This is a genomic window from Saccharospirillum alexandrii (genome assembly GCF_043641555.1).
In the GTDB taxonomy this organism is placed as follows: domain Bacteria; phylum Pseudomonadota; class Gammaproteobacteria; order Pseudomonadales; family Natronospirillaceae; genus Saccharospirillum; species Saccharospirillum alexandrii_A.
In genome coordinates, this window is record NZ_JBHZRJ010000004.1 from 463,918 (window position 1) to 519,937 (window position 56,020).

Below are 56,020 nucleotides of genomic sequence, written 5' to 3' on the forward strand. Positions count from 1 at the left end.
CCCTGCAAAAGGGTCGGAGAACTGCTCCCACTCCTTTTGAATCAAGCAACACACTACTGTCTCCAGAACGGTTTGCTGGTTTCCCGAATGACATCTGCTCGTTTCAAACCCACATCCTTCAGAATGTAATCTGGCAAGCGAGCTAATTGTGCTCGGGTTTTGTAGTTGCGGTACCAGTGCCTGGTGGTGTTACCAAAGTAAGTCATTGCCATGCGCGTGCTGCGAGCCAGCAAAATGCAGAGGGTGCTAAACAGAGGCTGGCGACTTTGATTGAACGTATCGACACGGGTACTCACAAGAGCTCTCCTTAAGTGACCATCGAAAACGGGTATTTCCGATTAACACCATGTTAAGCGCACCACCTGAACCGGTACAGATACAGGAAATAGGAACATTGACCATAACAGATGGTGGCGATAAGCTACTGTTCTGGTTCGTTGTGAGCGATCTGTACTGGTCTCCAGAGCCTTCAATAATGGTAATGTTCTGGTCGATGCTCGACAGAGGGTGCTGATGGAAACCAATCTCTATGCTCAACTTGCCGACTCACTGGTTGAGCAGATCCGCCAGGGTGTGTTTCGACCGTCGGAGAAAATGCCTTCTGTGCGGTTACTGGCGCGGCGTGAATCGGTGAGTATTTCCACCGTTTCGGCGGCTTACGAACTGCTGGAACGCAGAGGGTGGGTCGAGGCTCGTGAACGTTCAGGCTACTTTGTGCAAAGCAGGAGTGAAGAAACTCTGTCGGTGCCGAAGCAGGTGCGTACCCGGCCCCGGCCATTGCCGACCACGCTGTCCCAGCTGGTTATGGAGGTACAGCGCGGTTCCATTACCGAGGGCGCTAATTTTTCCCGGGCGATCCCCTCGTCAGACTTCCCAATCATCCGTCAGGTACAGCGCACCTATACGCGATTGTCACGAACCCAGGCCTTTCTCGGTATTGGTTACGATACCCCGGAAGGCCTGCTGGTATTAAGGCAGCAAATTGCGCGTCGTGCGGTCGACGCGGGCGTTTTTGCACCGCCTGAAAGCATCATCGTTACGACCGGCTGTCAGAATGCGATGGCGCATTGTTTGCGGGTGGTCACCCGGCCTGGAGACATCGTGGCGGTGGAGTCTCCATGCTACTACGGCCAGTTGCAGATGATTGAAGCCCTTGGTTTGCAAACCGTGGAAATTCCGGCGCACCCTGAAACCGGCTTGAGTCTGGAAGCTTTGCAACTGGCTCTGGATAAATGGCCGATCAAGGCCATCATGACAGTGCCAACCTTCTCTAACCCGCTGGGCTGTAATATGCCAGACGAGAACAAACGGGCACTGGTCGACCTGCTCGACCGCTATGACATTCCACTGATCGAAGACGACATCTACGGTGATTTGCATTATGCCGAGCAGCGACCAAAGGCGGTAAAGGCGTTCGACAAGAACGGCCGGGTCTTGTTGTGTTCTTCTCTGTCAAAAACCATCGACCCGCAGTTCGGAATCGGCTGGATCATTCCGGGGCGTTACTTCGAGGAAGTGGTGCACAGCAAGTTCGTCACCTCGCACGCCATGGCATCGTTGCCACAAATGGTGGCGGCGGAAATACTGGCGCAAGGGGCCTATGAGCGACACCTGCGCCTGGCCCGTGAAACCTACCGGCAACGCTACCAGTTCATTGTTGAGCGAATTACCGAGTATTTCCCACCCGAAACACGGGTGTCTCGTCCCGAAGGGGGCTTGGTGGTCTGGCTGCAATTTCCACCGCAGGTGGATACGACGAAGCTATACCATCGCGGGCTTACCGAACACATTCGCATTGCGCCGGGTGAGCTGTTTTCAGTGACGGGTAAGTACCGTAATTGCATGCGCCTGAATTATGCGCTTGCCTGGTCGCCCGAAAAAGAAGAGGCACTGCGCAAGCTGGGGAGTTGGGTAAAAGAGGCGATGGACGAGGCGTAAGAAGAAGGCCAGGGAGGCTGCTCCCAATGGACTACCGACTCAAGCTTCCGGGGTAGCTTCCTTTTCGATGGCGTTGGTTTTTGGCAGGCGCAGGTTCTTGTCGAACAGGTCTTTGTAAAGGCCACGGGCTGCCTGAACGAAGTAATCGACAGTTTGTTGTGACCAGGCTCCGATCATCCCGCCTTGCAGCGTGGCCAGAACCTGGCACGCCCGCTGGTGGGCTTGGGTTTTGGGTAGGTCACCGCGTGTGAAAACGGCCGTCAGCCAGTTCAGGTTGAGTGCGTAAAAGGCGTCGACGGTGGTGTTGATGTCTGCCGTCAGGGTTGCTCTTTCGACACTCAGCATGGCGCACAAACACACCTGTTTGGAGTGCATCATTTCGGTGTAAAACATCACAATGTACTGACGCAACAGTTCCGCCGTGGCGAGTGTCGAAATGGCTGGGTCGGGCAGGGCATTTTCAAAGCGCCGGTTGTACCGCTCTGCTACAGCAGTACCAAGGTCCGATTTGCTCGGGAAGTGGTAATGCACGCTGGCGCTTTTGATGTTCAGGTCTTTCGCCAGGTCGCGGAAGCTGAACGACCCGAACCCACCCTGGCGAATGTAGTGTTCCGCGCGATCTTGTAGTTGTTCGCGGGTATTACTCATGGTTATGGCCTTACTTGTGGGTTCCGGGTAACTATTGCTGCACTCAGACCCGTTTTTTGATCTTCGGGTTGGGCAGGTCGGTGATTGTACCGGCCCCCAGTTCCGCGGCAAGCCCTACGGTCTCGTGCAAGGTCGGGTGGGCGTGAATGGTGAGGGCGATGTCTTCGATGTCGGCTCCAAATTCGAGAGCCAGGCTGAGTTCGCCCACCAGTTCTCCGGCATTGATGCCTACCAGGCCTGCCCCTAACAAGGTGCCTTTGTCTTTGTGGAAGATCAGCTTGGTTTTGCCTTCGCTTCGATTGGCGCCGATGGCACGCCCGCTGGCTGTCCAGGGGTAGGTCGCGGTCTCAACATTCAAGCCCTGGGCTTTGGCTTCTTTCTCGGTCAACCCAGTCCAGGCGATCTCGGGGTTGGTGTAGGCGATGGACGGGATGGCGCGCGGCTCGAACGCGACCTTATGACCGGCGATGACTTCGGCCGCTACATGACCTTCATGCGAGGCTTTGTGTGCCAGCATTGGGTTGCCGATGATGTCGCCGATGGCAAAAATGTGCGGAACCGAGGTTCGCAACTGGTTGTCTACTTCGATAAAGCCGCGTTCATCCACACGAATGCCTGCATGCTCAGCGCCAATCCTGTTCCCGTTCGGGCGCCGTCCTACGGCTACCAGAATGGCGTCGTAGGTCTCCTGGCGAGTCTCACCCTGTGCATCCTCAACGGTGACGTGGAGGTCGTCTGGCTTGGCAACTACCGCAGTTACCCGGGTGTTTAGATGGATATTGAATCGGTCTTTGTTGAACCGCTGGTAGACTTTGACCAGGTCACTGTCGGCTGCTGGTATCAGCTGCTCGGCAAATTCTACAACGGTGACTTCACTGCCCAGTGCCTGATAAACCGTGGCCATTTCCAGCCCGATGATACCGCCGCCAATCACCAGAAAACGCTTGGGTATAAAGGGTAGCTCCAGGGCTTTGGTACTGTCCCAAATTCGGTCATCGTCGTCGGGTACAAAGGGGAGTTGCACTGGTTCCGAGCCAGCGGCGATAACGCAGTGTTCGAACTCGATCAGACTGTCTGTCTCGTTACCGGCTACTTCCAGCCGGTGGGCGTCTTTGAAGGTGCCGGCGCCTTGGACCACCTTGACCTGGCGGCCTTTAGCCATGCCACCAACGCCTCCGACCAGTTTATCGACCGACTTTTGTTTGAAGGCGCGAATCGCATCGAGATCGACCGTGGGTTCGCCGAACTGAACGCCGATGTGCTCGGCCTCCCGGGCCTCCGTTAACACGTCAGCGACATGCAGCAGCGCCTTCGATGGTATGCAACCAACGTTCAGGCAAACACCCCCAAGTGTCGGGTAACGCTCAACCAGGGTTACCTCCTTGCCCAGGTCAGCCAGGCGGAAAGCGGCCGAATAGCCTCCGGGGCCTGACCCTAGAACCAGAACCTCGGTTTTCAGTGTTGCTGCCATGGTGATGCCTCCATTTGGATATTACCTATCAGTAGATAGGTTTTAGCATAGTCGACCAAGCAGTGGTTGTAAACTGATCGATGTGGGTGACGAGCCTCAGATTCGACGTTCGCAGCTTGTTTGACGGCCAGTTCTTACACTTACCAGTTTATACGTGCTTGCGAAAAGTAGACGACCCCCAATAGACTGAGCTCAAACCACTGCGGCCAAGTGTCGGAGTATTGTTGCCATATGGCTCCCCACGTTGTTGGGAGGCCAAATGAGGTCTCCATAAGCTTATGCGAATTGATGTAGTGTCTGACATAGCCTGCCCCTGGTGCGCCATTGGTGTGAATGCTCTGGAGCGCGCACTGGAGCAACTGGGTGATACGACCGACGTCGAGGTCCACTTCCAGCCGTTCGAACTGAACCCGGACATGCCGCCGGAGGGCTTGGAGCTGACAGCTTATCTCACCAGTCGGGTTGGTATGTCGCCAGACCAGGTGGAAACATCTCACGACATGTTACGAGAGCGGGGGCGTACCGTCGGGTTCAACTTTGGCGAGCGTTCGATGATATGGAACACCTTCGATGCGCACCGGCTGCTTTATTGGGCCGATGAGGAAGGCCCCGCTGGTGCCCAGCGCCGACTGAAACTGGCGCTACTGCAGGCGTACCACGGCGAAGGGCGCAACCCCGGAGCTGATGAGGTGCTGATGGAGTGCGCCGTCAAGGCGGGCCTGAACGAAGCTCGGGCCCGGGAGGTGCTGGAGCAGGGGCTGTTTACTCGGGCCGTACGCGACGCTGAAGAGCAATGGTTGCAAAAGGGCGTGCGAGCGGTACCGACGATGATTATCAATCAAACACAGGCGCTGCAGGGTGTACAGCCTGTAGCAGTGCTGGAAAAGCTGCTGAGAACCGAGCTGGCCGCGCAGGGGTGAAGTAGGTTCATGGCTGTCCAGAACCGGACCCGTCAACGAGCGTTGGATTTGCGCAGCCTGGGCGGTGTTCAAAGAGGGTGACATCAGGGTATGGTGTCCGGTGACCACAGGACTGGCCACCGGGTGACATACAATGGAAGCGCTTCCATATCTGCGAGAAATTGTGCTGAAACGGGATCAGATAAACGATCTCGGCCGATACCCCTTTTCGATTCCCGCTGTACGTGAGCTGGATGCTCTTGAGTTTGCCCCTGACGTAACGTTCTTTGTTGGCGAGAACGGCAGTGGCAAGTCTACACTGATGGAAGCCATTGCCGTCGCGCTGGGCTTTAATGCCGAAGGCGGCACCAAAAACTTCAACTTCGACACCCGTGCATCGCATTCCTCGCTGCACCAGCACCTGAAAACCGTCAAGTCGTATCAGCGACCCAGAGATGGCTTCTTTCTGAGAGCAGAGAGCTATTTCAACCTGGCCACCAACATTGAAGAATTGGACCAGAACGACCCTGACAGTCTTTGGCCACCGCCGCCGCCTGTGATCGACTACTATGGCGGCGTATCGCTCCACGAGCAGTCACACGGTGAATCCTTTCTCGCCCTAATGCTGCACCGCTTCGGCGGTAAGGGGCTCTACCTGCTCGATGAACCCGAAGCGGCCCTGTCACCCACCCGACAGCTGGCAGTATTAAGCCGTATGCACCAATTGGTCGGAGATTCCTCTCAGTTCATCATTGCAACCCACTCGCCCATACTGCTCGCCTATCCGGGTGCCTGGATATACCAGATTGACAGCACCGGTATCAGCCGCGTGAATTATGAGGATACCGAGCACTACGCCGTTACGAAGGCGTTTTTGAATAACCCGGAGAAAATGCTGGACGAGCTGTTTCGAGAATGAGAAGGATTGACGGCAAAGTTCTTGCTAATGAGTAGTATCATTCCGAATAGCACGCCATTGTCTAACTTTTGTAGAATAATAGCATCGCTTGCTATAGCCTACGATTAGGGCAAATGACTCCCTGTTACAACCAAATTAAACGAAGGATTCACTAGGCTTCAGGAGTATCGAAATGATTAAGTGGTTAATACCGATTGCGGCATCGGCCGTTCTGATGGGCTGTAATTCAGACAGTGGTGGTTCTGGTAGCGGGGAGTTGAATGTTAGTCTCAAATCGCCTACGTACGTAATCAATGCTGAGTCTCGCGGGGAAATCGATACGATTGTGGGCGATTCAGCCTTATCAGTATCAGCCACAGATTTTTCTGACGTGAGTTTGAGCAGATCCAATGCCCGCTCTGTAACCGGTATGAAGTCAGGCATATCATCGCGCATTTCCGAGTCTGGCAGTTCTGCTTGTGAAAGTAGTGGCACCGTTTCCTACAGTGTTAATGGCAGCGGGATAAACGATGATGGCAGCTTAAAATCCAGCGGCAGTGCGTCAATCAGCCTAACATCCAATAACTGCACATATGATTTCGGCTCTGGATATGAAGTAGAAAATGGTGGGATGAGTATTTCGCTAAGCTGGTCTGGCTACAATGGCAACGATACATTTAATTCAATCGCTGCTACCGTTCTGTTCGATGAGCTCTCCTATGAAGAGTATGGCAGTGGTGGTGGGCTCATCTACTCTGACAGTGTGGATGGTGGTATCAAGGCAAGCATCGCCAACAATGAAAGCAGTGTTCAGATAGCATTATCCCTCAGCTCCTCAGACATCAACAATCAAGTGATTACGATAGAAACGACAACGACCGTGAAACAGCGGGTGTCTGATTTTTACCCCTACCAGGGTGTCGTGGAAGTGAAGGGTGGCAATGGTACTTCGATTGTATATACCGTGGTAGCAAACGGTGTTGAAGTATCGCTGAACGGTGGCCAGCCTGAATTGGTTGCCTGGAACGAGATATAGCAGATAGTGATTTCGCACCACAAGAGGCCCGCTATTAGCGGGCTTTTTTATATCTTATCAATGATTTTCGACTTTAAAGTAAGAGCACTCGTCGAACTATCTTGCCATTTACCTTTGTTAATACTTTGAAACACTAGTTAACGGAATTCATGCGATTATCGGCTAATAATCAGCCTGGGTTCCGAGTGTGCAGTCCGTAACTCATTCCGTTCAGTCGATACTAAGGAAGACATGGAATGAATACGATGAAATCAATGATAGTGATATCCATGGGAATACTGCTTGCCGCTTGCGGAGGGGGTAGTGGCGATGGTGATGGTGACAGTTCCGGGTATTCGGGCAAGACGTCAGCGGCAACGGTTGATGACTCGAATAATACCGCTGTTGCCAAGGGGGTGCATGTCGCCTCCAAACAGGCCGTCAGTACTGAAGAGGGCGGTGGTGCTTTGCGCTCGTTGTTTGTGCCTGATTCTCCCCGCGACATACTGATTGAGCAAAGCCTTGGTGATTCGCAGTCGCTGCTTGCTCGAAACACGACCAATGGTGATTACTCCGAATTCTGTAATGGGGGTGGCTCAGCCTCCTACACCCTTACGACGTCACAGAATGGCGAGTCGGGTGAGTTTACCTACAACTATAATAACTGTACCTATACGTATGGTGAGTATTCTATAACCTACGATGGCAGCATGTATTATGAGTATGATAACAGTGGCAATTACTGGCTGTGGGAATACGACCTTACCGTCTCCACAAATTACATGGGAAGTTATACGTTAACGTCCTCATACGAATGTTCCGGTGACCTGGGGTTGGGCAGCTGCACTGTGTCTGAGAACTTCAGTAATGATGGTGTTTCCTATCGGGTAACCGATGTGTCATTCAGCAGCTCAGGCAGTGATTTCGATTTTACAGCGAAGATATACCACGAAGACTACGGATACGTTGAGATCGTAGCGACTGACTTGGTGTTGTGTGACAACGGCGGTTTTTCAAGCGGTAGCATCGTTGTGACCGACTCGTCATCTACCGATGTACTAACGTTAACCTATTCCGGCTGTGATGACCCGGTGGTAGTAACCTACAATGGGACATCGTTTAACGTGAATCAGTAGCGGCTATATGCTGTATTCATAACTGTTAAAAAAAGCCCGCGCTACGCGGGCTTTTTTGTGTACAACAGACACACTCAAAACAAACTGCTCTGCCCACCCTTCATCAGCGCTTCAATATCCGCCGGGTCTTTCACCACATCCTGAGTCAGTACTTCACAGCCGTCGCGGGTGACCACTATGTCGTCTTCGATGCGCACACCAATGCCGCGCCAGCGCTCTTCTACAGACGTGTTGTGCGGTGAGATGTATAGCCCGGGTTCGATGGTCATCACCATGCCGGGTTCCATGACGCGCCATTCGCCGCCGACTTTGTAGTCGCCCACATCGTGCACATCCATGCCCAGCCAGTGGCCGGTCTTGTGCATGAAGAAGGGGGCATAGGCATTGCTGCTGATCAGGTCGTCGACATTGCCGTCGAGCAAGCCCAGTTCGACCAGGCCCTCAACCAGAACACGCACGGTGGTTTCGTGCGGGGCGATCCAGGGTTGGCCTGGGCGCACAGCTTCGATGCTGGCGTACTGGGCTTTCAGCACCAGGTCGTAAATGGCACGCTGTTCAGTACTGAAGTGGCCGTTAGCGGGGAAGGTGCGGGTGATGTCGGAGGCGTAGTATTCCAGCTCGCAGCCAGCGTCGATCAGCACCAGGTCGCCGTCTTTGATTTTGGCGGTGTTTTCGATGTAGTGCAGAATGCAGGCGTTGTCGCCACTGCCAACAATGGCCGGGTAGGCGGGCCAGGGGCTGCCAGCCAGCATGCATTCGTGTTCTATCTCGGCTTGCAGCTGGTATTCCATCATGCCGGGTTTGCAGGCCTTCATGGCGCGGGTATGAGCCCGGGCGCTGATTATGGCGGCCTCTCGCATGATGGCGATTTCCTGTTTCGATTTGAACAGGCGCAGGTCGTGCAGCAAGTGCGACATGTCAGAGAAGTCTTCCGGTGGCTGGGCACCAGTGCGCACTTTGGCGCGAATCTGGTTGACCCAGGTCATCAGCTGGTGGTCGAAGTCGCCATCGACCCCCATTTGCGAATAGACGCGGCTGCGGCCTTCCATCAGGCCCGGCAGAATGTCGTCGATGTCGTCGATGGGAAAGGCATCGTCGGCCTGGAATTGCTCCACAGCACCGTCGGGGCCGGCGCGGTAGCCGTCCCAGATTTCCCGGGCCGGGTCTTTATCGCGCACAAACAGTACGTATTCGCCCTGCTCACGGCCGGGCATCAGCACCAGTACGGCATCCGGCTCACGAAAGCCAGTGAGGTACATGAAATCGCTGTTCTGACGAAAGCGGTGGTGCACGTCGTTATTGCGAATGGTTTCCGTGGCGGACGGCAATATGGCAATGCTGTTGTCGGCCATCTGTTCCATCAAACGCTTGCGCCGTTCGGCAAATTCCGCCGGGCTGATGTGTTTCATGCGGTCGTCCTCAAGGTCTGTCTTTCAAATAGGGTTAGCGTTTTCATTCGGCAAGCGTGCCCGGGTCAGTGAACGACCGGGGGTTCGTCATCGCTGGCGGCGTTGGCGTTGTATTCCAGAAACAGAGTGAGCACGCCCAGACGAACGTGTTCGCTGATCGCCAGGAAGTCGGCCTCGGCCTGGTCACCTTCGTCGTATTCAGTATCGACCTGGGCAATGGCCGACAAGTCTTCCAATACCTCTTCTACGGCTTCGGGCAGGGCCTGGCCTTCAGCGACTACGCCCACCGAGCCAAAGGCACCCAGAAAGCTGCCGCTCCAGTCGCTGAGCGCGTCGAGGCGTTCATCGAGCGGGGCTTCGTCGGTGGGCAGTAGCAGGGTAAAGCCAAGGCCCGTGTCTTCGAGTGACTGCAATGTCCACACATAGAGGCCTTTGAGAATGATGTGGTGGCCTTCGGTGACGGTTTCCGTCGGGGCCAGTAGCTCCAGCGCCCAGTGCACCCAATCTTCGCTGCTCATGCGGTGGCCGGCGGCCAGAATGCCCGCCAGGGAGGCGTGCAGTGAGGTTGGGGTTTGGCCGGTACCCAGGCGTCGAAACAGCTCGGCGAGGTCTTCATAGGCCATTTCAGGGGCTTCAGGGCGGGATTCAGGGTGTTTTGCTGACGAGTCGGACATGAAGTCTCCAATCGGAGGGCCAGGAGGGGGTGGCCCAGAGAATGCGCGGGTCCGGGTCCAGTCCGGACATACTTTTTACCTGGTACTTTTTACCTATAAAACATGCTATCACAGCCCAAGCTGTGACCGCAGTCGTTGACCGTTACCAAGCCGCGTTTATATAGTAGGCCCCCGTAAACAATGCTGGCCTGCCTATGTCTGAACCAACCCTGAAGAGTCTGGAACACAAACTGGACGCCTTGCTCGACCAGTTTCAGCGCCTGGAGCAGGAAAATCAGCTGCTAAAAGCCGAACGGTCGGCCTGGCAAGCCGAGCGCGCCAAACTGATCAAACAGAACGAGTTGGCCCGAGACCGGGTCGAAGCGATGATAGTGCGCTTGCGGGCCATGGAGCAATCGGAATGAGCAATGTACAGACCCTGACCGTCACCATTCTTGACCGCGAATACCGCGTCGCCTGCCCGGAAGGCCAGGAGCCCAAGCTGGAAGAAGCCGCGCGGGCGCTGGACCGTAAAATGAAAGAAATTCGCGTGACCGGCAAAGTGTTCGGCATTGAGCGCATCGCGGTGATGGCGGCATTGAACCTGACCCGGGAGTTGCTCGATACCACCCCGGTGGCCGCTCACGATCAGGACACCCTGGCACGGCTTGAGCAGAAAATCAGCCAGGTATTGCCCGAGCAGATCAGCATTGCGATGGATCTGGATGAGGATGATTGAGGGTAACCTCATCATGCGAAAAATTTTCGATCAGCGTTGTGGGGCCAGGGAGCGCGTCCCAGGCGAGCCGGGCGTTTCAAAGTGATCGGGAAGTGAATAAATCGTATCTGTCAAGACTGTCATTCGCCGCATTTTCATTATAATCCGAGTCATCCCTGGGCTATGCGCCAGCTATGCAAAGTCCTCGAGCCGATAATTTTTACCCAGGTGTTTCTTAGCTGGTAATGTGAGCATGTCCGCTTGTCGGAAAGCCTAATTTATCACGAGGGACGCCGCCTTGAACTCTACGGTTCAAGGTCTCTCATGGCAGCGGTAGTCTGGGGATACCCGTTTTTTGGAGTCTGTTTCGGATGACTCAGCCCGACCCTGAAATAGCTCATCAGAAGCGTGCTTTGCGCAAAGAACTGCGCGCTCGCCGGCGCGCCCTGTCACCAATCGAACAGCACCTCGCTGCTGTAGGCCTGGTCCGTCAGGTTCGCCACCACCCCGATTACCCCCGCGCCCGCCGCATTGCCTTGTATTGGGCGAACGATGGTGAGATTGATCTCGCTCCGCTAACGGATCAGTTGAAGGCCGATGGAAAGTCTGTGTTCCTGCCGGTGCTTAACCCCCTCGATCCCGTCCGACCGCATCTCTGGTTTTGCCACTGGCAACCGGGCGAGCCAATGCGAGCCAACCGGTTCGGCATTCCGGAACCGGCCAGGCCGGAGCGTATTCCCACCTGGACGCTCGATTGGGTGCTGATGCCGCTGGTGGGGTTTGATGCCGCCGGGGGCCGGCTGGGCATGGGCGGCGGGTTTTACGACCGGACTTTCGCGCAGGAAGGGCGCTGGCCACAGCAGCCGCAACGCCTGGGCGTAGCGCATGAGTGCCAGTGTGTAGAGGCTATTCCCCAGGAAGGGTGGGACCTGCCCCTGGCGGCGGTGATCACCGACCAGGGGATATACAAGTAGCGTGGGATGCAGCACCTGGCCTGAAGCCAGAGCGCCTATTGGCGGTTAAGCTCGGTTCCCAACAGGATACCGGACGCCTTGGCATTCACATCATTGATGCGTTCGCGATTGTCTCCCTTCGACATGCCGCTCAGGGTCAGTCCTAACCCGAGGATCAGCGCCAGCATCACCAGAATATCCGGTTTACTGCGTTTCATAGTGGCTTTCTTTTTTAATAATTGATGTTGGTTAGCCGGTTTTACCGGTCTGTTCACCCCGGCCTCGACACCGGTGGTACTGCGTTCTACTGTGATACAGCGCAGATTCTGACGCGCTGTCAGGATCGTGGCGAAGTATCTGTCAACTAATGTGACAAATCTGTGATAAAAATCAAAGTATTTTATTCTTAAAACGCACAAACGGACAAAAAGATGGCAAATTGGCTGCTAAAGACTGAACCGGATGTCTTTTCTATCGACGATCTGGCGGCTGCTGGCAAAAAAGGTGAGCCCTGGAACGGCATTCGTAATTACCAGGCACGGAACTTTCTGCGGGACATGACACCGGGTGACCGGGTACTGATCTATCATTCATCCTGTGCAGAGCCCGGCATTGTCGGCGAGGGCGAGGTGATCAGCGCACCAGCCCCCGATCCGGATGCCCTAAACCCGGAGTCACCTTATTACGACCCGAAAAGCTCGGCCGATAACAACCGCTGGTCGGTGGTGCAGATTCGCTATGTGAGGCACTGGCCGGGGGTTCTTAGCCTGAAAACCCTGAAAGCCGTGCCGGAACTTGAGAACATGGCCCTGCTGCGCCAGGCCAGGCTGTCGGTAAGCCCGGTAACGGATGCAGAATGGCAGCACCTTGAGCAGCGATAACCCCGGTGTGACCAGGCGCACCGAATGCAGCGGCGGGGTATGGTTTACTGTGGCAACACACAGTGGGGCAAACTAAGCAGGTATGGATAAGTTAAAACCCGTCAACTACTCCAACCTCGCGGTCGCCGAACTGATCGACCAGACGACCTGGGCGAATGATTTTACCTGGGAGGAAATCAAAACCCTCGGCGCCTACTTCACCGCCTACGAAGTCGATAAAGGCACCGTTATTTTCTACGAGGGTGCCCGGGCCGACTATATGGGGCTGATCGTAAAAGGCCGGGTGCGGATTAGCAAAACCGGTGCCGACCATTCAGTGATTCCGCTGGTGGTGCTGTCGGAATCCCAGACCTTCGGCGAACAATCGCTGATCGACGGCGAACCTCGCTCCGGCCTGGCCGAGGCCATGGAACCCACCACCTTTGTGATCACCAAGCGCCACCAGCTGTTCACCATGGCCAAAGAGGAGCCAGACCTGGCGTTCCGCGTGCTGTGGAAAGTTTCCCATCTGTTGAGTCAGCGCCTGCGTCACACCAGTTTTAAACTGGTCGATGCCCCCGGCAGCAAAATCTAGCAGCCACTAAAGCCAGCGATACGCGAGCATCCCCAGGTATTCATGCAGCGCCAGGCTGCTCTGGTGCAAGGCCAGGCTGGAAGGTAACCAGCCCATACCCGGAGCGCCAAAGTACCGGGTCATGGCCGTGGGGGCGGCCGTTACGGTCAGGCCGGTCTGTTCAAACACCCGAACCGAGCGGGGCATGTGAAAGCCCTCGGTGACCAGCAGAATATGGTCAATGCCGGCCTCTTCCAGTAACGCAGCACTGAAGTCCGCATTTTCCTGCGTGGTGCGGCTTTGTTCTTCCCGCCAGCGGGTGTCGACCTGAAAGCTGAAGTCCAGTTCGTTGGCCATGGCGTCGGCTAAAGTAGCGGCATCGTCCCCGAATACCGACCCGCCGGATACCATGATGGGAAGCCCCGTCTCCCGGTGCAAAAAGGCACCGTAGCGCAGACGCAGCAGGGTGTGATCCTGACTGACCGGAAAGCCAAATTCGCGCGCAGCATTGTCAATACCACCGGCCAGAATGACAATGGCCTCTGCCTTTGTGGATTCACGCTGCGCTTGGCTCAACACTGGGTAGTGCGACTCCAGCGAGCGCATCAGCGTGGTGCTGACCATGGGTGACGACAATAGCCACAAGCTGGCCAGCGAGATCACCGCCAGGGTGCGGGCCAGTACAGGGCGCCTACGCCAGAGCAGAATGGCCAGCAGGGCTACCAGAATCGAGATCATCGGTGGCAGTGCCAGGGTTTTTAGAAAATAGCGCAGAATCATTCGACGTCCCTGATAGAAAACTGTGTGATTGCGAAGCTAACACCGATTGTGTCTGCCGGACGGCATTGCGTCGCGTTGCCACTTTAGCGACATTGCTGCGATAACAGAAGCTTCGGTCTGGGGGAGACTTTGCCCCCACACAGCATATCCGTTGGCAGTCGGTAGTGGCCCGGCGCCAGTCAATAACATTGCAATGTCTGCACCTGGTTACCTTTGTCACGATTCAGCGGGGGCCTTGCGTGATAACATCGCCTGCCTTGATCTGTTCGATGAGTATGCTTTCCCATGACCCGCACCAACCATGCCCTGACCAGCGCTGTCTTACCCACCTTCTACCGGCTGTGGATACCTTCCATGTTGGGCCTGTTGGCGCTATCGACGGCCAATATTGTTGACGGTCTTTTTATCGGCAATTACGTTGGCGCCACCGCATTGGCCGCCGTAAATCTCATCATACCTTTCTTTGGCATTCTGTTCGGCCTCGTCTTCATGCTCGCTATGGGCGGCGCTGTGCGTGCCGGGAAATACATCGGCGAAGAAAATTATGCTGCCGCCAGCGGTATTTTCTCCAAAACGCTGATGGCCGTCGTCGCTCTGGCAGCGACAGTTATTACTTTGGCACTGGTGTTTGAAACGACGTTGCTGCGTGGCTTAGGTGCCACGGATACAGTGCTGCCACTGATGCAAACCTATTTTCGCATCACCATGGGCTTTATGTGGGCGCAACTGCTTACCGTCACCCTGTACTTTTTTGTCCGCCTCGATGGCTACCCGGCTCTGGCGGCCCTTGCGCTCGCCATCGGCTCTGCCATCAATATCGGTTTGGACTATCTGTTCATTGCCCACTTGAACCTGGGTATCGCTGGCGCGGCCTGGGCTACCGGTATTTCACAATCCATACCCATGTTGGTGTTGTGCAGTTTTTTCTGGTTTCGCAAACGACACCTGTACTTCAAATGGCAACAAAAAGGTTGGCGAGAGCTGTTTCAGTCTGCCTTTAACGGCTTATCGGAGTTTGTGAATGAAGTATCGGGCTCCATCATTGCATTGGTGCTCAACTGGCTTTTCGTATTGCGTTACGGTATCGAGGGTGTCGCGGCGTTTACTGTACTGAACTATCTGCTGGTGATCGGCATGATGATGGTGTTTTCCATCGGTGATGCTGGCGGCGTATTCGTCAGCCAGAACTTCGGAGCCCGCCAACTGGATCGTATTCGACGCTTTCTGTTGGTCAGTGCGGCGAATGCCATGCTGATTGCCGTCATTTTTGTCGGTTTGCTGGTCGGTTTTACCGAGCAACTGGTGACGGTGTTTTTGCAGGAAGACGAATCCAGTGTCATCGCATTGGCTGTCGAATTAGTAAGCTGGATATGGCCGGTATTTTTGGTGAATGGCTTGACGATGATCGTCACCTCCTATCTCACCGCACTGCATTTGCCGGTGGCGTCAGCACTGATTGCCATGAGCAGAGGCCTGATTTTGCCAGCAGTGCTGTTGATCAGCTTCTTCGTGCTGCTGCCAAAACAGCCGTTTATCGTTGCCATCCCCTTGGCCGAATGGCTGACCTTCGGTTTGGCGTTATTCTTCTTATGGCGGTACTTTCCGAATACGACGTTGTTTGAGCGCACTGGTCAATCAGTTACCACCCGTGCCGCTTAACCTTTTATGAGCGCGGGTGTTTGCACCCGCAGCGCTCGATCCTGTGCGGGCGCTATTGTTTGAGAAAGACCCTGCGGGTCTGATCATTACCCTGCTGTTGTTACTCTGTTGATTGTCCAGCCGGAGTTCGTTCTTGCTGATGGGTCTTTGGGCGCATCGTTCACGCTCGGCGTGAGGGACTCATTGGGCTCGAAAATGAGCCGGGTTTTGATCAGCGCCGGGTGTTCATCCTCGCGATGGCTGACAAACAGCAATGTGGTCGGGCCAGTATCCAGGATGCGCTCCATGGCGGCCAACACCCGAAAGCGATTAACGTCGTCCAGACCCTGGGTCGGCTCGTCGAGAATCAGCAAGGGTGGCTGTTTGATCAATGCCCGGGCGATCAGCACCAGACGTTGCTCGCCGGTCGAGAGGCTGCGAAAGGCATCGCCGGCGCGGTGATCCAGCCCCAGCAGTTCAAGCCACTGGTGGGCCAGGTGGGCTTCTTCGGCGCCGGTGTTGGTGTAGACCCCGATCGAATCGGTCAGGCCGGAGACCACGGCCGTAATCACATTGCCAGCAACGCGGTAATCCCGATGCAAGGCGCCGGAGACCAGCCCCAGGTGTTTTTTAATGTCCCAGATGGTTTCTCCACGGCCACGTCGATAGCCGAAAACGGTCAGATGGTTGGCGTAGCACTGTGGGTGGTCGCCACTGACCAGGCTCAGCAGCGTCGACTTGCCACAGCCATTGGGACCGATGATCTGGGTGTGCTCGCCCGGCATCAGTTGCCAGTTCAGGCCCTCGAACTGAACGCCGGTGGCGTATTCCACCTTGCCGTTCTGTAAATCGACAAGCGGCTGATCGGCGGGCCAGTCAGGGAGTTGAAAGTCCGACTGACGGGGCGGCAGGGTAAGCGCATCGGCGCGAGTGAAGGCGAGGGCGGCCTGCCAGTCCGGGTGGGCCTGAACCTCATCGGCAACACCGTTTAGCACCAGCCTTCCGCGATCCAGCAAGGCCAGGTGGCTGGCCCAGGCGGGAATGTCCTGGCGCTGGTTGATCAGCAGCATCAGCCACTGGCCCTGTTCGGCGAGCAGTCCGAGTGCCTGTTCAAGATCGTGTCTCGCCTTCGGGTCGAGCCCTTCATAGGGTTCATCGAGCAGCAGTAAATCCGGCTGTTCCAGCACGGCCCGGGCCAGCATGACTTTGCGGCCTTCACCGGAGCTGAGCAGGCGGTAACCGCGATCCAGCAAGCCGCTCATGCCCAGGCTGGATACCAGCTCGTCGTGGCGGGCTGACCAGGGGGTAATTTCTTCCATCAATGCACGCACCGGGGTACCCGGATCAATGTGATCGGTCAGGTCGGTCTCATCCCGGTATAGCTCTCGTTCGTACAACGCCTGCTGATTCTCCAGCGACAGCCAGTGCACTCGCTTCGGCCGATCCCTTAACCTGCCTGACGCCGGCTGCATTTCATCACACAGCAATCGCGCCAGCGTGCTTTTGCCGCTGCCATTGCCACCCAGCACCACCCAGCGCTCGCCGGGTTCCAGGCTCCAGTCGGTCAGGTGCAAGGCAGGCCCTTTGGGCGCCGCGACGGTGAGGTGTTCAAACTGCATGCCGATACCCGCATTGTGGTGAAAGGGGGTTACGCTAGGCGTAGCCTGCGCAGTGATCAAGCTCATCTTTGCCAAGAGGGTGTTGCAGATTGTGATTCACTAGCCACGCAATGGTGCTCCGTTCGTGCTCATGCGACGTAGGTGACACAATTGGGGAGAAAGCGTTGTGCGGGAACGTGCGTTCGGGCTGCTTTCCCGCACGGTTCAATTGCGCTTTGAATGACCCCTGTGGTGCAATGCCTTGTCGAATCACCCTATTTTTTAACGGTACTCGTGGTGCCGAACAGAAACCAACACCTAGCTGGAGAGTCTTGATGTCTGCTCGTTTGGACGAAAAACTGGATTTGATCTACCGGGATGTGCTGCACCGAAACCCGGGCGAAGAAGAGTTTCACCAAGCGGTTCAGGAGGTGCTGGAGACGCTGGGGCCGGTGATGAGCAAGTACCCGGAGTTTGTCGACCGTAAGGTCATTCAGCGCATCTGTGAGCCGGAACGGCAGATCATTTTTCGAGTGCCCTGGCAGGACGATAAAGGCGAATTTCACATTAACCGGGCATTTCGGGTGGAGTTCAACTCGGCGCTGGGGCCTTACAAGGGCGGCATGCGGTTTCACCCCTCGGTGTACCTCGGCATTATCAAGTTCCTGGGGTTCGAACAAATTTTCAAAAATTCACTGAGCGGTATGCCCATTGGTGGCGGTAAGGGTGGCAGCGATTTCGACCCCAAGGGTAAGTCTGATGCGGAAGTCATGCGCTTTTGCCAGAGCCTGATGACCGAGTTGTACCGCCATCTGGGTGAAAATACCGATGTGCCCGCCGGTGACATCGGCGTTGGCAAACGCGAAATCGGCTACCTGTTCGGCCAGTACAAACGCATTACCAACCGCTATGAATCCGGCGTGCTGACGGGCAAGGGGCTCGACTGGGGCGGCATTTTGGCGCGCAATGAAGCGACCGGGTATGGACTGGTTTACTTCGTTGATGAAATGCTGAAAGCCAAAAAAGACAGTCTGGATGGCAAAACCGTCGTGGTCTCCGGTTCGGGCAACGTGGCCATTTACGCCATCGAGAAAGCTACTCAGCTTGGTGCCAAAGTGATTGCCTGTTCCGATTCCAGTGGCGTTGTCGTCGACGAAGAGGGCATTGATCTCGATCTGGTTAAGCAGTTGAAGGAAGTGGAGCGTCGCCGTCTGAGTGCCTATACCGAAACCCGCACCAGCGCCAAATACAGTGAGAACGGGGATATATGGAGCGTTGCGTGCGACGTTGCCTTGCCCTGTGCGACCCAGAATGAGTTGAACGGGAAAGATGCCAAGAATCTGGTCGAAAACGGCGTGGTGGTAGTCGCCGAAGGCGCGAATATGCCGACCACACCGGAAGCGGCGCGCATCTTTGCAGAGGCAGGCATTGCCTTTGGACCCGGCAAGGCCGCCAATGCGGGTGGGGTTGCCACCAGCGCGCTGGAAATGCAGCAGAACGCGAGCCGCGACTGCTGGACATTCGAGCACACGGAATCCCGCTTGCACCAGATCATGGTCGATATTCACAAGTCGGCCTATGAGACCGCCGATGAGTTTGGCTCGCCCGGTAACTACGTGGTCGGCGCCAACATCGCCGGCTTCTTGAAAGTCGCCCGTGCCATGGATGCGATGGGTCTGGTTTAACCCGTCATGTCGGCCACCAGCACAGGCAGCGCTGAGTGACCACATCCGATACCAGGCGCAGCGGCGATGCGCCTGCGTCGATGACCTTAACGCAGCGCGCGACGGCTTCATCCCGGCCCGCCTCGCTGTCTTCCGGGTGAGCCAGGCCTGGGTGTTCGGTCAGCAGATCCAGTTGAACCCGCTGGTCTGACCCGTGCGGGAAAAGCGCGACGTAGCCCGTCTGGTTTTCCACCAGATCCATAAAAAAGTGCGAGCCATAAGACAGCTCGGGCACCAGTCCACGCCCAAGGTCGGCCACCTCGGCCAGAACCGTCACACGGTGGATATCCGAGAATCGCACGGGTACGCCCAGTTCCGGGCTGCTGGCTCCCCAGCGGCCGGGGCCAATCAGCAGCACCCGGTCGTTGGGTTCAAGGTGCCGGTTCCAGTCTCCGATCAGTCGGGCAACCGACTGCTTTTGCGATTGAGAGAGCGGTGCGTAGGCTTCTGTGTCCACCCAGAGAACGCGGTTGAAGGTCCAGTCCATGGTGCCGCCCATAACCTGCCCTTGGGTCTGAAATAGCACCCGTTCATCTGGAACTGACTGGGGGAACTCTACCGCGCGCTCTGCCCCCAGAGTCCCGAGTGGGCGGCACTGCACCAGGTTGATATGGGGCCTACCCTGATCATCGAGCCTCAGGGTGAACTCGGTATCCACCGGTTGGCCATAAGCGTGCTCCAGCCGCTGCAGGCAGCGTTGCAGTTCGGTAACGAAGGCTGTCTGGTTCAGCAAAGCCTGAAACGTCAGTCGCCAGATCGGGCTGGTCAGTTTCAGTTCCCGGGCGCGTTGGCTGGCATCCCGGTCGACTTCTGCCAGATGGTCAAACGGCAGGTCGATCGCCTCCGCCGCAAGGCGTTGCAACGGCACGGTGGTCAGGCTAGTGCCGGTGATATCCAGTACATCCACCTGATGTTGTGAATGCTGGTAGCGTTCTTCCCGGTTCCGGTAAGGCTGCTTGTTCGGTTGATCCAGGGCGATCATGGCGGCGTGATCACCGCTGATGCGATCCACCGCCCGGGTGCCCAACCCCATCACCAGGCGAACCATGCCGGCGCCCGGGTCCATGCTTTCATCCCAGACGTAGGCGTTTCGTGATACCGCGACTCCGGCGGCATCGGGCAGGTAATAGGATGCGTGGTAGCAGCCATTGACGCGTTGAATCAACAAGGCCATTGATTCTTCCTGGCCGAGCAACCCTCGTTGCTCCCTGTAATGCAGAGCGTCATGATTGAAAGCTGACGCATAGACGGTGAGAATTGCCTGTTCGAGCGCCGCCAGCCGTTCGTCCGGACTGCCCTGGTTAACCAGAAACACGCTCTCGTATTTGCCAGCAAAGGCGTTGCCGAACCCATCTTCCTGCAGGCTGCTGGAGCGAACCATGATCGGGTATTGACCATAGTAGTCGAGCAGGCGTTCCAGCCCCTGGCGAATTTCCGTCGGGAAAGTGCCGCTTAGAATTGCGTTACGCAAAGCGGGTGCATCTCGGTAGACGCCAGTCGCTGTTCGCTGCTGCACGATGTGCACCCAGCAGTCGTTGTGTACCAGAAACGAATAAAACGCATCGGCGCCCAGGTGCCATGAATCGTGTGGGTCGAGGCTGTTTGCGGTTAACTCGGGTTCATCGCGAGCCAGAATCGCCCGGGCGAGCACCATACCCACAGCCTTGCCGCCAATAAACCCGCTGCCGATCAGCCGCTGCCGAATGCCGACCAGATCGGCCAGAGACAGGTAGGCTCGCGCCAGCGACAGCATGCGTGGCTGGCGCGCGATCAGCACGGTCAGAATCCGTTCTTTGAGTGTGTCGTCTTCACCCGTTTCGGCCAGGCGTTGCTCGGCCTGAACAAAGAGCGTTTCCCAGTAATCGAGCGCGAGACGTTGGCTGTCGGCGTTGTTTTGTTGTGCGATGGCCGCTTGCAGGGCAGTGGCAGAGGCGCTGTCCAGCACCGGTTCGAAGCGATCGTCTTGGTGCCAGAGGTGTGGCAGAAACAGGGTCGGGCGGTGACGTTTCCAGACTTTTACCGGCTGCAGTTGGCGGGATGACTCGTGATGGTGGATATCGACCAGTACCTGGGTTGTCTCACGAATGCGCGCCACCGTGGCACGCGAGTGGCGCCGGGAATTCAGGGCGAAATAGGCGACGGTGTCCAGTTCATAAAGGTAGGGGCACACCACCTGAAAAAAGTGACCCACCATGGTGTCGGTGGCCCAGGCGTCGAGCAGTTCCGAGAGACTGTCGAACACGTAAAAGGCGCCGGCGCCGTAATCAGTAATCAACTGCCAGACGCGTTGGGTAAACGACTCGAAGCCGCCTTCCGCCTCGACAGACACCACCCGGACACCGGGCCCGGCCTCAAGCAGTGGCGCTTGTTGCCCAAAACGCACGTAGATGATGTCACGGTGTTGCGTGGCCGCGGCTTTGGCAAAAAGTGTGGCCAAGCGCCGGTAATCATCGAGGTCGCTGACTCGCCAGACGACGTTGTCGCCAATGCGCAGGTCATCGAGCAGACGGTCGAGCGGGTGTAGGCCGGTGGAAACCCTGGAGTGGTTCGTCATTCAATCGCCTTCTTCCTGAGCATACAGCTCAAGTCCATTGTACGGGTGCGCGTTCAATGCCGCCAGGCGACTCGCCAGATCGCCACTGTGTATCTCCAGCTTGTGCCCGTCCGGGTCCAGAAAATAGAGCGACACGCCTTCGCTTTTGTTGTCTTTCCAGACCGTGGCTTTGTGCTGGCCAATGGCGTCAGCACAGGTTTCAAACGCCATGGGGTCAACCGAGAAGGCCAGGTGCGTATAGTCAGCGCGTGGGACGGGCTGGGTTTGGGTGTCGAGCGACAGGCATATCCAGTCGTTACCCGCTTCAAGGTAAGCACCTCTGGCCCACTTCGCCACCGGTGTTAACCCCACGACCGTCACGTAAAAATCGAATGACCGTTCAAGGTCGCTGACGGCCAGAGTTACGTGGTTAATGCCGGTGATCATGCTGGGCTCCTGTGGCTAAAAGGAATAAAGCTCAGGGTAACTGAAAAATGAATCGAAGGTGTCTCAGAGGCTTCTTTATAATTATCTGTCACGGGTGTCGAATTCAAGACCGGTTGTTCGACTATTCAGGGCAGCGACAATAGTAAGCTATGGTTCTGCGTGCCTGTTAGTAACTCACACGAAGGAGAGCATCAGATGGTCAGCAGTCCCGAAAAGGTAGCAATGGAAAACATCAACAGCCCCGGTCACGTTGTGCGGGTGGATAAACGCAAGTATGAGGCGATGAAAACTGCGCTGCTGGCGGTGATACCAAACACTGAACCCGGGTTGACCGTTGCCGAGCTCAAGCAACAACTGTTGCCGCTGCTACCCGAAGACCTGTTTCCGGGTGGCGACAAAGCGGGCTGGTGGCTGAAAGGCGTGCAGTTGGACCTGGAAGCCAAGGCCATTATCGTCCGGGAGAATACAAAACCGCTCAGGCTGCATTTAAAGGGCGGGTCTTAGGTCGTTTATCCGTGGGTCTGCTTGCCCGTTCTGGAGCAGAGTTGCTATTGTCTTGAAGCAAGCCGACTACGTTTTCGGCCATTAACTCAGAGTAAATCAGGCCATGACACATCCAAACCAACCTCTGTTCTGGCGAGATTCGCGCATGCCCCACGTGGAATTGCGCAAGGTCGATGATGGCCGCAAGGTGTGTTACGCGCCGCACAGTCATACTCAGTGGTCACTGGGTGCCATCACGGCGGGCGAGAGCACGTTTCATTACCGCGATGATCGTTACAACATCAGTGCCGGGGACCTGGTGCTGATGAATCCGGGGTGGGTGCATGCCTGTAATCCCATCGAAGATCAGCCCTGGGCCTATCTGATGCTGTATGTCGATGCCAACTGGCTGACACAACTTCGATACGCGGCGGGCTTGCTGGATATGCCAAGTTGGCGAGATATTTCTACTCCGGTTATTTCGGATGCCGCCTGGTATGAAGGCTATTGCCGCATGGCCAATTGTTTGCTGGACCCGCAGCGAGCCCTGCTGGATAAACAGACGGAAGTGGTTGAGTACCTCGCTGCACTGATGCAGGCCTTGGCCGGTCAACCGGCCGAGCCTATACCCAATGCACCCGCCTCTCTTCGGGAACTCGCCGTTTATCTGAACGATCACGCGGTGGACGAGATATCCCTGGATGATTTGTGTGATCGCTCGGGCTACAGCCCCGGCCATTTAATTCGTGCCTTCAAACAGCATTTTGGGCTCACGCCCCATGCTTATCTGATCAATCGCCGGGTCCAACTGGGCCAGCGTGACCTTAAGCGGGGCACACCCATCTCCGAGGCTGCGCTGAACGCCGGTTTTAACGATCAGCCGCACTTCCAGCGCACCTTCAAGCGACTGGTCGCCGCCACCCCGAACCAGTATCGCCAGTCGTCACTCAACCAGCAGGTAGACGCAGCTGGCGGCGAGTAATATCGCCAGGGCCCGGTTGATTGTGATCAGTACCGCAGGGCGATGAACGTAACGGCGCAGGAACGCGCCAGCGTAAACCCAGCTCCCCAGCGACAACCAGCAAATGGGCAAATACAGCAAGGCAAAAAGGATGACCTGCTGTATATCATGCCCGTTGGTATAAGCCCCGATACCCGAAGCCGAAGCCAGCCAGGCCTTGGGATTCAGCCACTGCATCAGTGCTCCCGTCATGAAGCCCGGCGCTTCGTTGTTGCCTCCCTCCGGCAATTGACCATCGTCCCGAAACAGCCGAACACTCAAATAGAGCAGAAAAGCGATACCGGCCCAGCGCAGCGCTTCCTGTAACCCGGGAACGACCGCCAGCATAGAATAGAGCCCCAGCCCGACGGCGATAAACAGGGCGATAAACCCCAGACTGGCACCGGTGACGAACACCAGCCCCTGCCTGAGCGGGTAACGGGTGCCGCTGGTGAGACACACCAGATTTACCGGCCCCGGTGAAATTGAGGCGGCCAGCGCAAACGCTGACATTGGCAGAATCATGGAAAGGCTCATTGCTATTCTCCTGGGTGGCAATGGCTGCAGTCTGCTATGGCGGTGGGTCAGGGTATTGCACAAAATTGAGGTGAATGCTTATCGGCGGAAACTGCCGGGGCTTCATTGGGTGCAGTATTTGTGATCCAGGTTTCAGTCGACAGTGCCCGGTTCGATATACTAACCGGGCACTACAAAGGAGATTTGCTATGTCAGACAACAACGCTCAGGGAATTGAAGTTGTAAATGCATTCTTCCGATTTGCTCGAATTCCACATCAGTTCCCCAATTCGCGTAGAGTAACCGATCAAACTGCGGAGGTACTCGATGAAGCGCTTGGCCGTATTCAATTGTGCAGCAATTCAATGACCTGGGTGCCAAAGCCTACAGGGGGTCGGCCTGATATTAGGTGGCTTACAAGGACCCTGGGAAAGCAATTCATCCGGGATATTAGAAGCCAGGAATTGTCTCGAATTTGCGGTTTGGCAGTTATCGCAAGCCTGAGAACCAAGATAGAATTGACGTTGGAGTGAGTCGAGTGTGGAAGCTAAGTTTAGCGTTACTAATATATTCATCATCAGTCTTCGCAGATGACCAATGGCCAAATGCTCAATGCGAGCATTGCCTTCCGCTCACAGTAAACGATGTACAAGTAATGCTACCTATTGATGGGCTTGTTGAATCTGGTCCCGGAATGGGAGGTGGGGCTGGAGATCTGGCATTTGTCGCGATCTATGACAACGCAGACCAGGTAACCATTCTGAGAGCAGGTATAGATGATTTGGTACCTGGATTGTTGGATAGCGAACAATTCCGTGAAGAATACCATTCATGTTTGTCATGTCTGATGCAGTTGGCTGTCGAAAGTCCTGATCTGGACACGACCAATGAATTGGTCGGTCGTGTCGTTAGGGCGTTTGAGATCGATACTGACAGAAGTAAAAGTTACCGGAGAGAAGATGTGACAGCGGTATGGATTCCGGGCGAAACGGAGCCTGGTATTCGTTCCGACCAGCTGCTTGTTCAGCGGCAGGGTAGTGAAAAAGTCTATTTGATGACTGGTCGCTTTAATCACCACCTTGCTGAGCGAGTGTTGGCTTCCTTGCGGTACTTATAAGTGCTCTTCCAGGGCACTGTCTATCAAGTCCAGGCAACCGCACAAAGCGAGCGGCGGCTGCCAGTTGGGCCTCTGCGGGGGAGTCCGCAGCAGGGATGCTGCGGCCTAGGCTCCATGGAAGGATTTACGCCGACCGCGCAGAGGCCCCACTGGCTGCCGCCGCGTACCATGGCCGCTGAATGAACGTTCTTTTCCTACTCGTCAAATATCAGCGACCGGTGAACCGCAACGCCTGCCATGGTGCCCGATGCGATGGCGAAGGTGCCGTTTTGCATGGGGTTGGATAGATCACCCGCTGCGTATATTCCTTTGACTGAACTTTCCTTCATGGCATCCACTTTAACGATGGAGCCCAATGGTGTTTCCTCAATCTCCAGTTTCAGTTGTTCGATCAAAGGCGAGGTCAACGTAATTCTCGGGCCTACATACAGGCCTTGAATAGGTACCGTGCGGCCGTCCAACAGCAATACGCCTTCAACGTCAGCATCGGTGCCCAGAACCTCGACAATCGGTGAGTGTTCGAGGGTAACGCCTCGTGACAGCAGGTGCTGAAGCGTGTCGCCTTCTGGCTTGAACTGGCCCTGCGTAAAGAGCGTGGTTGCGCCCCAGTCTGGAATCATGGCGGCCTGGTGAAATGACATCTCGCTGGTGGCCAGAACGCCAAGGGACCGGTCGCTGAGTTCGTAGCCGTGGCAGTAGGGGCAATGAATCACGGTTTTGCCCCAGCGCTCCTGAACGCCCGGTATGGCCGGCAGTGAGTCGGTAATGCCCATGGCCAGAATCACCCGCTTTGCGATCAAACGCTGGCCACGTTCAGTGGTTGCCGTGAAACCCTCAGGTGATGGTTCGATGGCGCTCGCGCTGTCTTCCATTAATTCAAAGGTTGGGTAAGCACGCAACTGGGCCAGAGCCGTAGCGCGAATCTCGGCGGGTGTTTTGCCATCTAGGCAAAATATGCCGTGTGAGGCTTCCGCAAAGCGGTTGCGCGGTGAGTTGGCGTCAATCACAACCACCTTTTTGCGTGCGCGCACCAGTTGCATGGCGGCAGCCAGGCCTGCAAAACTGCCCCCGATTATGAGCACATCAACGTTCATGGCGATTCCTTACCTGTATCATGTAACTCATATTGTTACATCAAGCAATGCACGAGCGCAACACATGTAACATAAAAAGTTCCATGATAGGATTGAGGTTCATTGAATAGGTGAATTATGAGAAAAGACAGCCGATTATCCCGGGTATTGCACGTACTGGTGCATCTGGAAGCCTTTGATGCCCCTGTTACCTCGGATGTACTGGCCGAGATGCTCAGTACCAACCCGGTGGTGGTGCGCCGTACTATGGCGCTGTTGCGTGATCAGGGTTATGTGCAATCCGTTAAAGGGCACAGCGGTGGCTGGTCTTTGTCGAAACCCCTGAGTGAGCTGACCTTGTTGGACATTCACAAGGCCCTGGGCGACAGCTCGATTTTTACCATCGGCCTGACCGACGAGCACACCCAGTGCCCAATAGAGCACGCGGTAAACGTTGCGCTGAAGGATGTAATGAATGAGGCAGAAGCGCTTATGCTGGAGCGCTTTGGTGAGATAACTCTGGATATTCTGGGGGCTGAGTTCAAGCGTCCTGCTCGTTCTGACGGGTAGCGACTCGGCATGGAGTTTGGCCGGGGCGTTCTATTAGGTAGTTGAAAAAGACTTCCTGCCTTTTTCAAAACACGAGAACCAAAAAATTGCGATTTTTGCTTCTCTCGCAAAATCAATGAATTAACAGTCATCAATTTTGTCGGATCGTCCATGTTCCGGTAGCAGGCGGCTGAAATTCTTTTAATTGCAACAGCCTGCTATAGTGTTATGGGTGGCAAACGACCAACAAGGGAGAACCACCAATGTCAGCCAGCGAACAGACCGGCGCCTGCCTTTGTGGCAAAGTTCGTATTACGGCCAACCCGGAGAAACTGCACTTGGTGGCTTGCCACTGCACACAGTGCCAGACTTGGGGTGGCGGACCTTTTTTATCGGTAGATTGTGGCGGTTCGGTGGTCATTGATGGTGAGGAAGCGGTGACCGCCTATTCATCGTCGCAATGGGCCGAGCGCGGATTCTGCCACGAGTGTGGCACGCATCTGTATTACCGCCTGAAAGGTACAGGTGAATACGCCATTCCGGTGGGGTTGTTTGCGGGGGATACCAACTGGGCCTTTAATCTGCAGATCTTTATTGATCAGAAACCCAGCTGTTATTCGTTTGCGGAGCAGACCGAGAACCTGACCCGGGATGAGGCGTTTGAGCGCTATTCCTGATTGCCGCACCATCGCAACAAGTGATCGGGTACACACGATTGACAAAAAATCAGGTAGGCTGTGTGACAACCTGATAAAGTCGAATCGATGCATCACAAACAAGTAGGAGATCGTCATGAAACTAAGTAGATTGCCTCGCTGGATTACCGTTGTTTCGCTGGTTACTACCTTGGTTATCGGCAGTTTGGGCTCGCAACTGGCTGTGGCCGATATTGTCGGCACCGAAACCCTGTTGCAGGAACAAAGCGGTACCCTAACCCGTGATGAACTGCAGTCCCTCATTGCGCGCGGGGATGTTCAACAGCAGCTGATCGATTACGGCATCTCTCCCGAAGAGGCCTCCGATCGCGTTGCGGCGCTGACCAACACCGAACTCCAGTATTTGTCCCAGCATATGGCTGATGAACCCGCTGGTGGTTCCGTCGCCCTGATCCTCGTTGTCATCATACTGATTCTGCTGCTGCGTTAAGGCGTGTCGTTACGGCAAGCGGGCTGGTCGCTGCTAATAGCGGCCGGCTTTTTAACCGGGTGCGCCTCGGGCACTTTGCAGTATGAGCAGTTATCAACCGAGCCTGCTGTTACCGGCCTGTCCGATCAGGTGCTTTTAAACGAGATCCCCTTCTTTCCTCAGGAAGCCTATCAATGCGGCCCGGCCAGCCTGGCAATGTTGATGATCCATCAGGGTAAACCGATACAGCCTGATGAGCTGGTGGATCAGGTTTTTATTGAATCCCGCCAGGGCAGTTTGAAGGCCGAAATGTTGGCGGCGACCCGACGCCAGGGGCTACTCCCCTACGTGCACGACACCCGCTTTTCTACTCTGCTTGAGCAACTGGAGGCGGGGCACCCCGTTCTCGTGTTTCAGAACCTCGGTTTTGGCTTTTATCCGGTCTGGCATTATGCCGTTGTCATTGGCTACGATCTGGACGATGCAGTCATGGTATTGCATTCCGGCACAACGGCTGGCCTGGAGCGCGATTTCAGACGCTTCGAACTGGAGTGGCGCGGTGGCGATTACTGGGCGATGACCATGCACCGGCCGGGTGAGTTTCCGGTCAACGCAGAGCCCACCGCCTATCTGGAAGCAACGGCCGGACTGGAGCAGGCGGAACAATTCGAGGCGGCCGCACTGGCCTACCAGGCGGCTACAGAGCGTTGGCCCGAACAATTGATCGCCTGGATGGGCCTCGGCAACGTTCGGTATCGCCAACAGCAGTTTGCAGCCGCCCAGCACGCCTACCAGCACGCACTCAGGCTTGATGCCGATAGTGCCGCTGCACACCATAATCTGGCCTGGGCTCTGATGCGTCAGCAAGAATACGAAGCGGCTTATGAGCCTGCCCGTGTCGCGAACCGTCTGGCTGACGAGCAGGGCGAGCGCTACCGAAGCGCCTGGCAAGCCTGGCAGGCCAATAACGAATAGTGCATTTTCCGCCTCGCGGTTATTCGGACACGGCGGCCCCTAATCCAGGTGGCGGATCGTTTGGCGTGAAGTCCGGTTCAACTTGGTAACCTGCGCTCTGCAGGGCATTGGCCAAGGCCACTTTGTTGCTCACGCCCAACTGACCATAAACCTGACGCAGGTAGGTTCGCACGGTTGCAGGCGTTAAGCCTAACGACCTTGCCACCTCCTTGTAGGACTGACCCTGGGCGTACAACAACGCTGCGCTCAGCTCGCGCGGTGGAGGAAGGCCGTCTTCATGTTGAGTGAGTGTCAGTGAGGCGAGTTTGCCACAAGGTTGCACCATAAGGCCGGTTCGGTCGCGCGGGTGACAAGGCTGCTGTTGTGACGTAGGCAGGGTATCCAACAGAAGGCTGGGCAGTACGGTGCCTTGCCAGTCTTTAAAACGTTCGCCCAGCACCCGGCCTAACTGTTTGCCGATGTAGAGTATGCGGCCGGTCGATGTGGTCAGTGCAGCACTGTCCCAGTGGTTGCGAAAACGGCCATAGTTAGCCTGGCGCAGGCAGCGAATCCAGCCATTCAGCAGGTGTGTGCCGTACTCTTCAAGCCAGAGGGCATCCAGCCGGGTAAAACCCGTCCGGGTCTCGTTTCGATAAATGGAAATGAAAAACAACAGTCCACTTGGCTGGAACTGCAATGTCACTGCCAAACAATGGTAAAGCCGGTGGCGGCGGGCAAAGGCGTTAACAGTGGCGCCTCCCGGTTTTTCATCTTCAGTGGAGCTATTGTAGAGAATGGCCTTGCCCAATTGGCTGATAGACGTTCGCGCAAAGTTGTCATTCTGGGATATTGCGTTCCACTCCTCGGCAAACTGAGGACTCAGCCCGATGCTGCCGTGCATCAGGTTCTTAGCATCGCCGTGAGGAGAATCGGCCTCTACCTGGCCCCACCAGGCTGAATCGAACGGGACCAGTGACTGCAGGGCAGTTACGGCGTTTAGCAGCCAGGCTTCAGGATCGGTGGTGGCTGTCGGGTCGGGGAGGTTCAGCAGGCACTGACTGAAGGCACGCAACTGAGTGGTGGTTGGGCTCATGGCGGTCTCCCAGACGGTTGAGCGAGGCTAAATAGCCTCGCCACTGTTCAACTGCAGGTATACCGCTGACCCCCGGCCTTGTCAAAGCCGGGGGGTTGGCTGATCACTGTTAAAGCTGTTCAGCAACTGCTTTGAAAAAGTTGATGTTCGGTTCTTCCCAGCCCAGCGGGTCAGTCGAGTAACTTAACTTGACGATGACCACATCGCGCTCGGGGTCGATGTAGATGAACTGATTGAACAGGCCAATGGCGGCGTAGGCATCGGAATCGGTCAGAGTCCACCACTGGTATTGGTAGCCCAGCGATGCGCCTGGCTCGTAAGGTTCATAGCCAGCGTCCGGTATGGTGGAAGCACTCACCCAGTCGGACGGTACGACCTGGCGGCCATTGGCTTGCCCGTCATTGAGCATCATCAGCCCGAAACGTCCCAGGTCTCGCAGGGTGGCGTTAAACCCTGCACCATAGAATTCATCGCCGACCGGTTCCGGCCCGTCCATAATCCAGTAACCCGGGTGCTCCATGCCGGCAGGCTGCCAGAGTTTTTCAGACATATATTCGGAAACCTTGGTGCCGGTTGCTGCTGCCAGCAGACAGCCCAGAACGCTGGTATCCAGCGTGGCATAGTTAAAGGCTTCGCCGGGCGTCACCTTTGGTCCGGAGCGTTCGGCGTAATCGCACCAGCGGTAGTTATAGGCGACCAGCGCGTTGTCGTGTACTTCGGTCAGTTGTGTGTCACTGCCGAATTCATAGCGCTCTTCCCAGTTAACGCCGGAGCGCATGCTAAGCACTTGCTCAATCGTCACGCCATCGTAGCCGGAGCCCGCCATGGCCGGTAAATAGTCGGTGACCTTGTCATCCAGGCTACCGATAGCGCCTTCGCTCTGGGCGATGCCGATGAGGGTGGCGATAATGGATTTGGACATGGAGAACACCGTATGCCGGGTAGCCGGAGTCATGCTGTTTCGATATTGCTCGTGAACGATGGTTCCGTCTTTGATGACCAGCAAGCCGTTTGTTCTGGTTTTTTCCAGGAAGGCTTCCAGGTCGTAGTCCTCACCTTCGAATTGGAACGGACCGTTCAACGCCGTGGCGTCTGACGGCAGGTGCCAGGCTTGACTGCCGGCGGCAACGGTCCGGGTGGCAAAGAGTTTGTTCATGTGTTGGAAAGTCAGGTAATTCAGGCCCGGGAAAAACATACTGGCCCGGGCGCCTAACAGCGTATCGCTGGTCCAGTCGATGGGTTCTGCCATGGCCGGGCTCAACAGAGACAGCGTGCAGGACAGTGCTGCAACGGCGAGGGGTTTGGTCGGGTTCATGCGGTGACTCCTGTTATTGTTTTGGGATGGTCACCTTCATGCTAGGGAGATTAAGTAGCGGGAGTAACCTCTGCAAATGCAGGGGTTGGGTTGCTGATCACACCTGATCTGTTTTGCGCACCAGCACAGCCGCCCGAAAGCGTTGCTTGCCATAGCGGGTCATGGCGTCCATCGCTTCTATGGGCACCGGCATAAACTGGTTGTCGAAGGCGGACTGGGCCTCGTCTTCATCAATTTCCGGGTCGTTCAGGTAGGCGTGGTGCTCGTCTTCGCCAACCCACCAGACCCAGTGCGGGGCTTTGTTGCGATTCAGTCTCCAGGTGCTGATCAGTACCAGAATTTGCCATCCGGCCTGGCGCAGGTCATGGGCTTCATTCGCCATCAGTACACGCTGATGCAGCCCAATGCCCCTGGCTTGGGCTTCTTCCAGAAACTGGTTGTGAACATCAATCATGACCTGGCGCTTGTGCTCAACACGCACACTGTCAATAAAAGGCGGCTCCAGATGGCTGGCCCATACTTCGGCTTCAAAACCGCGTTTATCGGCGGCCAGTGCCAGCCCAAGGGGCGATGTGCCACCAAGGCCGGTGGTCATATAGACGGTCGTGGCTTCGCGCCACAGCTGAATCTCCTGGGCCCGGTTCAGCGGTTGTGCCGGGTCGATATGGTTCAGGGCCATCATTAATGCGGCCGGTCCACAGGTGAACGGCGTCGACTGAGGGTAATAGGGTCGCAACGGGTGTTGCGACAGTTGACTGTGCAGCCGTTTTTCGAGGGAAAAAGCGTCGCCTCCATCCACATAGTACCCGTTTCGACGCTGCAGGATTTTATAACCTTGCGCTTTGTAGAGCGCCAGGGCCGCTGCATTGCCGTCGCGCACTTCAAGTCGCACAAAGCGGCACTGGGTGTCGATGGCTTCGGTTTCCAGTGCCTGTAAAAGCTGTTTGCCCAGACCCATGCCACGCGCATCAGGCGAGACAGCCAGCGAGTATATGCGCGCCAATACGGTGCCGCGCCGGTGCAACAACAGGCCGTAACCCAATAGAGTGCCCTCGTCGCTTTCGGCAACGAGCAACCGGTCTTGCGGCTGGCGCATAAAACGCTGAAAGCTGCGGCGGCTGATCTGGTCGTAATCGAAGCATTGGTTTTCGAGCGAAACAAGGGCACCGAGATCGGCTGGGCGGGCAAGCCGAATTTGCATAAAGACAGTTCCTGGCGGTTGGATGAATGAGCTTGTATAGACTAGGTTAAAAAAGCGGTCAGCAGAGGGTGGATTTCCATAAATATCACACCCGGCCATCTTGCGTTTTCAACCGTGTAGCGCACACTTTCAACGCCTGCGGGATCGGAGTGATGGTCACCCGGTTAAGCCCGCAACCTGGAATGCAAAAAGGACCCTAGTGACTACGTTAAAACTGGTTATCGACCGTGATTCGGACTGGAAAGCCTACTACCCTTCAGACGACGTCACCTCGGCGCAGCGTTATATCGATGAATCGCCGCTGACGCCACATCGCATCATCAACCTGTGCCGCAACTATCAGTACCAGAGCCGGGGCTATTATGTCTCGCTGCTGGCCGAAGCGCGTGGCCACAAGGTCATTCCGTCGGTAAAAACGCTGACCGACCTGGCGCAGCCGGCCGTTTATGGCGTGCTGGATCACAGCATTCAAAAGCCGTTAAACACCCTGGCCGGTGAAGAGACCCGCTGGCGCTGGAACATCTATTTCGGGCAATGCGAGTTCCCGGGGCTTGCGGAAGCATCGCGGCAATTGTTCGAACGGTTCCCGGTGCCCATTCTGAGCGTGACGGTACACAAGAAAACCAACTGGCAACTGGCGTCGATTAAGGCATTGGGTCTGCACTCATTGTCCGAGCCGGAAGAGGGTGTGTTTGCCGAAAGCCTGGAGCGGTTTTCCAGGAAAGTCTGGCGCGCGCCGCGCGCCCAGCGCCGTTACCGCTACGACCTGGCGATTCTGATCAACGACAAGGAAACCACGCCGCCCAGTGATAAGGGCGCTCTGAAAAAGTTTGAACGGGCCGCGCACCGCCAGGGCATGGATGTCGATTTTATTCAGCCGTCAGATTACTACCGCCTGGCCGAATACGACGCCCTGTTCATTCGTGAAACCACCAACGTGAACCACCACACCTATCGCTTTTCGCGCAAGGCGGCCCACGAAGGCATGGTGGTGATGGACGACCCGGACAGCATCTTGCGCTGTACCAACAAGATTTACCTGGCCGACCTGATCCGCACCCGGCATTTGCCCGCGCCGAACAGCCGGGCCATTACTTCCACGCAACACAGCGTGCTGGCGGATCTGGAGACCTCACTCGGCTTTCCCATGGTGATCAAGATTCCGGATGGCTCGTTTTCAAAGGGCGTGGTTAAGGTGGCCGATCTGGCGAGCCTGAAGAAGACCGTTGATGAGCTGCTCAAGCAAAGCGCCATCATTCTGGCCCAGGCTTATGTGCCGACCGATTATGACTGGCGCATTGGCGTGCTCAACGGCCGGGCCATATACGCCTGCCGCTATTTCATGGCCAAGGGTCACTGGCAGATCTACAACCATTCGGCCAAGCCCAGCCAGCAAAGTGGCGGCTTTGAGACCGTGCCAACGCATGAAGCGCCGCGCGTGGTGTTGAAGGCAGCGCTGGATGTTGCCAGTGCCTTTGGCGATGGCTTGTATGGTGTCGATCTGAAGCAGCGTGGCGACGACGTTTACATCATTGAAGTAAACGATAACCCCTCGATCGACAGTGGCGTGGAAGACGCCTGGTCCGGCGACGGGCTTTACGACACCATTATGAGTGAGTTCCGTCAGCGTCTTGATCGCCGTTAACGGGGGCCGGTTTAACGGCTAAGTAGCGCAGCAGCACTTGCTGCAATTGCTGGTAGCGAAACGGCTTGGTGATGAAATCCGACATGCCAGCTTCCAGGCAGCTGTGGTGGCTTTCAGCGGTGGCATTGGCGGTGAGTGCAACAATGGGGGTCGGGTCGCCCCGGGCGATCAGTTGCCGGGTGGCGTCGAGCCCGTCGAGGCCCGGCATTTGAACGTCCATCAGAATCAGGTCGAAGCGCTCCCGGGCACAGCGCTCCAACACCTGATGACCGTCGCTGACCAGCGTCACGGTTACGCCGGCCTTTTCCAGCATGCGCCGGGCAATGGTCTGGTTGACCGGGTTGTCTTCTGCCACCAGCACCGAACCGGTCAGTGCCGGGTGCGAGCGTTCGGGCTCTGTTTGGATGTTTAGGCGAGCCGAAGGCGGGTCAATTTTGGGCAGGGTCAGCACCAGGCGGAATTCACTGCCACGACCGAACTGGCTGTCGAGCTCAATGCGTCCGCCCAGCAGCTGGGCCAGTTGCTGGCTGATCGCCAGCCCGAGCCCGGTACCGCCATAGCGGCGGCTGGTCGAGGCATCGGCCTGATGAAACGGCTGAAACAACAGCAATTGTTTCGACCGGGAGATGCCAATGCCAGTGTCCCTAACGCGCAGACAAACGTCGTAGTCGTCGTCTTTGTCGGTCAGATTCATACTGACTTCCACCGTGCCGCGCCCGGTGAACTTAATGGCATTGCCCACCAGGTTCAGCAGTATCTGGCGGATCTTGGCATCGTCTGCATTGACCCAGGCCGACGCCTGAGGCGGGGGTACAAAATTCAAACCAATGCCCTTGGCGCGCGCCTGGGCATAAAACACCCGGGTGGACGACTCGATCAGTTCGACCAGATCGAACGGCTGGTTGTCGGGGTGCTGGTGCCCGGAATCGAGCCGGCTGTAATCGAGCACATCGTTAATTTGAGATAACAGCGCCTCTGAAGATTGCTCGAGCGTACCGATGAGTGACTTGTGCTCTTCCTTGTCGGGCGATTCAGAGAGCAACTGAATGGTGCCGATAATGCCGTTAAGCGGGGTGCGGATTTCATGGCTCATATTGGCCAGGAAATAAGACTGAACCCGGTTGGCCTTTTCGGCCGCCAGGCGCAAATTGCGGTTGCGGTTGAAGGCCCACAGCAATACGACGAGCAAGCCGGCCCCGAGAGCACCCAGTGTTAGCAGTACCGTGCGGATTTGCTGGTAGGCCTGTTGTACTCGCTCTCCGCGGGCATCGGCCTGGGACATGGCGTTTTCAGTCAGCCGCGTAATGCGATACCGGAAAGATTCTATCCAGGTTTCCAGCACCGGCAGCAACCGGCGTGCATAGTCGGTGGACATCTCATAGATCAGGGCTTCGTCGGCACGCAAGCGGTTGAGAATGCTGTTGACCTGGTTGTAAACCTGAGTGTCGTAAGTGCGCGCGAAATCACCGGTTTCGCCCTGGGTCAGTACCGCTGTGCGACTCCATAAAATTTCAGCCGAGATGGAGGCTTCTTCCCGGTGCTGGCCGGAGGGGCTCTCCAGGTAAAGCGCCAGCGCGCCACGCAGCCGCTCCATTTCCAGCTGCAACTGGGTGATGTGCCAGACACGGTCGTCTCGCAACTGATCCCGATACACATTGATCTCGCCCGAGACGCGCACGATCAGCATGCCCAGCCAGATCAGCATGACCACGAACGACACCACCCAGGCGGTGATGAATCCAATGCGGTTTAACATGCCTCAGTCCAGTACGCTTAAGGCTTGTAACTGCCAGACCGACCAGGCACGGACATCGCGCGTCAGCAGGTCGGGGTGTTCACTCCAGGGAAAGACGATCCAGAACGGGCCCTTGTCCTTAATGCGCATCAGCTCGCCGTTCATGTGTACCGCCAGAAAGGCGTGCGCCGCCAGTACCTGGTTAACCGGTAGGTTGATGGAATAATTGTTCAGCCCCCGGGCATTCACCCAGCCCTGCTCGATCCCCGCTTCAGCGAGTACTGCGGCCAGCGGCGCTCCGCGAAAGGTCAGGCTGCCATCAGTCCAGGGGGTTTCGGTAACCACTTCCTGATCCGACAGCGCCAAAATGTCTTCCTGGCTGAAGCTGAACTCGCCGTCAGGCCCGGTTATCAGCAGGGGTTCTGCCCAGGCAGGTACCACCAGGGCAATCAGAACCGACACCCGCCATAAGGCACGGCGAACCGGCTTTAGCACACCGCGGTAGCTGACCATAACAGCGGGTGCATGACGAGTAGGGTTGGGAGCTGATTGCATGGAAACTACTTCTGCGAAGGGAATGGTAAGAGCATAGAAAACCGCGAAGGAGGTGTCGATAGGTAAAGTGTGAACGAGCCGACTTTGCAGCGCCTCAGGTGAGGATCAGCCAGCGAAATAGCCCATTGTACCCGTGACAGCACAGACCGGATGTCCGATCATGGTGCAATCACCGTTCAAGTACGGCCACAGACATACCGGGGAATGCTATGAGTTACTCGACACTGGAGAAAACCTTTCATCGCCTGGCCCAACTGGGCCATGCCGAGGCCATGCTGAGCTGGGACCAGCATGTGATGATGCCGCCCAAGGGCAACGCGGCCCGCAGTAAGGCCATGGCTGAACTGACCGTTCTGCGAACCGAGATACTGCAGGACGAGCGTCTTTCCGACCGCTTTGCCGAGGCAGAACAGGAATCCAACCTCACCGACTGGCAGCAAGCCAACCTGCGTGAAATGAAACGGTCCTGGCAACAGACCCGGGCCATTCCCAAAGATCTGGTCGAAGCCCAGTCGCTGGCCAGCAGTGAATGCGAACACGCCTGGCGCACCCTCAGGCCCAACAACGACTGGGCCGGTTTCGAGCCCCTGCTGCAACAGGTGTTCGATCTGGCGGGCGAAGCGGCCGCTGCCTATCAGGACGCATTGGGCGCCGACCGCGGCTACGCCAATGCCTACGACGCCCTGATGGATCAGTTTGACCCTGGCACGACCATGAGCCGCGTTGACCCGGTGTTCGACCGGTTGAAGGCCGAACTGCCAGGTACGCTGCAACAGATTCTGGAACGCCAGTCGCAGCGACCTACCCCGAATAAACCGGAACGACCCATCGCCATTACGCAGCAGGACGCCCTGGCACGAGCCCTGATGTCGACCCTGGGGTTCGATTTCGACGCCGGTCGTCTCGACCAGACGGTTCACCCGTTTAGCGGCGGCGTGCCGGCCGACAGCCGCATTACCACCCGTTACGATGAACACAACGTTATCGAAGGCCTGATGGGCGTGATCCACGAAACCGGCCATTCCCGCTATGAAACCGGCTTACCACAAGCCTGGACCAGCCAACCCGTCGGGCAGGCGATGGGCATGGGTGTGCACGAAAGCCAGAGCCTGTTCTTTGAAATGCAACTGGGCCGCTCCCGCCCCTTTATCGATGCCATCGCTCCGATGGTGCGACAGCACCTAGGTGACGACCCGGCCTTCAGTGCCGACAACCTGCACGCCCTCTACACCCGGGTAGAGCCGGGCCTGATTCGGGTAAATGCCGACGAGGTGACGTACCCGTCACACGTCATCCTGCGTTACGAACTGGAGCGCGACATCATCCTTGGCAACGCCAGCGTCAAAGACATCCCCGAGCGCTGGAACCAGGCCATGTCCGACCTGCTGGGGCTCGATACCCGAGGCGACTACCGCAACGGCCCGATGCAGGACATCCACTGGCCCATGGGCGCCATCGGCTACTTCCCCTCCTACACCCTGGGTGCCCTGAACGCCGCCCAACTGCACGCCGCTCTGCTGCGCGATGTCCCGGACGTTGCCGAACGAATAGCCCGCCTGGACCTGGCGCCGATCTTCGACTGGCTGTCGCGAAACATCTGGCAACAGGGTCGCTTTAACAATTACGACAACCTGATGACCCAGGCCACCAGCGAAGTGCTGAACCCCGATTACTTCCTGGACCATCTTCAGTCGCGGTACTTGTCGGCTTAATGTTGGGTTGTGTCAGTAGCGGGAGTTCGTGCTGAATGCCGGGTATGCCTATCTGGGGTCGGCGTGAATCCCTCCATGGAGCCTAGACCACAGCATCCCTGCTGTGGACTACCCCAGATAGGCATACCCGGCACCCAGCACTAAGTTGGGTGCCACCTCCTCCTCCCATAAAACCAGTTGCTAAGACTCTTGCGGAGCATCCAGGCAAGACGGATTGGCAAGAAATCGTGTCGCATAACGAGTGTGTATATTGGGGGCTGGTCTAGATTAGGTTTAGGCAACAAATTAAGTGCAGGCTGCCGGGTAGGCCTTTTCGGGGAAGTCCGTAGCATGGATGCTACGGTCTAGGCCCCATGGATGGGTTCACGCCGACCCCGCAAAGGCCTACCCGGTGGCCTGCACGTACTAAAAGCCACCAATACAAAAATAACCGCTGTAGTTGGAAGTTTAAGCAACCACTGACTACTCAATCATCCAACATCTGCAAAATACGCGCTTTGAGCATCTCAATGGCAACGCGGTTTTTGCCGCCGCGAGGCACGATGATGTCGGCGAATTGCTTGGTCGGTTCGATGAACTCCAGAAACATCGGCCGGACCGTACGCTTGTATTGCTCAATGATCGATTCGACCGTGCGGCCACGCTCGGCGATGTCGCGTTGCAGGCGGCGTAACAGGCAGATATCGAGTGGGGTGTCCATGAACACCTTGGCGTCGAGGCGCTTGCGAATGGCTTTGTCGTGCAACAGCAGAATGCCCTCAATGATGACGATGCGGGCGGGCTTGAGCGGGAACGTCTGGTCGGAGCGATTGTGAATGGTGTAATCGTAGATCGGGATCTCGACGTCCTTGCCCGAATGCAGCGCATCCATGTGTTGGATCAGCAAGTCGTGATCGAAGGCATTGGGGTGGTCGTAATTGATTTCCGTGCGTTCTTCGATGGTCAGGTTGCCCTGCTCGCGGTAATAGCTGTCTTCCTTGATGATCGCCAGTGCCGAGTCGCCCAGCTCCTGTTTCAATTCCTGATAGATCGTGCCTGCAAGCAGGCTCTTGCCGGAGGCAGAGGCACCGGCGATGCCGATGAAAATGGGGGTGACAGACATGAAAGGCTTCCAGCAAATGACTAAAGAATGGCTGGGTAAGCATTGTAGCAAGGCACCGCAGACTTGTCTTTGATCAAATGTTCAGGAAAAACAGGCAGCGGGCGACTTGTAATAAAATTACAGACCCCGTGATTCTCGGCCCTACAGGGTCTACAATGGCGATCCCATTTTAAACGACGTCCCCTAAGGAACTGCCATGTCTGTGATCAAAATGTCTGACCTCGATCTGGCCGGTAAGCGCGTACTGATCCGTCAGGACTTGAACGTGCCACTGGATGACCAGGGCAAGGTCACCTCGGATAACCGCATTACCGCCTCGCTGCCGACCATTAAAGCAGCCCTCGAGCAGGGCGCCAAGGTCATGATCATGTCGCACCTGGGCCGTCCGGAAGAGGGCGAATTCGACGAAAAAGCATCACTGGCCCCTGTTGCTGCCTACATGAGCCAACTGCTCGGGCAGGACATCCCGTTGATTCGCGACTGGGTTGACGGTGTCGACACCGACGCCTCGGTCGTCATGTTGGAGAACGTTCGCTTCAACAAAGGCGAAAAGAAAAACGACGACGCCCTGTCGAAGAAAATGGCCGCCCTGTGCGACGTCTACGTCATGGACGCCTTTGGCACCGCCCACCGCGCTCAGGCTTCTACCCATGGTGTCGCCAAGTACGCCCCCGTCGCCTGTGCTGGCCCGCTGCTTGCCGGCGAACTGGAAGCCCTCGCCAAAGCCATGGATAACCCGGCCCGGCCCATGGTCGCCATTGTCGGCGGCGCCAAGGTATCGACCAAGCTGACCGTGCTGGAAAGCCTGTCGAAAGTCTGCGATCAGCTGATTGTCGGTGGTGGCATTTCCAACACCTTTGTCGCCGCGCGCGGCTACAATGTGGGTAACTCCCTGCACGAGAAAGACCTGATTCCGCAGGCGAAAAAGCTGATGGAAGAACTCGATATCCCCGAGCCGATCGACGTACGCGTCGGCAAAGAGTTCAGCCCCAAAGCCGAAGCCGTGATTAAGCCGGTTGATCAGGTGCAGGACGACGAGGAAATCATGGACCTCGGCCCGGAAACGGCCAAGCGCTTTGCCGAAGTGATCAAGAACGCCAAAACCATTCTGTGGAATGGCCCCTGTGGCGTTTTTGAATTTGATAACTTCGCCCACGGCACCCGTGACGTTGCTGAAGCCATTGCCGACTCTGGTGCATTCTCTGTGCTGGGTGGTGGCGATGTGATCGCGGCGGTGCAAAAATTCGGCATGGAAGACCGTTTCTCCTACATTTCCACTGGCGGCGGTGCTTTCCTGGAATTTGTGGAAGGCAAAGTACTGCCTGCCGTTGAAATTCTGGAACAACGCGCCAAAGGTTGAGGAAAGGATAGCTTTTAGTACTCAGTACTCAGTTTTCAGTACTAAGAGTTGGCACCACATTGAGTGTCAGGTGCCGGGTAGTTCTGGTTGGGGTAGTCCGCAGCAGGGATGCTGCGGTCTAGGCTCCACGGACGGATTCACGCCGACCCCAACCAGGACTGCCCGGTGCCTGACACGACCTCCTGGCAAGATAGCCAGCGGTGCCCGAGACCAGACAACAATAAGCGGTAGCCACTGGATGGGGTGCCGTTCATCGACAGCAGAGGATACGACTCATGTCTCAAAAAGTACTCGACGTAGTAAAACCCGGTGTTGTGACCGGCGACGACGTTCAGAAAATTTTTGCCATCGCCAAGGCCGAGAAGTTCGCACTGCCGGCGGTGAATTGCATAGACACCAATACCGTTAACGCCGTGCTGGAAACGGCCGCTCGCGTGAAATCGCCAGTGATCATTCAGTTCTCCAACGGCGGCGCCGGCTTCTTTGCCGGTAAAGGGTTGAAACTGGAAGGCCAGGGTACCCAGGTGCTCGGTGGTATCGCCGGTGCCAAATACGTGCATGCCGTTGCTGAAACCTATGGCGTTCCGGTGATTCTGCATACCGACCACGCTGCGCGTAAATTGCTGCCGTGGATCGACGGCATGCTCGATGAAGGCGAAAAGTTCTACGCCGAAACCGGCAAGCCACTGTTCTCCTCGCACATGATCGACCTGTCAGAAGACTCGCTGGAAGAAAACATCGCCACCTGCTCCGAATACCTCGCCCGCATGGCCAAAATGGGCATGACGCTCGAGATCGAACTGGGTGTGACCGGCGGTGAAGAAGACGGTGTCGACAACAGCCATCTCGATGCCTCCAACCTCTACACCAAGCCCGAAGACGTCGCCTACGCCTACGAAAAACTGAACGCCATCAGCCCGCGCTTCACCATTGCCGCCTCATTCGGCAACGTGCATGGCGTTTACAAGCCCGGCAACGTCAAACTGACGCCGACTATCCTGCGTGATTCCCAGGCGCATTGCTCCGAAAAATTCGGCCTGGAAAAGAACGCCCTGGATTTTGTCTTCCACGGTGGCTCCGGCTCGACCGAAGCCGAGATCGAAGAATCGATCAGCTATGGTGTCATCAAAATGAACATCGACACCGACACCCAATGGGCCAACTGGAACGGCATTCGTGAGTACTACCAGGCGCACGAAGGCTATTTGCAAAGCCAGATCGGTAACCCCGAAGGCGAAGACAGCCCGAACAAGAAATACTATGACCCGCGTGTCTGGCTGCGCAAAGCCCAGGAGAGCATGAGTGCCCGACTGGAAAAAACCTTTGCCGACCTGAATGCGGTCGATCGCAACTGATCGACTGAATTCGCCCCGGCATGCCGGGGCGTATGGCTGAGGCTCAGCCGTTCAGCGCGGCTGTCTGTCGATACAAGGCCCGGTACTGCTCAAGCTTGGTCTGGTAATAGGTCGCCCGAGACGCATCCGGCTGATGCGTCTGCACAATGGGCGGGGCCGGGCACAACGAACGAATGTTCTCCGGGCTGTCACCCTCAACCGCCAACTGCGCCAACCGGGCAGCGCCCAGGCCGGGCCCAACTTCACCCCCTTCGCGAAAATGCAGCGGCCGCTGCAACACATCCGCAATCAACTGGCGCCACAACGCCGAACGTGCACCGCCACCGATCAGCGAAATATCATCCAGTGGCGTGCCGGCGGCCGTCAGTGCCTGTTCGCCATCGGCCATGCTGAACGCAACGCCTTCGAGAATCGCGCGAGTCATATCCACCCGGCGCGAGCGGGTGTTGAGGCCAAAGAACTGAGCGCTGAGCAGCGGGTTGTTATGGGGAGTGCGTTCACCACTGAGATAGGGCAGAAACAACACACTGGTTTCGGTTTGAGGGCTGGCCTCAACCTCTTCGAGCAATTTGGGAACCGTCGTATTGCTGATGTTGGCAAACCAGTCGAGGCAACTGGCGGCACTGAGCATGACCGACATCTGGTGCCAGCGGCCGGGTAGACAATGGCAAAAGGCATGCACGGTTTGCTCGGGCGCTGCGCAATGCTGCTCGCTCACGACAAAATAAACCCCTGACGTACCCAGCGAAATAAACCCCTGGCCTGGCTCGGTAACGCCAACGCCTACCGCACCGGCGGCGTTGTCACCGGCCCCACCGGCAACCGGAACCGGGTTTAGGCCCAGAGCCTGAGCAGCCGCTTCGGTCAGTTGGCCGCTCGTCTGACTGCCTTCAATCAGATCGGGCATGTGTTGCCGACCGAGACCGCTAATTGCCAGCAAGTCATCGTCCCAGTCGCGTTTGGCCGGGTCGAGCCAGAGCGTGCCGGCGGCGTCCGACATCTCAGAAACACACCGGTCCGTGAGCAGCAGGCGCAGATAGTCTTTTGGCAGCAGCACCTTATGAATCCGGGCAAAGGCATCCGGTTCATGATGCTTGACCCACAGCACCTTGGGCGCTGTAAAGCCGGGCATGGCAACGTTGCCACTGCGCTCGCGAAAATCCGGCAGTGCCGCTTCTAGCTCGGCACACTCGGCGGCACTGCGGCCATCGTTCCACAAAATGCAGGGCCGGATGACCTGATGATCAGCATCGATTAACACCGCCCCGTGCATGTGACCCGACAGGCCAATGCCCTTAATCTGTTTCAGATCCTGACGGCCGCCGAGTGTCGCCAGTACTGATTGGATGGCCTGCCACCACTGTTGCGTGTCCTGCTCACTCCACAATGGCTGAGGTGAATCCGTCGTCAGGCTCGCGCTGGCGGTATCAACCACTTGCCCGGCAGTGTCGATCAATACCGCTTTCAACCCGGAGGTGCCGAGGTCGAGTCCCAGATACATAGGGTGCTCCTATAATTATTTTATAAGTCAAAATATAATGCCGGGGTGACCGGTTAGCGTCAATTGTTCATTGCAGTGGAGGCGCTGGATACGAATGTGTTCATTGGGCTGTTCAGTTCAAAATCAGGCGCTTGCTGAATAGATGAGCAGCGGTGACCCGGCTGGCTGGCGCGCGCCCAAGGCACCCAACGCAACCACACTGCCAAGCTTGGCCTATAGCCAGCTGGCTTCCAGGCGCAGGCTTTGGCCTTCGAGGTTGGCTTCCATCCAGTCCTCCAGGTGACGTGCTTCGGTTTCTACCTGGCCCCGGTCGATGCCCAGAATGACCAGGGCAGCTTCACCGCGATCGGCCTCGGACCAGGGTGCCAGTGTCAGTGCCACATTGACCTGGTCACGGCAGTAGCGTTTAAGCGGACCGAAGGCGCGCGCCAGATCGGCGGTGTTATTCACGCCGGGGACATAGCGCTCAATTTCGATCAGCCGGATGTGCAACGTCATGTTTCAGGTTCCTCCAGTGTAATGGTTTAGGGATCTCTGTGCCGGTCAGCGATTCGTCTTTGCGCTGTTTCAAACGCTGTACACGCCGCGCTACAGGTCACCCCGTGTCGGGTGCTACAAAACTGCGACAGGGTGTTGATACCTGCAGTGAATGTTCTAATCTGACTGTACTACTCAGATTATCCACCGCCCAAGCACCTACTGTTTCCCGTAAAGGATTGTCCATGTTTGAAAACCTGAAAGCCATTGGCGTTACCGACACCGACCGAATTGAAAAATACACCCTGCGCACCGAAGGCCGGTTCGATATTTTGAAGATTTATTACAAGCGTGATAAAGGCGAGATGTTTGCGCGCAGTGAAAAATTCAAATACCCACGTCAGATGAAGCGCGTGAAAGTCGACAGCGGCACGCAGAAATACACCGATACCACCGAGATTGCCCCAACGCTGCGGTACGTGGTCGAAGAGCTCGACGTCATTGCCAAACGTGAAGTCAAAGAAGTCGACCTGAAGAAAAAGATTCTCAACGATCTGCAGCACCTGGAAAAAGTGGTGCAAAGCAAGATCGAGGAAATCGAAGCCGATCTGAAAAAGCTGTAAGAAGGCAGGCTCCGCATAGGAGCCCTTGCTAGACCTCGAAGCGCTTGACCAGCCGATTCAGGTTATCGGCCAGGCTGGCCAGATCCCGGCTCGAGCTTCGGGTCTGGTCGGCACCGGTGGCGGTGTTGGCCGCCAGGTCGCGCAGGTTGACCAGGTTTTTGTCGACTTCTTTTGCCACCTGCGCCTGTTGTTCGGCGGCACTGGCCGAGGCGGTGTTGCGGTCGTTGATGGTGTTGACCAGATCGGCAATGGCGACCAGCGCCTCGCCAGCCTCGTGGCCGGCATCCAGCGTGTGCTGTGCATCGGTATCGCTGTCACGCAAGGTACCCGCCGCCTGCTCCGAACTGGTTTCCACCGCCTGAATAATGGCTTCAATTTCGCGTGTTGAGTCAGCCGTGCGGCTGGCCAGGGCGCGTACTTCATCGGCCACCACGGCAAACCCCCGGCCCGCCTCTCCGGCACGGGCGGCTTCAATGGCCGCATTCAATGCCAGCAGATTAGTCTGCTCGGCGATGGCTCGAATCACATCCAGTACCGAGCCGACATCGGCTACACGTTGCGCCAGCGTGGTCATATTGCCGCTGGCGCCCTGAATGCGGCTGGCCAGTTGCTCAATGGCTTGAACGGTCGACTGCACTTTCTCGCGGCCAAACTGGGTGCGTTCATTGGCCTGCTGGGATTCATTGGCGGTGCCCACGGCATTGCTGGCCACCTCTTCAATGGCGGCGGTCAGTTCGTTAACGGCGGTGGCGGCTTGCTCCAACTGATCGTTTTGTTGCTGCAATTCCTGCAGCGACTGCTCGGTGACGGCATCGAGCGTGGTCGAAGCATGGCCAAGCCGGTCGGCAGATTCGGCGATCTGGCTCAGAGTATCGCGCAGGCTATGTTGCATGGTTCGCAGAGCCTGCAATAGCAGGGAGATTTCATCTTTGCCTTCTATGTTGATATCGGTCGTCAGCGTACCGGCAGCAATGTCGTTGGCAACATGAATGGCCTGCTGCAACGGCCGGGAAATGCTTCTGACCAGCGACCAGGCGATCAGCGCGAGTAAGACAGCGACTGCGCTGATCGCTGCAATGGTTACCAGGCGGGATGCCTGGTAAGCCTGACCGGCTTCCAGTTCAGCCGCGGCGATACGTTCTTGCTGATAGTTGATCAGCGCTTGCAGATGGTCAAAAGCTTGCTCAGCCAGTGGCAGCATGGTCTCGGTGCGAAGACGCAGTGCATCGGCGCCACGCCAGTTGGAGGCCAGTTGAATGCCGTCGTTCAACGCCTGCAAAAACTGGGTCTCGGCGGCAACAAAGCCATCGAAAATCAGCTGATTTTCATCGGCGGTGATGTTCTGCTGATACGACTCCTTGGCCGCGTTCAGCGCGGCGACTGACGCATCGATGGTCTGTTGCAACGCTTCTCGTTCAGAGGCTGAACTCGAAAAGATCATCGCCGTGGCCGGCACCTGAATATCGCTGAAGTACTTGAACAGGGTGTTGGCCGCGATGAGGTTGGGTAACCGGTCCTGGGCGATGACCGAGACCTGGGCATTGCTGGCATCGAGCCGGTTCAGGCTAAGCGAACCCAGTACGACGAAAACCAGCACGATGCCGACAAAAGTGGCGGTAAGCCGCTGACGGATGGTGAAGCGTTTAAACACAGGGCGATTCCTCGGCATTCTGATGGATTGTTGTTTTGGCCCGGGAAGGTCTGCCTATTTTTGTTTCGGAGTTCGGGTTACCTCAGTGGCACTGGCCCGCACCGGCTACCGGGTGTACCCCTGTGGGGTCGGCGTAGATCCATCCATGGAGCCTAGGCCGCAGCATCCCTGCTGCGGACTACCCCACAGGGGCACACCCGGCACCCGCTGCTTGTCTCCTCAGTGAACTCGTGGTTGGTTTGTCACGAATTCTGTCATTCATGTGTAAGTGTAGTATCGGCGGATTTGGTCGGCCATTGAGTTTTTATTGTGGCTTGGTGGTAGACTGCCGCCGCCCCGGCGGTCGCCGAGGTTGTTGTTCAGTTTGCCTGCCTGCGAGGAAACGCCCTGGTGTTGTCTCTTTTGTTGTTTTCGCTACAGATTACCGGCCCGATTGCCCTGGTGGTGGTGTTGGGGGCGGCTTTCAAACGCTGGGAATGGATCAACGATGCCTTTGTGCAGAGTGGCTCCAAACTGGTGTTTAATGTTGCTCTGCCCAGCCTGTTGTTTTTGAACATTGTCGGTTCCCGGCCGGAGACCATACCGGGCGGCGGCATCATTCTGGTCGCAGCCCTGTTTACCCTGGGCTGGTTTGTTGTGTTGTCAGTGCTGGCCCCCTGGCTGGTACCGCACAAAGACGAGCGCGGTGTGTTTGTGCAGGGCAGCTTTCGCGGCAACATGGGTATTATTGGGCTGGCCTTTGCGCTGAATGCCTTTGGTCAGGAAGCCGCCGTGCTGGCGTCCGTCTATCTCGCCTTTATTACCTTGCTGTACAACGTACTGTCGGTGATTACGCTAAGCCGCTGGTCGCCGCGCCAGGTTGTGGGCCACCCGCTGGTGTCTGCCGCCAAAGACATTATTCGCAATCCGCTGATCATCGCCATCGCCCTGGCCGGTGTCATCGTCGTGCTGGGTATTCCGGTTCCGGACTGGGTGCTCGATACCGGTGACTATTTTGCCCGTATGACCCTGCCTTTGGCGCTGATCTGTGTTGGTGCCAGTTTAAGCTGGGCCGGGTTTGTTGAAGCCGGGAGGGTGACCACCCTAACATCGGTTTTCAAACTGGCGCTGATTCCGCTCAGTGGTGTGCTAATTGCCTACAGCCTGGGGTACCGGGAGGTTGAGCTGGGCGTGTTCTACCTGATGGCCAGCACGCCCACGGCTGCTGCCAGTTATGTGATGGTGCGTGCAATGGGCGGTAATGCCAATCTGGCGGCCTCCATCATTGCCACGACGACGGTGGTGAGCCTGGTGACGACCAGCCTGGGGCTGGTCGTATTGCGCGCCCTCGGTTGGGTTTAATTGGCCTGACTTTGCACGCGTTCCAGTGACGCCTGCAGCTGGTTGACGACCTCAACCGGGGTGTCCTTGTTCATTGCCAGGTACATGTCGACCGTGCGAATAATCCAGGCCGGTTCGATGGCAGGGTAGCCGGCTTCTTCGGCCAGGTCGTAAGCATTGACGTCGGAGGCGATCCACACGTCGATCTGACCCTGAGCCAGTCGCTGCGCATTCAGGCTGTCGTTGGGTAGGGTAGAGACTTCAATGCCCTGGTCCTGCAGGAACAGCGTGGTGGCCGAGTTAGCATAACCACCCACTCTGAGCGTGCGCAGGTCATCAATATCGTTGACCTCGGCATCACTGCCTTCATACCGAAAGATCGTCCAGTTGTACTGGGCGATCGGGCCTACCCACTGAAAAATGTCTTCCCGCTGCGGCGTTCTGGCCGTGGAAAATATCCCGTAATATGGGCGTTCCAGGGTTCGGCCGTACCCTACTCCCCAGTTGCGCAATCGCATGCGGTATTCGTAACCGGCATCGGCAAGCAATGCCTTGACGACCTCGGTTGACGTGCCGCCAATATCATCTCGCCGGTGTTCGTAGTCGCGACCACTGAGGCTGTAGTTATAGTTGCCGTAGTTCTCGGTGTAGATGTACAACTGGGTATCATCGTCTTCGGCGATGGCTGGCAAACCGATCAGGCAGAGCAAAGACAACAACAAAGAATTAGCCAGGGTAATGCTGTTTTTCATGACAGTGACTCTCAGGTGATTCCAGTCAGAAGGCTGGACGTTTTTGGGTCAGGCTATCCATCGATTGGTCATCATGAGCGGTTCCCTGGCTCAGACTGTGCTTGGTCAAGACAGTTCCGTACAGCAAACCGTGTGCGCACAGACGACCTGCGGCTTGGGCGCTGCGGGAGGGTAAAAACCGTGCTTTTTTAAAACACCGGGGTGGAGCAAGCGACAGGCGAGCCAGGACTGACTCGCCTGTTGTAAACATCAACCCGGCACGCTGAAACCGGGTTTGTTATTTTTTTTAATGACCGAGAATCTGGCTCAGGAACAACTTGGTCCGGTCGTTCTGCGGGTTGTTGAAGAACTCGTGAGGTTCGTTCTCTTCAACAATCTGGCCAGCGTCCATGAAGATTACCCGGTCGGCAACCTGTTTGGCGAAGCCCATCTCGTGGGTAACGCACAACATGGTCATGCCTTCTTCGGCCAACTCGATCATTACGTCCAGCACTTCCTTGATCATCTCCGGGTCGAGCGCCGAGGTCGGTTCATCGAACAACATGACTTTCGGGTTCATGCACAATGACCGTGCAATCGCCACGCGCTGTTGCTGACCACCGGATAGCTGTCCCGGGAACTTGTTGGCCTGCTCGGCAATCTTAACCCGCTCAAGAAACTTCATGGCCGTTGCTTCGGCTTCCCGCTTGGGTTGCTTGAGCACGAACATGGGTGCCAGCGTGAGGTTGTCGAGCACGGTCAGATGCGGGAACAGGTTAAAGTGCTGGAACACCATGCACACATCCTTGCGGATGACTTCGATGTTCTTGACGTTGTCACCCAGCTCAATGCCGTTGACGGTGATGTCGCCTTCCTGATGTTCTTCCAACCGGTTCAGGCAACGAATCAGCGTCGATTTACCGGAGCCGGAAGGTCCACAGATGACGATGCGTTCACCCTGTTTCACGTCCAGATCGATGTCGGTCAGTACGTGAAAGTCACCGTACCACTTGTTCATTTTCTTGACCTGAATAACAGATTCACGGTCGGCCAGGCGGCTTTGTTCAGTCATATTCTGGACTCCTAGTGTGAGGTGCTCTTCTTCAGGTCATTGTCGAGGTACGCACTGTATCTCGACATAAAGAAGCAGAAGCAGAAGTAAATAAGGGCAATGAATACATAGGCCTCAATAAATTGCTGGCGCCACATGGGGTCGTTGACGGCTGCGCGGGTTGCTGCCAGTAGATCAAACAAGCCGATAATGACCACCAGAGAGGTATCCTTGAACAACGAAATAAAGGTACTCATGGTTGGCGGGATCACCAGGCGCAGTGCCTGTGGCAAAATGATCTTGAACGTCTTTTGCCAGTAATTCAGGCCAAGCGAATCTGCGGCTTCATACTGACCTTTGGGAATGGCCTGCATGCCTCCGCGGAACACTTCGGCGAGGTACGCAGCCTGAAAGATGATGATGCCGATCTGTGCCCGTAGCAGTACGTCAATACTTACACCCTCTGGCAAAAACAGCGGGAACATAACCGAGGCCATGAACAGAACCGAGATCAAAGGCACACCCCGGAATACTTCAATGACCACAATGCAGACAACTTTGATCAATGGCATATCGGAACGCCGCCCCAACGCCAGCATTAGCGCCAGCGGTGCTGCAAAGGCGATGCCGACAACAGCCAGTACCAGTGTCAGAGTCAGACCACCCCACTGGGCAGTACGCACGGGTGACAACCCCAGTATTCCGCCCCTGAGGACAAAATAAACGGCGATGAACCCGACAATCCAGGCGACGGCCAGCCAGGGTGACCAGAAGCGGCGGTTCATGCTCAGCAACATACCCGATGTCAGCATGATCATCGCCAGCAATGGGCGCCAGTGCTGATCAGCCGGGAAGGTGCCAAACAACAGGAAACGCCACATGTCGTGAACGTAGGCCCAACAGGCTCCGGTAGCGGCTTCACAGGCCTCCTTGGCTGCACCAAAGCTGGCATTGAGGACTGCCCAGGAAACAATAACGTCGAGTACGTTCCAGATAATGTAGACGCACAGCAGAGTAATGATCGTATTAATCGGTGACGAGAAAAGATTGTCTCTCATCCAGCGCAGACTGCGATTCAGAACGGGTCCGCTGATGGGCCGGGCTCGGTTGGTATTCTCGGTCATATCAACGCTCCACCAGCGACATGCGCTTGTTGTACCAGTTCATAAAGAAGGAGACCAGCAAGCTGATGCTGAGGTAGACCGTCATGAAGATTGCGACCCCCTCAACGGCCTGACCCGTCTGGTTCATGGTGGTGTTCGAGACAGACACCAGATCAGGGTAACCAATGGCAACGGCCAACGAACTGTTCTTGGTCAGGTTCAGATATTGGTTGGTCAGTGGCGGAATGATGACGCGCAGTGCCTGTGGCAGCACGATCAATCGCATGATCCAGGTAGAGCGTAGCCCCAGAGAGGTAGCTGCTTCTGTCTGTCCATGGGGAACCGACTGGATACCGCTTCGAACCACTTCCGCGATGTAGGTTGTGGTGTAGAGCGTCAGACCCAGTAGCAAGGCGGTAAACTCAGGGCTCATGCGTGCGCCACCCTGGAAGTTGAACCCTTGAATCGCGGGCATATTTAACTCGGTAGGAGCGCCAAATACCAACCAAACCAGGAAGGGAACCGCAACAACGATGCCCAGACCCACGCTCAGGTGCGGGAAGATGTGGCCGGTCGCTTCCAGACGTTTCAAGCTCCATTTGCGCAAGATGATCGCGCCGATGATGCCGACGATGAATCCAGCACCCACCCAGGTCCAGGCCGGGTGGTCGGCCATCACGGGAATATAAAGCCCCCGGTTAGACAGGTAGACCCCTTCGATCGGGCTAAGTGCTGAACGGATGTTGGGCAGACCGCGGTTAATGATGGCGTACCAGAAAATTAACTGCAGCAATACTGGAATGTTCCGGAAGGTTTCAATGTAGGTAACGCCGATGAAACGCAGCAGCCAGTTTTTTGAAACCGTGGCAATACCGATCAGAGTCCCGAGAATGGTCGCGAGAACAATACCGATGCTGGCCACTTTAAGTGTGTTGGTAATGCCAACCAGCAAGGCTCGGCCGTAGTTACTCTCAGGCGAGTAGGCGATGACACTTTCGCTGATACCAAAGGCGGCTTCACGTTCCAGAAAACCGAAGCCGGTGGCGATGTTTTGGCTCTCGAGGTTGGCCATGGTGTTGCCGACCAAGTACCAGCCGAGCAGAAAAACTCCACCAAAAACCAGAATCTGATAGACGACAGAGCGAAATGTCTTGTCATACAAAAGAGTCAGAATCGGGTTAACGTCGTTACTTTTTGAGTGTTTGGGGCTCATACCCGACGTCTCCAAAGGGAATGCAAATCAGAATAATGCAATGAGCTTTTAGAAAGCGGCCCTGAAGGACAGGGCCGCGGCGTTAAACAGAGATCAGCAATATTGCATTGCCAGGCTCATGATTAACGAACGGGTTGGGCATACATCAGGCCACCGTCGGTCCACAGAGCGTTAATACCACGCTCCAGGCCCAGCAGTTCGGTTACGTTGGTCTCGTAAGACTCACCGTAGTTACCAACCTGAGAAATGATGTTGTACGCCCAGTCTTCGTCGATGCCCAATGCTTCACCCAGACCCGGAGTCGTGCCCAGCAGACGCTGTACGCCAGGGTTTGAGCTGTTGTCACGCATGTCATCAACATTCTCGGAAGTGATGCCATATTCCTCAGCTTCGATCATGGCGTTCAGTGTCCAGCGGACAATGTCCATGAACTCATCATCGCCATGGCGAACCGCAGGGCCCAGGGGCTCTTTAGAGATGATTTCTGGCAGGATCATGTAGTCAGCCGGGTTTTCGGCAGAGACGTTACGCGCAGAGGCCAGACCTGAAGCATCTGTGGTGTACACGTCGCAACGGCCAGCGAAGAAGGCGGCGGTTACTTCAGAGGTGTTCTCGATAACAACCGGCTCGAATTCCATGCCCTGGGCACGGAAATAGTCGGCCAGGTTCAGTTCGGTTGTGGTACCTGGCTCAACGCAGATTGCCGCGCCGCTCAGTTCCTTGGCACTGGAAACACCCAGATCTTTACGAACCATGAAACCCTGGCCGTCGTAGTAGTTGACGCCAGCGAAGTTCAGGCCCAGAGCTGTATCACGGGTCAGAGTCCAGGTGGTGTTACGAGACAGAATGTCGACTTCGCCAGACTGCAGGGCGGTAAAACGCTGGTTGGCGGTCAGAGCAGTAAAACGAACGGCTTCTGAGTCACCCAGCATGGCTGCGGCAACCGCTCGGCACAGGTCGACGTCGAGTCCGGCCCACTCACCGCCAGTGGCGTTTGAGAAGCCAGCCAGAGAGGTGTTAACACCGCACTGAATGTAGCCTTTGTCCATGACTGCATCAACGGTTTCACCGGCTTGTACGCCAGCGGCCAGGACAGACAGTGACAGCGCCGCTACGGCGCTAGTGCTGGTCAGTTTCTTAAGCATTTTACTCTCCATTATTTCATTGCTTTTATTATCGGCTTTGGCAGACCTGTCGGTGTACCCAAGCACTGAAGACCACTCAGACCGAAGATCTGTGTGGATTCTCGTCTTCGGCTCGTGACCGAAAACAAACATGATGCACACGCCGAAACGTCTGCAGTCTGTAAGGAGGATCGAGCGGCAACCAGAGTCGCCTTACTTTATTTATTATGGTTCGATGCGGTTAATGATTTGCAAGGATAAGGCCAATTTGTACCGATACACTCTAATCCATTGATATTAAAGGCTTTATTGGTTATTTCACAGCCTTTTCAGGGAGGTTGGGGCTATAACCAGAGGAATAGCCGCCCGCCCCGGGGCGATCCCTATTCTGCACTGCGCCAAGGCAGTGCGTGGGTTCGCTGTGAGAAAGTGCACTGAGGCAGTGCTTTACATAGGTTTATCGGGTGTCAGAGGATTGTCAGGAGGGTGTATGGGGCTGGATATAACCATTGGAATAACTATAACCAAAGGAATAGCCGGGCGCCGTTTTGAGTGTTGGCTCACAAATGCTTCGCTGCCGAGCGCGTTTTACCGGCCGTTTCACGATTCGAGTTCGCGCTGCCGCTTTAGCCGTTTGCTTAAAGCCGGCTGTGAAATGCCCAGAATCCGGGCTGCGATAGACTGATTGTGGTCTGCCCGGTGCATGGCCTCGGCGATCAGCAGATCGTCGATTTCAGCCAGGGTAGGCAATCGATTGTCGGGCGGGAAGTGAACCAGGGTGTTGTCGTGACTGCTGGTGTCGCCGCCCTGGGTTTGACTGAACAGGTGCAGATCCTGACGAGTCATGGCACCACCATGATGCCGGCTCACCGAGTCGAACGCGATGGCACGCAACTCGCGCACGTTGCCCGGGAATTCATAGGCCTGCAGTGCGGCCCAGAGGTCGGGACTGAACTCGGGTAGGGGTTTGCCCATGTCGTCGGCGGCCTGCTCGGCGAAAAAGGTAAACAGCAGGCGAATGTCTTCGCGGCGCGCGCGCAGAGGCGGGATTAACACCTGGTGGGTGCAGAGCCGGTAATAGAGGTCGCGCCTGAAGGCTCCGTCGCGCTGGCGCTCTGCCAGGTCCTGATGGGTGGCAACGAAAATGCGAGCTTGCAGGCGCTTCGGCCGGTCTGCGCCCATGGGGTAGAACTCGCCTTCCTGCAGCAACCGCAGCAATTTCACCTGGCTGCTGGGGCTCAGATCGCCAATTTCATCGAGAAACAGGGTACCGCCGGAAGCTTCCTCGACCAGGCCGCGCCGCTCCTGGTCGGCACCGGTGAAGGCGCCCTTGCGGTGGCCGAACAGGGTGTCGTTAAAGATGTGATCGTCGAGCCCGGCCACATTCACCGTTACCAGCTTGCCCTGGCGACCGCTCAGGGTGTGAACCGCCCGGGCGATCAGTTCTTTTCCGGTGCCGCTTTCGCCGCAGATCATCACAGGTTGTGAACTTTTCGCGACCGATTCCAGATATTGGAACACCGAGGCCATGCTTCGGCTTTGCGTTAGGATGTTGGCAAAGGCCTCGGGGGAGTCGAGTCGTCGGCTGAGTACCCGATGGCGCAGCTCCTGGTTTTCCCGTTTGATTTCCTGCAGTTGAATGGCGCGTTTGATGCCTTCGAGCAGCCGCGCGGACTCGGTGGTCTTCACGTAAAAATCAAAGGCACCCAGACGCAGGCACTCCACCGCCGTCTCGACCTGATTCAAACCACTGATGACCACCACGGCAACATCGGGGAAGGCCTCGGCCATCTCGATCAGCAAGTCTTTGCCGGATTTATGGGGCATGTTCAGATCAAGCAGGACCACGCCTATGGCGTGGTGTTCCAGGTAGCTCATGGCCTCGCGACTGTCCTGGCAATAGTGCAGGTTGGTGATACCGCCCTTGCGTTCGAGCATCAGGCCCAGGCTGCGATGGTAGGAGGGTTCATCGTCGATCAGTAAAACACCGAACTCAGGGTAGAGACTGCGTTTCTTGTTTTTATTGTCTGTCATTGAGGTTCGACCATCTTCCACGGAAAGGTGACGTCTACCCGGGTGCCTTCACCGGGGCGTGAATGAAACTTCATGGTGCCATCGTAAGCCTTAATGATACCGGCCGAGACCGACAAGCCAAGCCCGGTCCCGCCCTGTTCGCGTTTGGTGGTGAAAAACGGGTCGGTCAGGTTGGGCATCGCATCCGGTTCAATGCCACAGCCTTCATCGTGCACGGAAAGCACAATGCGCTGGCGGATGTGGTCGATGCGGGTCTCGACCTTTACACCGTGCTGGTCGTCCGGCAGTGACTGGCAGGCGTTAATGATCAGGTTGATCACCACCTGCTCGATGCGCTGCGGGTGGCCCAGCATTGAGGGCAGGTAGGGGTCGAGAATCAGGCTGAACCGGTTGGTGTAGCCACGAATGGTGACATCGAGCAGACGCACGGCGGTGGAGACCACATCGTTCAGGTTCATCGGTTCGATGGCATCGGTCGCTTCCTGGCGGGCGAAATCGCGCAGGTCGTTGACGATGCGTTTGATGCGCTGGGCGCCTTCGTTCATCTCGTTGATGATGTAGGGGATTTCATGGCGTATGCGACGGTAATCGAGCCCGGCAATATCGAAGCCGTCGTGCTGTTCATAGAGCCCGTCCAGATGCGGCAGGGCATCTTCCCAGGCGTCTTTCAGCATGGGCAGATTGAGCAGGATCAGCCCGCTCGGGTTGTTGATTTCATGGGCAACCCCCGATACCAGGGTGCCGAGTGAACTCATCTTGTCGGCCTGAATCAACTGCTGCTGCTGTTTCTTGACCTCCTGAGTGCGCCGTTCCACCTGACGCTGCAGCGTGCGAATCCAGAGGGTCACCAGAACCAGACCCAGCAACAGGACCGCACTGCTGATGGCGGCGATAATGCCCAGCAAACGCCAGTTGGTAGTGCCCTGGCGTTCCAGCGAGCCCAGCCACTTGTCGTAGATGTCTTGCTGGCGGCCGGTGTTGCGCAGAATGGCGAGCCCTTCTGAGAACAGCGTCAGAATTTCTTCGTTGCCTTTGCTCACCGCATAACCATAGGGCTGAGGGCGCAGTGGTCGCCAAACAACGCCGATGTTGGACAGTTTGTTCTCGCGGCTGTAATACAGGCTGGGTAGGGTGGCGCCCAGCGCGTAATCGTAATTACCGGCTGCCAGTTGGCGTAGTGCATCGGAATGAGCCCGCACGGTGACGATGATGACACCAAAATCATTTTCACGCAGAAAATCGTGAACGATGCCCTCATGCTGAACCACGACCGACTTGCCTTTCAGGTCGTCATAGCTGGCGGGTTCCGGGTCGCCCTTGCGCGCAAAAAAGGAATAGTTAACCATCACCGACGGTGCACTGAACGAGAACTCCTTTTCGCGCTCTTCAGAGGCCACCATGCCCTGAAGC

At 56.5% G+C, this 56,020-nt stretch carries 53 protein-coding genes and 1 other RNA gene (1 of these 54 cut by a window edge); 26 read left to right on the forward strand and 28 right to left on the reverse strand.

The annotated features are described in order from the left end of the window. Positions 1 to 53: 53 nt before the first annotated feature. Entirely contained in the window at positions 54 to 296 is a 243-nt protein-coding gene (locus ACHUE7_RS16655; protein WP_394171007.1) for a DUF1127 domain-containing protein, read from the reverse strand. A gap of 217 nt (positions 297 to 513) precedes the next feature. Between ACHUE7_RS16655 and ACHUE7_RS16660 the strand changes: the two genes are divergently transcribed. Further along, complete coding sequence (locus ACHUE7_RS16660; protein ID WP_394171008.1) at positions 514 to 1,938, forward strand: aminotransferase-like domain-containing protein; 1,425 nt, start codon at positions 514 to 516, stop codon at positions 1,936 to 1,938. Between the two features lie 39 nt (positions 1,939 to 1,977). Here the strand turns inward: ACHUE7_RS16660 and ACHUE7_RS16665 are convergent, their stop codons facing one another. Beyond that, on the reverse strand, positions 1,978 to 2,586 hold the full coding sequence (locus tag ACHUE7_RS16665; RefSeq protein ID WP_394171009.1) for a TetR/AcrR family transcriptional regulator: 609 nt from the start codon (positions 2,584 to 2,586) through the stop codon (positions 1,978 to 1,980). A 43-nt stretch (positions 2,587 to 2,629) separates the two neighbouring features. Then, on the reverse strand, positions 2,630 to 4,057 hold the full coding sequence (gene lpdA, locus ACHUE7_RS16670) for a dihydrolipoyl dehydrogenase (protein WP_394171010.1): 1,428 nt from the start codon (positions 4,055 to 4,057) through the stop codon (positions 2,630 to 2,632). 278 nt (positions 4,058 to 4,335) lie between these two features. Here lpdA and ACHUE7_RS16675 point away from each other — a divergent pair, with 278 nt between their 5' ends. From ACHUE7_RS16675 to ACHUE7_RS16690, 4 genes are all read left to right on the forward strand, one after another. Beyond that, positions 4,336 to 4,977 carry a DsbA family oxidoreductase gene (locus ACHUE7_RS16675; protein WP_394171011.1) on the forward strand — a complete coding sequence of 214 codons (642 nt, stop codon included), beginning with the start codon at positions 4,336 to 4,338 and terminating at the stop codon, positions 4,975 to 4,977. 133 nt (positions 4,978 to 5,110) lie between these two features. Beyond that, positions 5,111 to 5,875 (forward strand): AAA family ATPase, encoded by a 765-nt coding sequence (locus tag ACHUE7_RS16680; RefSeq protein ID WP_394171012.1) that lies wholly within the window; start codon positions 5,111 to 5,113, stop codon positions 5,873 to 5,875. A 172-nt stretch (positions 5,876 to 6,047) separates the two neighbouring features. Further along, positions 6,048 to 6,890 carry a hypothetical protein gene (locus tag ACHUE7_RS16685; RefSeq protein ID WP_394171013.1) on the forward strand — a complete coding sequence of 281 codons (843 nt, stop codon included), beginning with the start codon at positions 6,048 to 6,050 and terminating at the stop codon, positions 6,888 to 6,890. 245 nt (positions 6,891 to 7,135) lie between these two features. Continuing rightward, a complete protein-coding gene (locus tag ACHUE7_RS16690) occupies positions 7,136 to 8,005 on the forward strand; it encodes a hypothetical protein (protein ID WP_394171014.1) in 870 nt (289 codons plus the stop codon). Positions 8,006 to 8,079: 74 nt separating this feature from the next. Here ACHUE7_RS16690 and pepP read toward each other — a convergent pair whose 3' ends face one another. Further along, positions 8,080 to 9,414, reverse strand: a complete 1,335-nt coding sequence (gene pepP / locus ACHUE7_RS16695) for a Xaa-Pro aminopeptidase (RefSeq protein WP_394171015.1) — start codon at positions 9,412 to 9,414, stop codon at positions 8,080 to 8,082. Between the two features lie 65 nt (positions 9,415 to 9,479). Continuing rightward, the gene (locus ACHUE7_RS16700) at positions 9,480 to 10,088 is read right to left on the reverse strand and encodes a UPF0149 family protein (RefSeq protein WP_394171016.1); all 609 of its coding nucleotides are present in this window, start codon (positions 10,086 to 10,088) and stop codon (positions 9,480 to 9,482) included. Positions 10,089 to 10,282: 194 nt separating this feature from the next. On the opposite strand from ACHUE7_RS16700, the gene ACHUE7_RS16705 reads away from it, so the two are divergent. The 4 genes from ACHUE7_RS16705 (at position 10,283) to ACHUE7_RS16720 (ending at position 11,759) form a co-directional block, all read left to right on the forward strand. After that, the gene (locus ACHUE7_RS16705) at positions 10,283 to 10,492 is read left to right on the forward strand and encodes a TIGR02449 family protein (protein WP_127559414.1); all 210 of its coding nucleotides are present in this window, start codon (positions 10,283 to 10,285) and stop codon (positions 10,490 to 10,492) included. Next, positions 10,489 to 10,806, forward strand: a complete 318-nt coding sequence (locus tag ACHUE7_RS16710) for a cell division protein ZapA (RefSeq protein ID WP_127559416.1) — start codon at positions 10,489 to 10,491, stop codon at positions 10,804 to 10,806. The genes ACHUE7_RS16705 and ACHUE7_RS16710 overlap by 4 nt, the downstream gene beginning before the upstream one ends. A gap of 149 nt (positions 10,807 to 10,955) precedes the next feature. Continuing rightward, positions 10,956 to 11,134, forward strand: a non-coding RNA gene (ssrS, locus tag ACHUE7_RS16715) — 6S RNA. A 22-nt stretch (positions 11,135 to 11,156) separates the two neighbouring features. Continuing rightward, the gene (locus tag ACHUE7_RS16720) at positions 11,157 to 11,759 is read left to right on the forward strand and encodes a 5-formyltetrahydrofolate cyclo-ligase (protein ID WP_394171017.1); all 603 of its coding nucleotides are present in this window, start codon (positions 11,157 to 11,159) and stop codon (positions 11,757 to 11,759) included. 35 nt (positions 11,760 to 11,794) lie between these two features. Here ACHUE7_RS16720 and ACHUE7_RS16725 read toward each other — a convergent pair whose 3' ends face one another. Further along, a complete protein-coding gene (locus ACHUE7_RS16725) occupies positions 11,795 to 11,956 on the reverse strand; it encodes a hypothetical protein (RefSeq protein ID WP_164743999.1) in 162 nt (53 codons plus the stop codon). Positions 11,957 to 12,169: 213 nt separating this feature from the next. Between ACHUE7_RS16725 and ACHUE7_RS16730 the strand changes: the two genes are divergently transcribed. Further along, positions 12,170 to 12,619, forward strand: coding sequence for an EVE domain-containing protein (locus tag ACHUE7_RS16730; RefSeq protein ID WP_394171018.1), 450 nt, complete (start codon positions 12,170 to 12,172; stop codon positions 12,617 to 12,619). An 82-nt stretch (positions 12,620 to 12,701) separates the two neighbouring features. Beyond that, positions 12,702 to 13,193, forward strand: a complete 492-nt coding sequence (locus tag ACHUE7_RS16735) for a Crp/Fnr family transcriptional regulator (protein ID WP_394171019.1) — start codon at positions 12,702 to 12,704, stop codon at positions 13,191 to 13,193. Between the two features lie 6 nt (positions 13,194 to 13,199). Here ACHUE7_RS16735 and ACHUE7_RS16740 read toward each other — a convergent pair whose 3' ends face one another. Then, positions 13,200 to 13,952, reverse strand: a complete 753-nt coding sequence (locus ACHUE7_RS16740; RefSeq protein WP_394171020.1) for a YdcF family protein — start codon at positions 13,950 to 13,952, stop codon at positions 13,200 to 13,202. 285 nt (positions 13,953 to 14,237) lie between these two features. On the opposite strand from ACHUE7_RS16740, the gene ACHUE7_RS16745 reads away from it, so the two are divergent. Then, the gene (locus ACHUE7_RS16745; protein ID WP_394171021.1) at positions 14,238 to 15,611 is read left to right on the forward strand and encodes an MATE family efflux transporter; all 1,374 of its coding nucleotides are present in this window, start codon (positions 14,238 to 14,240) and stop codon (positions 15,609 to 15,611) included. 86 nt (positions 15,612 to 15,697) lie between these two features. Here the strand turns inward: ACHUE7_RS16745 and ACHUE7_RS16750 are convergent, their stop codons facing one another. Beyond that, positions 15,698 to 17,275, reverse strand: a complete 1,578-nt coding sequence (locus ACHUE7_RS16750; protein ID WP_394171022.1) for an ATP-binding cassette domain-containing protein — start codon at positions 17,273 to 17,275, stop codon at positions 15,698 to 15,700. Between the two features lie 248 nt (positions 17,276 to 17,523). Between ACHUE7_RS16750 and gdhA the strand changes: the two genes are divergently transcribed. Beyond that, complete coding sequence (gene gdhA, locus ACHUE7_RS16755; RefSeq protein ID WP_394171023.1) at positions 17,524 to 18,873, forward strand: NADP-specific glutamate dehydrogenase; 1,350 nt, start codon at positions 17,524 to 17,526, stop codon at positions 18,871 to 18,873. A gap of 4 nt (positions 18,874 to 18,877) precedes the next feature. Here gdhA and ACHUE7_RS16760 read toward each other — a convergent pair whose 3' ends face one another. Further along, entirely contained in the window at positions 18,878 to 21,466 is a 2,589-nt protein-coding gene (locus ACHUE7_RS16760) for a PEP/pyruvate-binding domain-containing protein (protein ID WP_394171024.1), read from the reverse strand. Beyond that, positions 21,467 to 21,892, reverse strand: coding sequence for a fosfomycin resistance glutathione transferase (locus ACHUE7_RS16765; protein ID WP_394171025.1), 426 nt, complete (start codon positions 21,890 to 21,892; stop codon positions 21,467 to 21,469). 195 nt (positions 21,893 to 22,087) lie between these two features. Between ACHUE7_RS16765 and ACHUE7_RS16770 the strand changes: the two genes are divergently transcribed. Next, entirely contained in the window at positions 22,088 to 22,396 is a 309-nt protein-coding gene (locus ACHUE7_RS16770; RefSeq protein WP_394171026.1) for a DUF6958 family protein, read from the forward strand. A gap of 103 nt (positions 22,397 to 22,499) precedes the next feature. Next, positions 22,500 to 23,357: a helix-turn-helix domain-containing protein gene (locus ACHUE7_RS16775; protein ID WP_394171027.1), complete on the forward strand. Its 858-nt coding sequence runs from the start codon at positions 22,500 to 22,502 to the stop codon at positions 23,355 to 23,357. On the opposite strand, the gene ACHUE7_RS16780 is transcribed toward ACHUE7_RS16775, so the two are convergent. Further along, on the reverse strand, positions 23,319 to 23,912 hold the full coding sequence (locus tag ACHUE7_RS16780) for a LysE family translocator (protein WP_394171028.1): 594 nt from the start codon (positions 23,910 to 23,912) through the stop codon (positions 23,319 to 23,321). The two genes, ACHUE7_RS16775 and ACHUE7_RS16780, sit on opposite strands and share 39 nt — an antisense overlap. A gap of 517 nt (positions 23,913 to 24,429) precedes the next feature. On the opposite strand from ACHUE7_RS16780, the gene ACHUE7_RS16785 reads away from it, so the two are divergent. Further along, complete coding sequence (locus ACHUE7_RS16785; protein ID WP_394171029.1) at positions 24,430 to 25,008, forward strand: hypothetical protein; 579 nt, start codon at positions 24,430 to 24,432, stop codon at positions 25,006 to 25,008. A 194-nt stretch (positions 25,009 to 25,202) separates the two neighbouring features. Here ACHUE7_RS16785 and ACHUE7_RS16790 read toward each other — a convergent pair whose 3' ends face one another. Next, positions 25,203 to 26,102 carry an NAD(P)/FAD-dependent oxidoreductase gene (locus tag ACHUE7_RS16790; protein ID WP_394171030.1) on the reverse strand — a complete coding sequence of 300 codons (900 nt, stop codon included), beginning with the start codon at positions 26,100 to 26,102 and terminating at the stop codon, positions 25,203 to 25,205. Positions 26,103 to 26,219: 117 nt separating this feature from the next. On the opposite strand from ACHUE7_RS16790, the gene ACHUE7_RS16795 reads away from it, so the two are divergent. From ACHUE7_RS16795 to ACHUE7_RS16810, 4 genes are all read left to right on the forward strand, one after another. After that, positions 26,220 to 26,651 carry an Rrf2 family transcriptional regulator gene (locus tag ACHUE7_RS16795; RefSeq protein WP_394171031.1) on the forward strand — a complete coding sequence of 144 codons (432 nt, stop codon included), beginning with the start codon at positions 26,220 to 26,222 and terminating at the stop codon, positions 26,649 to 26,651. Between the two features lie 242 nt (positions 26,652 to 26,893). Further along, entirely contained in the window at positions 26,894 to 27,307 is a 414-nt protein-coding gene (locus tag ACHUE7_RS16800; protein ID WP_394171032.1) for a GFA family protein, read from the forward strand. Positions 27,308 to 27,422: 115 nt separating this feature from the next. Then, positions 27,423 to 27,776, forward strand: a complete 354-nt coding sequence (locus ACHUE7_RS16805; RefSeq protein ID WP_394171033.1) for a PA2779 family protein — start codon at positions 27,423 to 27,425, stop codon at positions 27,774 to 27,776. A 3-nt stretch (positions 27,777 to 27,779) separates the two neighbouring features. After that, complete coding sequence (locus tag ACHUE7_RS16810) at positions 27,780 to 28,730, forward strand: PA2778 family cysteine peptidase (RefSeq protein WP_394171034.1); 951 nt, start codon at positions 27,780 to 27,782, stop codon at positions 28,728 to 28,730. Positions 28,731 to 28,749: 19 nt separating this feature from the next. Here ACHUE7_RS16810 and ACHUE7_RS16815 read toward each other — a convergent pair whose 3' ends face one another. The 3 genes from ACHUE7_RS16815 to ACHUE7_RS16825 form a co-directional block, all read right to left on the reverse strand. Beyond that, the gene (locus tag ACHUE7_RS16815; RefSeq protein ID WP_394171035.1) at positions 28,750 to 29,802 is read right to left on the reverse strand and encodes a response regulator transcription factor; all 1,053 of its coding nucleotides are present in this window, start codon (positions 29,800 to 29,802) and stop codon (positions 28,750 to 28,752) included. 109 nt (positions 29,803 to 29,911) lie between these two features. Next, a complete protein-coding gene (locus tag ACHUE7_RS16820) occupies positions 29,912 to 31,117 on the reverse strand; it encodes a serine hydrolase domain-containing protein (RefSeq protein ID WP_394171036.1) in 1,206 nt (401 codons plus the stop codon). 97 nt (positions 31,118 to 31,214) lie between these two features. Then, positions 31,215 to 32,318: a peptidase C39 family protein gene (locus tag ACHUE7_RS16825; protein WP_394171037.1), complete on the reverse strand. Its 1,104-nt coding sequence runs from the start codon at positions 32,316 to 32,318 to the stop codon at positions 31,215 to 31,217. 199 nt (positions 32,319 to 32,517) lie between these two features. Between ACHUE7_RS16825 and ACHUE7_RS16830 the strand changes: the two genes are divergently transcribed. Continuing rightward, positions 32,518 to 33,963 (forward strand): RimK family protein, encoded by a 1,446-nt coding sequence (locus ACHUE7_RS16830; RefSeq protein ID WP_394171038.1) that lies wholly within the window; start codon positions 32,518 to 32,520, stop codon positions 33,961 to 33,963. Here the strand turns inward: ACHUE7_RS16830 and ACHUE7_RS16835 are convergent. Continuing rightward, positions 33,926 to 35,719 carry a response regulator gene (locus tag ACHUE7_RS16835; RefSeq protein ID WP_394171039.1) on the reverse strand — a complete coding sequence of 598 codons (1,794 nt, stop codon included), beginning with the start codon at positions 35,717 to 35,719 and terminating at the stop codon, positions 33,926 to 33,928. The two genes, ACHUE7_RS16830 and ACHUE7_RS16835, sit on opposite strands and share 38 nt — an antisense overlap. A 3-nt stretch (positions 35,720 to 35,722) precedes the next feature. Further along, a complete protein-coding gene (locus ACHUE7_RS16840) occupies positions 35,723 to 36,253 on the reverse strand; it encodes a putative pterin-binding protein (RefSeq protein WP_394171040.1) in 531 nt (176 codons plus the stop codon). A gap of 209 nt (positions 36,254 to 36,462) precedes the next feature. Here ACHUE7_RS16840 and ACHUE7_RS16845 point away from each other — a divergent pair, with 209 nt between their 5' ends. Further along, entirely contained in the window at positions 36,463 to 37,965 is a 1,503-nt protein-coding gene (locus tag ACHUE7_RS16845) for a carboxypeptidase M32 (protein WP_394171041.1), read from the forward strand. A 466-nt stretch (positions 37,966 to 38,431) separates the two neighbouring features. On the opposite strand, the gene udk is transcribed toward ACHUE7_RS16845, so the two are convergent. Further along, a complete protein-coding gene (gene udk, locus ACHUE7_RS16850) occupies positions 38,432 to 39,067 on the reverse strand; it encodes a uridine kinase (RefSeq protein WP_127559461.1) in 636 nt (211 codons plus the stop codon). A 196-nt stretch (positions 39,068 to 39,263) separates the two neighbouring features. Between udk and ACHUE7_RS16855 the strand changes: the two genes are divergently transcribed. After that, positions 39,264 to 40,427, forward strand: coding sequence for a phosphoglycerate kinase (locus tag ACHUE7_RS16855; RefSeq protein ID WP_348474396.1), 1,164 nt, complete (start codon positions 39,264 to 39,266; stop codon positions 40,425 to 40,427). Positions 40,428 to 40,702: 275 nt separating this feature from the next. Continuing rightward, the gene (gene fbaA, locus ACHUE7_RS16860) at positions 40,703 to 41,782 is read left to right on the forward strand and encodes a class II fructose-bisphosphate aldolase (protein WP_394171042.1); all 1,080 of its coding nucleotides are present in this window, start codon (positions 40,703 to 40,705) and stop codon (positions 41,780 to 41,782) included. A gap of 43 nt (positions 41,783 to 41,825) precedes the next feature. Here the strand turns inward: fbaA and xylB are convergent, their stop codons facing one another. Together xylB and ACHUE7_RS16870 are read right to left on the reverse strand one after the other, a co-directional pair. Then, positions 41,826 to 43,283 (reverse strand): xylulokinase, encoded by a 1,458-nt coding sequence (xylB, locus tag ACHUE7_RS16865; protein ID WP_394171043.1) that lies wholly within the window; start codon positions 43,281 to 43,283, stop codon positions 41,826 to 41,828. A gap of 213 nt (positions 43,284 to 43,496) precedes the next feature. Continuing rightward, on the reverse strand, positions 43,497 to 43,781 hold the full coding sequence (locus ACHUE7_RS16870; RefSeq protein WP_394171044.1) for a hypothetical protein: 285 nt from the start codon (positions 43,779 to 43,781) through the stop codon (positions 43,497 to 43,499). Between the two features lie 224 nt (positions 43,782 to 44,005). Between ACHUE7_RS16870 and ACHUE7_RS16875 the strand changes: the two genes are divergently transcribed. Continuing rightward, positions 44,006 to 44,383, forward strand: coding sequence for a DUF3461 family protein (locus ACHUE7_RS16875; RefSeq protein WP_394171046.1), 378 nt, complete (start codon positions 44,006 to 44,008; stop codon positions 44,381 to 44,383). A 28-nt stretch (positions 44,384 to 44,411) separates the two neighbouring features. On the opposite strand, the gene ACHUE7_RS16880 is transcribed toward ACHUE7_RS16875, so the two are convergent. After that, positions 44,412 to 46,034 carry a methyl-accepting chemotaxis protein gene (locus tag ACHUE7_RS16880; protein ID WP_394171047.1) on the reverse strand — a complete coding sequence of 541 codons (1,623 nt, stop codon included), beginning with the start codon at positions 46,032 to 46,034 and terminating at the stop codon, positions 44,412 to 44,414. A gap of 390 nt (positions 46,035 to 46,424) precedes the next feature. On the opposite strand from ACHUE7_RS16880, the gene ACHUE7_RS16885 reads away from it, so the two are divergent. Further along, on the forward strand, positions 46,425 to 47,375 hold the full coding sequence (locus ACHUE7_RS16885) for an AEC family transporter (protein WP_394171048.1): 951 nt from the start codon (positions 46,425 to 46,427) through the stop codon (positions 47,373 to 47,375). Here ACHUE7_RS16885 and ACHUE7_RS16890 read toward each other — a convergent pair. The 7 genes from ACHUE7_RS16890 to ACHUE7_RS16920 all read right to left on the reverse strand — a co-directional run. Next, positions 47,372 to 48,106 (reverse strand): substrate-binding periplasmic protein, encoded by a 735-nt coding sequence (locus ACHUE7_RS16890; protein WP_394171049.1) that lies wholly within the window; start codon positions 48,104 to 48,106, stop codon positions 47,372 to 47,374. The genes ACHUE7_RS16885 and ACHUE7_RS16890 overlap by 4 nt on opposite strands. 286 nt (positions 48,107 to 48,392) lie before the next feature. Next, complete coding sequence (locus ACHUE7_RS16895) at positions 48,393 to 49,157, reverse strand: amino acid ABC transporter ATP-binding protein (protein WP_127559477.1); 765 nt, start codon at positions 49,155 to 49,157, stop codon at positions 48,393 to 48,395. A gap of 11 nt (positions 49,158 to 49,168) precedes the next feature. After that, positions 49,169 to 50,260 (reverse strand): amino acid ABC transporter permease, encoded by a 1,092-nt coding sequence (locus ACHUE7_RS16900; protein WP_394171050.1) that lies wholly within the window; start codon positions 50,258 to 50,260, stop codon positions 49,169 to 49,171. Between the two features lies 1 nt (position 50,261). Next, positions 50,262 to 51,452, reverse strand: coding sequence for an amino acid ABC transporter permease (locus ACHUE7_RS16905; RefSeq protein WP_394171051.1), 1,191 nt, complete (start codon positions 51,450 to 51,452; stop codon positions 50,262 to 50,264). A gap of 122 nt (positions 51,453 to 51,574) precedes the next feature. Beyond that, positions 51,575 to 52,597, reverse strand: a complete 1,023-nt coding sequence (locus ACHUE7_RS16910) for an amino acid ABC transporter substrate-binding protein (RefSeq protein WP_127559483.1) — start codon at positions 52,595 to 52,597, stop codon at positions 51,575 to 51,577. A 579-nt stretch (positions 52,598 to 53,176) separates the two neighbouring features. Beyond that, positions 53,177 to 54,610: a sigma-54-dependent transcriptional regulator gene (locus ACHUE7_RS16915; RefSeq protein ID WP_394171052.1), complete on the reverse strand. Its 1,434-nt coding sequence runs from the start codon at positions 54,608 to 54,610 to the stop codon at positions 53,177 to 53,179. After that, a protein-coding gene (locus ACHUE7_RS16920; RefSeq protein WP_394171053.1) for a transporter substrate-binding domain-containing protein crosses the window boundary here: on the reverse strand, positions 54,607 to 56,020 show its 3' portion. It continues 284 nt past the right edge of the window; 1,414 of the gene's 1,698 nt are visible here — the last part of the coding sequence; its start codon lies beyond the right edge, outside the window — the gene reads right to left on this strand; the stop codon is at positions 54,607 to 54,609. The genes ACHUE7_RS16915 and ACHUE7_RS16920 overlap by 4 nt, the downstream gene beginning before the upstream one ends.

What these genes read in the sequence shown, in the direction of transcription:
- ACHUE7_RS16675 (WP_394171011.1), top strand. Translation starts at nt 4,336, where the DNA reads ATGCGAATTGATGTAGTGTCTGACATAGCCTGCCCCTGGTGCGCCATT.
- ACHUE7_RS16665 (WP_394171009.1), bottom strand. Translation starts at nt 2,586, where the DNA reads ATGAGTAATACCCGCGAACAACTACAAGATCGCGCGGAACACTACATT.
- lpdA (WP_394171010.1), bottom strand. Translation starts at nt 4,057, where the DNA reads ATGGCAGCAACACTGAAAACCGAGGTTCTGGTTCTAGGGTCAGGCCCC.
- ACHUE7_RS16870 (WP_394171044.1), bottom strand. Translation starts at nt 43,781, where the DNA reads ATGACGTTGCACATCCGGCTGATCGAAATTGAGCGCTATGTCCCCGGC.
- ACHUE7_RS16855 (WP_348474396.1), top strand. Translation starts at nt 39,264, where the DNA reads ATGTCTGTGATCAAAATGTCTGACCTCGATCTGGCCGGTAAGCGCGTA.
- ACHUE7_RS16765 (WP_394171025.1), bottom strand. Translation starts at nt 21,892, where the DNA reads ATGATCACCGGCATTAACCACGTAACTCTGGCCGTCAGCGACCTTGAA.
- ACHUE7_RS16815 (WP_394171035.1), bottom strand. Translation starts at nt 29,802, where the DNA reads ATGAGCCCAACCACCACTCAGTTGCGTGCCTTCAGTCAGTGCCTGCTG.
- ACHUE7_RS16805 (WP_394171033.1), top strand. Translation starts at nt 27,423, where the DNA reads ATGAAACTAAGTAGATTGCCTCGCTGGATTACCGTTGTTTCGCTGGTT.
- ACHUE7_RS16825 (WP_394171037.1), bottom strand. Translation starts at nt 32,318, where the DNA reads ATGCAAATTCGGCTTGCCCGCCCAGCCGATCTCGGTGCCCTTGTTTCG.
- ACHUE7_RS16680 (WP_394171012.1), top strand. Translation starts at nt 5,111, where the DNA reads ATGGAAGCGCTTCCATATCTGCGAGAAATTGTGCTGAAACGGGATCAG.
- ACHUE7_RS16725 (WP_164743999.1), bottom strand. Translation starts at nt 11,956, where the DNA reads ATGAAACGCAGTAAACCGGATATTCTGGTGATGCTGGCGCTGATCCTC.
- pepP (WP_394171015.1), bottom strand. Translation starts at nt 9,414, where the DNA reads ATGAAACACATCAGCCCGGCGGAATTTGCCGAACGGCGCAAGCGTTTG.
- ACHUE7_RS16775 (WP_394171027.1), top strand. Translation starts at nt 22,500, where the DNA reads ATGACACATCCAAACCAACCTCTGTTCTGGCGAGATTCGCGCATGCCC.
- ACHUE7_RS16660 (WP_394171008.1), top strand. Translation starts at nt 514, where the DNA reads ATGGAAACCAATCTCTATGCTCAACTTGCCGACTCACTGGTTGAGCAG.
- ACHUE7_RS16875 (WP_394171046.1), top strand. Translation starts at nt 44,006, where the DNA reads ATGTTTGAAAACCTGAAAGCCATTGGCGTTACCGACACCGACCGAATT.
- ACHUE7_RS16840 (WP_394171040.1), bottom strand. Translation starts at nt 36,253, where the DNA reads ATGCAATCAGCTCCCAACCCTACTCGTCATGCACCCGCTGTTATGGTC.
- ACHUE7_RS16705 (WP_127559414.1), top strand. Translation starts at nt 10,283, where the DNA reads ATGTCTGAACCAACCCTGAAGAGTCTGGAACACAAACTGGACGCCTTG.
- ACHUE7_RS16750 (WP_394171022.1), bottom strand. Translation starts at nt 17,275, where the DNA reads ATGAGCTTGATCACTGCGCAGGCTACGCCTAGCGTAACCCCCTTTCAC.
- ACHUE7_RS16685 (WP_394171013.1), top strand. Translation starts at nt 6,048, where the DNA reads ATGATTAAGTGGTTAATACCGATTGCGGCATCGGCCGTTCTGATGGGC.
- fbaA (WP_394171042.1), top strand. Translation starts at nt 40,703, where the DNA reads ATGTCTCAAAAAGTACTCGACGTAGTAAAACCCGGTGTTGTGACCGGC.
- ACHUE7_RS16905 (WP_394171051.1), bottom strand. Translation starts at nt 51,452, where the DNA reads ATGAGCCCCAAACACTCAAAAAGTAACGACGTTAACCCGATTCTGACT.
- ACHUE7_RS16900 (WP_394171050.1), bottom strand. Translation starts at nt 50,260, where the DNA reads ATGACCGAGAATACCAACCGAGCCCGGCCCATCAGCGGACCCGTTCTG.
- ACHUE7_RS16760 (WP_394171024.1), bottom strand. Translation starts at nt 21,466, where the DNA reads ATGACGAACCACTCCAGGGTTTCCACCGGCCTACACCCGCTCGACCGT.
- udk (WP_127559461.1), bottom strand. Translation starts at nt 39,067, where the DNA reads ATGTCTGTCACCCCCATTTTCATCGGCATCGCCGGTGCCTCTGCCTCC.
- xylB (WP_394171043.1), bottom strand. Translation starts at nt 43,283, where the DNA reads ATGTATCTGGGACTCGACCTCGGCACCTCCGGGTTGAAAGCGGTATTG.
- ACHUE7_RS16780 (WP_394171028.1), bottom strand. Translation starts at nt 23,912, where the DNA reads ATGAGCCTTTCCATGATTCTGCCAATGTCAGCGTTTGCGCTGGCCGCC.
- ACHUE7_RS16800 (WP_394171032.1), top strand. Translation starts at nt 26,894, where the DNA reads ATGTCAGCCAGCGAACAGACCGGCGCCTGCCTTTGTGGCAAAGTTCGT.
- ACHUE7_RS16770 (WP_394171026.1), top strand. Translation starts at nt 22,088, where the DNA reads ATGGTCAGCAGTCCCGAAAAGGTAGCAATGGAAAACATCAACAGCCCC.
- ACHUE7_RS16710 (WP_127559416.1), top strand. Translation starts at nt 10,489, where the DNA reads ATGAGCAATGTACAGACCCTGACCGTCACCATTCTTGACCGCGAATAC.
- ACHUE7_RS16890 (WP_394171049.1), bottom strand. Translation starts at nt 48,106, where the DNA reads ATGAAAAACAGCATTACCCTGGCTAATTCTTTGTTGTTGTCTTTGCTC.
- ACHUE7_RS16790 (WP_394171030.1), bottom strand. Translation starts at nt 26,102, where the DNA reads ATGAACGTTGATGTGCTCATAATCGGGGGCAGTTTTGCAGGCCTGGCT.
- ACHUE7_RS16910 (WP_127559483.1), bottom strand. Translation starts at nt 52,597, where the DNA reads ATGCTTAAGAAACTGACCAGCACTAGCGCCGTAGCGGCGCTGTCACTG.
- ACHUE7_RS16845 (WP_394171041.1), top strand. Translation starts at nt 36,463, where the DNA reads ATGAGTTACTCGACACTGGAGAAAACCTTTCATCGCCTGGCCCAACTG.
- ACHUE7_RS16745 (WP_394171021.1), top strand. Translation starts at nt 14,238, where the DNA reads ATGACCCGCACCAACCATGCCCTGACCAGCGCTGTCTTACCCACCTTC.
- ACHUE7_RS16730 (WP_394171018.1), top strand. Translation starts at nt 12,170, where the DNA reads ATGGCAAATTGGCTGCTAAAGACTGAACCGGATGTCTTTTCTATCGAC.
- ACHUE7_RS16835 (WP_394171039.1), bottom strand. Translation starts at nt 35,719, where the DNA reads ATGTTAAACCGCATTGGATTCATCACCGCCTGGGTGGTGTCGTTCGTG.
- ACHUE7_RS16735 (WP_394171019.1), top strand. Translation starts at nt 12,702, where the DNA reads ATGGATAAGTTAAAACCCGTCAACTACTCCAACCTCGCGGTCGCCGAA.
- gdhA (WP_394171023.1), top strand. Translation starts at nt 17,524, where the DNA reads ATGTCTGCTCGTTTGGACGAAAAACTGGATTTGATCTACCGGGATGTG.
- ACHUE7_RS16795 (WP_394171031.1), top strand. Translation starts at nt 26,220, where the DNA reads ATGAGAAAAGACAGCCGATTATCCCGGGTATTGCACGTACTGGTGCAT.
- ACHUE7_RS16820 (WP_394171036.1), bottom strand. Translation starts at nt 31,117, where the DNA reads ATGAACCCGACCAAACCCCTCGCCGTTGCAGCACTGTCCTGCACGCTG.
- ACHUE7_RS16690 (WP_394171014.1), top strand. Translation starts at nt 7,136, where the DNA reads ATGAAATCAATGATAGTGATATCCATGGGAATACTGCTTGCCGCTTGC.
- ACHUE7_RS16700 (WP_394171016.1), bottom strand. Translation starts at nt 10,088, where the DNA reads ATGTCCGACTCGTCAGCAAAACACCCTGAATCCCGCCCTGAAGCCCCT.
- ACHUE7_RS16895 (WP_127559477.1), bottom strand. Translation starts at nt 49,157, where the DNA reads ATGACTGAACAAAGCCGCCTGGCCGACCGTGAATCTGTTATTCAGGTC.
- ACHUE7_RS16915 (WP_394171052.1), bottom strand. Translation starts at nt 54,610, where the DNA reads ATGACAGACAATAAAAACAAGAAACGCAGTCTCTACCCTGAGTTCGGT.
- ACHUE7_RS16740 (WP_394171020.1), bottom strand. Translation starts at nt 13,952, where the DNA reads ATGATTCTGCGCTATTTTCTAAAAACCCTGGCACTGCCACCGATGATC.
- ACHUE7_RS16720 (WP_394171017.1), top strand. Translation starts at nt 11,157, where the DNA reads ATGACTCAGCCCGACCCTGAAATAGCTCATCAGAAGCGTGCTTTGCGC.